Origin of the sequence: Pusillimonas sp. ANT_WB101 (genome assembly GCF_008369125.1) — a bacterium.
Taxonomy (GTDB): domain Bacteria; phylum Pseudomonadota; class Gammaproteobacteria; order Burkholderiales; family Burkholderiaceae_B; genus Allopusillimonas.
The window spans coordinates 229,151-286,390 of sequence record NZ_VOAY01000006.1 but is presented as its reverse complement, the minus strand read 5'-3'; the positions used below and the strand labels follow the sequence as shown (position 1 = coordinate 286,390).

Here is a 57,240-nt window from a genome sequence, read left to right as displayed (position 1 = left end):
GAACCTTGTAACCTGAGACTCCTTTCAAGTACTCCTCAACTATTGCCTGCTTAAATTCCTCGTCATATTGCGCCATAAAAAACACCCCGAAGGTTGGATGGGTGTCCAACTTTTGGGGTGCAGTTCAATTTTTTGGGTAGAGCCGAGTAGTTTAGTGCGGGCGTGATCACCGCGGAGCCTAGATGGTTTTTGGTGCACCCAGCCGGAATCGAACCGGCACGATCAATGATCGAGGGATTTTAAGTCCCTTGCGTCTACCAATTCCGCCATGGGTGCAAGGTAGGTGGCGGAAGCGGTGAGATTCGAACTCACGGACGGGTTGCCCCGTCGCTGGTTTTCAAGACCAGTCCATTCAACCGCTCTGGCACGCTTCCTGATCATGAGCCCGTATAGTGCAGGCCTATGAGTTTCTGTTTTTATCCCGTAACTTGCAGACCAACAGAAGGTCGAGAGTTTAGCGCAACTCGCGCCGGTTGTGGGGCCCAATACCGATCTTAAAAGAAAAATCTGTGTTGTCGGGCGATAATAAGTGTTATTTCGTTGAGTTTTTGCCTTTTTGGGAGTGGTTATGAAAGCTGTTGAGATATCTACACCGGGTGGTCCAGAAGTATTGAAGCTGGTCGATAGGCCCATGCCGGAGCCCAAAGCGGGTGAGGTGTTGATCAAGGTCAGCGCTGCAGGTATCAACCGGCCTGATGTTTTCCAGCGCAAGGGCGCTTATCCACCTCCGGCGGGTGCTTCTGATCTGCCAGGTCTTGAGGTGGCAGGGGAGATCATAGGTGGTGACGTGGGGACCACTGGCCTGAAGGTTGGCGACAGGGTGTGTGCACTGTTGGCGGGTGGTGGTTATGCCGAGTATTGCGTTGCACCCGCCGAGCAGTGCCTGCCTGTGCCGGTCGGGCTGTCAGATGTTGAGGCCGCTGGTCTACCTGAAACGTACTTCACGGTGTGGAGCAATGTGTTTGATCGCGGCCAGCTGAGCGGCGACGATATTTTGCTGGTGCATGGCGGTGCAAGCGGTATAGGTACAACTGCCATTCAGCTTGCTACGGCCATGGGGCATAAAGTCTACGCCACTGCAGGCAGTGACGAGCGTGTCACTGCCATTGAGAACCTCGGTGCGATTCAGGGCATTAACTACCGAACTCACGATTTTGTGGAAGAAATCAAAAAGGCGACCGCCGGCCGGGGCGTAGATGTCATTCTGGATATGGTGGCCGGCGATTACATCAATCGTGATCTTGCTTGCCTGGCAGATGACGGGCGCATCGTGATTATTGCCTTGCTCGGCGGTGCCAAGGCCACGATAGACTGCAGTCAGGTCATGCGCCGTCGCCTTACCGTGACGGGTTCGACCCTAAGGCCACGTCCTGTCGCGTTTAAGGCAGACATCGCGCATGCACTCAAGCAAAGGGTGTGGCCGCTGCTGGAGTCAGGCAAGATCAAGCCCATTGTGCATGCAACATTCCCACTGGCCCAGGCCAGCGACGCACATGCCATGATGGACGCAGGTGAACAGATCGGTAAGATCATTCTGACCGTCTAGCCGTCTAGCCGTCTAACTGCTTTACTGCTTGAACACCTGCCGGCCTGACAATCTGACGGCGTGGAAGTCAACGTGCTAACTGCCAGATTGTCAGGCGGGCAAGTGTCAGGCGACAAGCTACAGGACCATCTGGTAATCACGTTTGCCACTTGGCCCGTCTGGCAGCCCCGCCAGACGGGCCAAGCAGACGGCCTAAGCAGACGGCCTAAGCAGACGGCCTAAGCAGACGGCCTAAGCAGACGGCCTAAGCAGACGGCCTAAGCAGGCTAGCAAAGCCGCACACAGCTGCAGTCAGGCAGGCAGATGGCCCCGGCCAACGGCCTTGCGGCCTGGCTGCGTGCGGCGCCACGCCCGGTGCTATGCGAAGCTGGCACTAACACGCTACAATGCCGGGTTAACCCAATTTTTATTTGTTGCCCGAATGAACACAGTTCTTACTCGCAAGCGCCTTGTTATAGGCAACTGGAAAATGCACGGCACCCTGGCCGCCAATGCAACCCTGCTCGACGGCATCAAGGCTGATGCCGCTTCGGTGCAAGATTGCGAGGTGGCTGTATGTGTGCCGTTTCCGTATCTGGGGCAGGTGCAGGCCAGCCTTGAAGGCAGTTCAGTGTCGTGGGGTGCGCAAGACGTCAGCACGCATGAGCAGGGCGCCTACACGGGTGAAGTGTCGGCTGCCATGCTTGCCGACTTTGGTTCTCGCTGGGTGCTTGTCGGGCATTCTGAGCGCCGCAGCCTGCATGCTGAATCCGATCAGCTCGTTGCCGAAAAGGCCATTGCGGCACTTGCCGCCGGGCTGACTCCTGTTGTGTGCATTGGCGAAACCTACGAGCAGCAGCAGTCTGGGCAAACCTCCAGTGTCATCGAGCGCCAGCTGGCGCCCGTGCTTGCACTTGGTGCAGATCTAGTTACCCGCATGGTGCTGGCCTATGAGCCTGTTTGGGCTATTGGCACAGGTCTTAGTGCGTCGCCAGAGCAGGCGCAAGACGTGCATGCTTTCATCCGTGCCAGGCTTCAGGGCCTGGGCGTCCCTCAGGTGCGTGTGCTGTATGGCGGTAGCGTCAAGGCCGTCAACGCCGCAAGCCTGTTTGCCATGCCCGACATTGATGGCGCCCTGGTGGGCGGTGCATCATTGCAGGCACAAGAATTTTTACGTATAGCGGCCGCCTAAGGCCCCGGAGTCTCATAAATGCATTGGTTGTCATCCGCACTTCTGGCGGTTCAGGTTATATCGTCGCTAAGTATTATCGTTCTGGTTCTCTTGCAACAAGGTAAGGGCGCCGACATGGGGGCGTCGTTTGGTGGCGGGTCTGCCGGCAGCGTTTTCGGTGCCAGTGGCGCAGCCAACTTTCTGTCGCGCGTCACCAAATGGGCGGCCATTATTTTCTTCGTTTCGACCGGTGGTTTGGCATGGTATGCCCATCACCCTGCTGCGCGGCCTTCTGCCGTCGAGGGTGGTGTCATGCAAGGTTTTGAAACACCGCAAGTTCCTTCTGCCGGGGCTGACATACCTGTTGTGCCTTCAACGGGTCAGGGCGCAAGCGTGCCAGCAGCGCCTGCTGCAGCAAATCAAGGCGCTAGCGTACCAGCGGCACCTGCGGCAGCCGATCAGGGTGCAAGCGTGCCTGTAACTCCAGCAGCCAGCACAACGCCCCAGCCGGCACAGCCCAGTGCAGAAGCATCAGTTTCTTCTGCACCAGCTGCCTCAGCGTCTCCTGCTGAGTCTGCAGCTACGTCTTCGCCAACCAATGACAAGCAGGCTGAGTCTGCTGACACCACTGTCAGCCCATCAGCCACCAGTTCATCTGTCGGCGACGCAGCAAAGACAAGTGCCGACACTGCTGTCAAACAGGCCGGCGATGCGATGGCAAGCCAAGGCGCTGATCATTCAGCCCAGTCTTCATCTGCGCAGGCACCTGCCTCCGGCGAGGCTGACAAAACGCCTGCTCAAAGCAATTAATTCGTACAAGTAACTGGCTGGTAGTTGTCCCTCGGCAAAAAAAATTTGAGGGGCCAAGATTTAAAAGAAATTTCGTGCTAGAATCTCGTTCTTTCTTGCAGACGTGGTGGAATTGGTAGACACGCTATCTTGAGGGGGTAGTGGCGAAAGCCGTGCGAGTTCGATTCTCGCCGTCTGCACCAGAATATAAAGGGGTCTATGTAGTATCCAGGCCCCAAAAGCAAAACCAAAAAACCCGTTACAACTTCTGTTGTAGCGGGTTTTTTGCTTCTGCATTTATAAGCTCTTTGGGGTTCTTCTTTATTAAGAGGGGATGGGCACTCATTACATATGGCTCATCACGCCGGACTCTTCCCCGTTAAAGGTGTTTGTATGCTTCTGTCTTTAACGGCTGACGTTTGCATGCAGACAGCCAACAGGGGCTTAGTGGCTTATGCCGGTGAGCATGGTTGCTGCCTTTGGGCCGCAACGGCAAAACACCACATGGCGGGCTGAGCTCTGACGGCGGGCTATTGCTCGCTCGCCAGAGGCTCTGGCCAATGATTTAAGACACCTCCGGCGGAGTAATCGCCCGGGCCCCTCGTCGCCGAGTTAGCAATTGCAGGACGATTGCCAGCAGGATCAGGCCAAGCCCGATCGCATCGGTGAGCAGGCCGGGTTTTATCAGGCTAAATGCGCCAGCCATCAGCAGTACGCGCTCTATGAAGCGGGCAGGGCCAAAAAAGAAGTACCCGTGTAGTGACCCTGCCAGGCAGATGACGCCTATTGCTGCTGTGATCGCTGTCTGAACTATGGTCAGTGGCTCACCCATCAGCATGAGCGATGGCCCAAATACAAACATAAATGGGATGACATAGCCGGTGAGGCCTAATTTGACGGCAGCCCAGCTTGTGTCCATGAGGCTTCCCCGTGATATGCCATTGGCGGCATACACCGCCATGGCAACAGGGGGCGTGATGGCGGACAGCACCGCAAAATACAGCACGAACAAATGTGCCGCCTCAACCTGCACGCCAAGTTTGACAAGTGCTGGCACCAGCAGTGCTACCTGCACGATATACGCGGGCGTGGTCGGCAGCCCCATGCCAAGCAAAATGCCCGCCAGCATGGTCATTACGAGTGCAATCAACAATGTGTCGCCCGACATCACCAATACGAGGCTGGTGAAGTCCAGCCCTGCGCCTGTCAGCGTAATGATACCCACCACAATACCTGCGCAGGCGCAGGCCAGAGCCACAATGACGGTATTGCGGGCGCCGTCTGCTAGTGTTTCTATGATGACGTACGGTGTGAATACCTTGCGGGTGCTGGCGCGCAGCCAGGTGGTGGGGATTACCGACGCAATGCCGCACAGTGCAGCAAAGGCCGCGCTGTAACCTGCCAGCAGTACAGCCACAATGAGAAACAGCGGGAAAAAGAGATGCCCGCGCTCGAGAAGAACGGCTTTGAGCCGGGGCAGATCGGCCTTGGGTAAACCTACCAGGCCTACCCGCCGGGCTTCAAAGTGTACGGCCATGAACACAGCCAGAAAGTACAGTATGGCCGGCAGAATGGCGAAAGCGGCCACCGTCAGGTAAGACACCCCCAGAAACTCGGCCATGACAAAAGCCGCTGCGCCCATGATGGGGGGCATGATTTGCCCGCCGGTTGATGCAACCGCTTCGACGGCGCCTGCGAAGCCGGCGTTATAGCCTGTCCGCTTCATGAGTGGGATGGTAAACGTGCCAGTGGTCATAACGTTGGCCACAGCGCTACCTGACACTGTTCCAAACAACGCACTGGTTAGTACGGCGACTTTGGCCGGGCCGCCCGCCGTATGGCCGGCCAGCGCCAGAGCGAAGTCCATAAACAGCTGCCCGGCACCACTACGTTCTACAAAGGCGCCAAACAGAATAAAAAGCATGACATAGGTTGCCGAAACGTACAGGGGTATACCGAAAATACCTTCTGTCGTCAGGTATGTCTGGTCCATTATCGCGCCGATAGACTGGTTGCCGATGGTGAAGGCATACGCCAGAAACAGTACAGAGATAATGGGCAATGCCCAGCCCGTCGCACGCCTGGTTGCTTCGAGCAGCAAAACGATCAGCAGGCCGCCAAACAGGTAATCGTACATGTTTGGGTCATCCACATAGGGCATGCGGGTGACCATGTATTCAAGATTGAACGATGGGTACAGCGCACCAGCAACCGCCAGCAACATCAAAATTAGATCAATCACGCTCACACGCGGCGCGCGCTTGCCAATACCGGGCAGCAACAAAAATGCCAGTGCCAGCGCAAAGGCGAGGTGAACCCCTCGCATGACATAGGCCTGGGGTGGGCCGACTAGCGCCACATAAAGGTGAAAAGCCGACATCACCGCGCCGATAAGCACGATCAACCGGTTAGAGACGGTGGTGGGTAAGGCCATCATGGCAGATTCCTGGCGAAGATATGCGGATCAGTCATGCCACGGCCCGCCATGCAACAGGCGGGCCGTGGCCAAAGAGGGGATGCCCCAACTCTGCAAAAAAACATACAAAACTACATAACTTTCTGTTCTTTGTAGAAACGCTCGGCGCCTTTATGCAGAGGCACACCGATATCTTCCGCCATCATTTTTACCGTGGTTTTTTTCATGACCTGGGCGATAGCGTTAAGGTCAGCCTGGTTGTCGACCATGCCTTTGAGCACCTTGTAGACCGTATCTTCGGGCAGATCACAGCGTGCAATCAGGTGGGTAGCGTAAGCGACAGCCTGGACGTCTTTATCCTGTTTTGGATAGGTGCCTGCGGGGATGATCAGCTTGGTGTAGCCCGGGTTCAGGTCATGCATGGCCTTGTACTTGTCGTCAGGCACTGAGATTAGTGTGATGTCGCGTGCAGAGGCCAGATCCATGATGGACGAGGCAGGAATGGTAGTTCCAAGAGTGAAAAGCTGGGCGTTGTTGTCTTTGAGCATGGAAACGGCATCGGTGTATGACACATGGCTAACCTTGTCCATGTCTTTGTAGGTCATGCCGTATACCTCTAGCATTTGTACCGTCATGAATTCAGCCGTGTTGCCTTTGGGCTGAATGGCGATTGATTTGCCCTTGGCGTCGGCAAACGAGGTGATGCCTGAATCAGCATTGGCGACAATCTGAAAATACTGGGGATAAAGCGTTGCCACGTTGCAGACGTTGTCGGTCTTTTTCTCAAAGGGTGCACGACCAGCCACGCCATCGACGGTGGAGATGGAGTTTCCAAACCCCATGTCTGCCTTGCCTATCTGGATTGCCTTGACGTTGGCGATGCCTGCGCCGGGCAGGACCTGCATTTTGACGCCTTCCTTGCCGGCAATGTTTGCGATAGCGCCTCCAAGCGGGTACCAAGACCCTCCCTGAGGTCCAGTCATTAGGCGAACCTGTTGTGCCTGGGCAAGGCTGGTGGCCGATATGGCCAAGACGGCGGCGGCCAGGATGGTGTGTGTAGCTTTCATGTTTTTGTCTCCTTGATTGCTGCAATAAATGTAATTCGAAAATTTTCAATAAAGATGTTGCCGTGTTCTGACAACAGTCTGTTGTATGTAAAAAAAGCTGACGACTTTGTATGTAGGCAGCATTTTTCCAGCGCCCGGGCTTTACTGGCCCGCATTGCACATGTGTGATGGTCTGCACACGTGCCACATTGCATAAAAGCTCTTGACCATGCGTGGGCGTTTGCAAGGGGCTAGTATGTGGCGAGGCTCCGTCTTGCGTCAACGGTGTATACCCCTAAGATCAGGAGTTGCCTCGCGATTTCTTCCATGAATCGAAGTCAGTTTTGGCCTGCGCATCAGTAAGCGGGTACAGGCCGATAATTGACCTGCCTTTTTCGACCTCTTCGGTGACAAAGTCTTCATACAACGTCATTTCAATGGCCTCGTCTGCCACCTCGGCCGCAATATGAGCCGGGATCACGATGACGCCTTCCGCATCACCCACCATAATGTCGCCAGGGAACACGGCAACATCGCCGCACCCGATAGGCACATTGATGTCCAGAGCCTGATGTAGTGTCAGGTTGGTGGGTGCCGACGGGCGGTGATGATAGGCAGGCATGTTCATGCGTGCAATCTCGGGCGAGTCGCGAAAACCGCCGTCGGTTACAACGCCTGCAGCGCCACGCTGCGATAGACGGGTGAGCAATATGGACCCGGCCGAGGCTGCCCTTGCATCTTTGCGACTGTCGATCACCATGACAGCGCCATCTGGGCATTGATCTACGGCAACCCGTTGCGGGTGATTTCTGTCCTGGAACACGGAAAGGGGATTCAGGTCTTCGCGTGCCGGAATATAACGCAGGGTATAGGCCGGTCCGACCATATTGGGCAAGTTCGTGTTCAGTGGGCGTACGTCCTGGATAAACTGGTTGCGCAGCCCGCGTTTGAACAGTGCTGTGGCTAGCGTTGCTGTACTCACGCGGGACAGTTTTTGGCGTACGTCGTCGGTCAGTGTCATGGTGCTCCTTTGTGGATGAGGTTAGGCTGCCGCCTTTTAATAAATACTCGGTTCGGCACAGGGTGGGCCGAACGCTGTTTCGAGAAAATCAAAATCGCAGCCTTCGTCGGCCTGCAGAATATGCTTTGAAAACATCCACCCGTAACCGCGTGCGTAATGCGCAGGGGGCGGCGTCCATGCGGCGCGTCGTTGTTCAAGCTCGCTGTCGCTCACCTCAAGATGGATGCTGCGGGCGGGTACATCCACGGTAATGAGATCGCCGTTTTGCACCAGCGCAAGCGTGCCCCCCACGTAGGCTTCGGGCGCCACATGCAAGATGCAGGCGCCGTAGCTGGTGCCGCTCATGCGCGCGTCGGAGATGCGCAGCATGTCACGCACCCCCTGCTTGACCAGTTTGGTCGGGATAGGCAGCATGCCCCATTCAGGCATGCCCGGGCCGCCTTGTGGGCCAGCATTTCTCAGTATAAGTATGTGGTCGGCCGTGACGTCGAGGTTTTCATCGTCTATGGCCGCTTTCATGCTGGGGTAGTCATCAAAAACCAGCGCCGGGCCAGTGTGCTGCAAATATTGGGGGGCACAGGCGCTGGGCTTGATCACGCAGCCGGAAGGAGCAAGATTGCCTTTGAGTAGCGCCAGCGCACCCTCAGCGTAAATGGGGTTGTCGAGTGGACGGATGACGTCGTCGTTGTAGACTTCTGCGCCTTCTATGTTTTGCCCCAATGTATGGCCATTGACGGTTTGCGCGTTAAGGTCGAGAAAGCCGGCAATACGTGCCATCAAACCAGCAATGCCGCCTGCGTAGTAAAAGTCTTCCATAAGGTATTTGTCGCCGCTGGGTCTCACATTGGCGATGACTGGTACATTGCGACTGGCGGCATCGAAGTCGGCCAGTGTTACAGGGTGACCGGCACGTCGTGCCAGTGCGATCAGGTGAATTACAGCGTTTGTCGAGCAACCCATGGCCATTGCCACGGCGATGGCATTGTGAAAACTGGACGCCGACAACACCCTGGCAGGCGTGAGGTCTTCCCAGACCATGTCAACAATGCGTCTGCCGCAATGGGCTGCCATCCTGATATGGCCGGAATCAGCCGCCGGAATGGAGGAGGCGCCAGGCAGGCACATGCCCATGGCTTCGGCAATGGCCGTCATGGTGCTGGCCGTGCCCATGGTCATGCAGGTGCCATAACTGCGGGCAATGCCGCCCTCGATCGCCAGCCATTCAGTTTTGTCGATATTGCCAGCGCGTCGTTCGTCCCAGTACTTCCAGGCATCAGACCCAGACCCGAGTACTTTGCCTTTCCAGTTGCCCCGCAGCATGGGCCCAGCCGGCATATAAATACATGGCAGGCCCGCGCTGATAGCCCCCATCAGCAGGCCAGGTGTGGTTTTGTCGCAACCTCCCATGAGTACCGTGCCGTCGACCGGATGGCTGCGCAGCAGCTCTTCAGTTTCCATGGCCAGCATGTTTCGATAAAGCATGGTGGTGGGTTTGACGAAGTTTTCTGACAGCGACATGGCAGGCAGTTCAATCGGGAACCCACCCTGCTGCAACACCCCTCGTTTAACGTCCTCAACACGCTGCCGGAAATGGGCATGGCAGGGGTTGATGTCAGACCAGGTGTTGAGAATGGCGATAATCGGCCTGCCTTCCCAGTCTTCAGGGGCATAACCCATTTGCATGATGCGGGAGCGGTGACCGAATGACCGGAGGTCGTCAGGGGCGAACCAGCGGGCGCTGCGCAGTGATTCGTAAGGGCGGTGTTTTGATGACATGAGGAGACTTTATAGAGAACGTTTATACAGAACGTAATATAGTGATGCCCATTAACCTAACCCGGATATGCCATGCCCGATATTGTGATTAACGCTGATGCCTTGCAATCTTTTGTGTTTTCGTTGTGGCGTCACGCCGGAAGTACCGAGCACGAAGCAGCTTTGGTAGCCGAACATCTCGTCATGTCGAATCTAACAGGCCATGATTCACATGGCATCGGTATGATTCCCCGCTATGTGGCGGCATTGAGCGAGGGTGGCCTTCGTCTGAATCAGACGGTCAGTGTGGTGAAAGACGCTGGCGCGCTACTTACGCTTGATGGCCTGCGTGGCTTTGGCCAGAGCACGGCATGGCAGGCCATGAAACTTGGCATCGAGCGCGCTAAAGATTCAGGCGTGTGTGTGGTTGCCTTGCGCAATACACATCATCTTGGTCGGTTGGGGCATTGGGCGGAGCAGTGTGCTGCCGAAGGCATGGCGTCCTTTCATTTTGTTAACGTGGCAGGGCACACGCAGGTAGCGCCCTGGTCGGGTACCGACGGGCGTTTTGGCACAAATCCATTTTCCGCAGCTTGGCCGCGCCCCGGTAAGCCGCCGCTGGTGCTCGATTTTGCAACCAGCAGCATTGCCGTTGGCAAGGTGAGGGTTGCGCGCAACAAGGGGCAATCGGTGCCTGAAGGGTGTTTGATCGATCACACGGGTGCGCCGACCACTGACCCGTCGACGCTGACGCAGTCTCCATTTGGGGCCTTGTTACCGTTTGGCCAGCACAAGGGTTTTGGGTTGGCTGTCATGTGTGAGATTTTTGCGGGTGCACTGACGGGCGGCTACACCACCCATGCCGACACCAGGCCCACTACCAGTGCCATCATAAACGGCCTGTTTTCGGTCATTATCGCGCCCGAAGCCATGGATGCGCCGGACGCTCAGCAACAGGCTGATGCCTTTTTGCAATGGGTCAAGGAGTCGCCGCCTGCGCCCGGCCAGCACATATATGAACCTGGCGAGCCTGAGCGTCTGTGTCGGCAGGCCCGGCTTGATCAAGGTATACCTGTTGACGTGGCCACCTGGGGGCAGATTCAGCAAGCCGCCAGCAAGCTTGGCTTTCCCGAAAGTGGCTTGCCGCAGGTACGTGAGGCGTAAGGCCTGGCCTCCGAACGGGGTTGTCTTGGTGAAAAGGCTTCCGGCAGGGCAGCGTGCTACAGAAACGTAGAGGGGGCCTCAGTCCAGACCAAGTATAGTCAACACGCTTCAAGAATCGGTCCAGCGTAAGTTTTTAGTTTTTCGCAGTCAAATTGAACATTAGCGGCCAGAGTGCCGTGCAAGCTAAGGAGGAATAGAGTGGGACAAACTCAAAAAAAAATCGCACTAGTTACTGGTGCGGGGTCGGGCATAGGCCGTGCTTCGGCGTTAGCGCTGATGAAGGCGGGATTTTTCGTGGTGCTCACGGGCCGCAGGGTAGAGCCTCTGCAGCAAACCTTGGATCAAGGCGTGGCTGAGGGTGGGGAGGGGCTGGCCGTGCCCGCTGACGTCAGTGAACCCGAGTCTGTAGAGGCGCTGTTCGGACGCATTCGTAATGAATGTGGCCGGCTTGATCTGCTGTTTAATAATGCAGGTGTTGGGGCACCCGCTGTTACCATGGACGAACTGGATGTGCAGGTCTGGAAGCGTACGGTCGATATCAATCTGACCGGTACATTTCTTTGCGCTCGCGAGGCTTTCCGCTTGATGAAAGAACAGCAGCCACGTGGCGGGCGCATTATCAATAATGGGTCTATCTCCGCCCACAGCCCGCGGCCACTGTCGATAGCCTATACGGCCACCAAGCATGCCATTACCGGGCTGACCAAATCTGTGTCACTCGATGGGCGGGCCTATGACATTGCGTGCGGGCAGATCGACATTGGCAACGCCGAAACTCCACTGACCAAAAACACGTCTAAAGGCCGCCTTCAGCCTGATGGCAGCACGCGTCCTGAGGCGACCATGGACGTGTCGCATGTGGCCAATGCCGTCGTTCATATGGCCAGTTTGCCGCTTGATGTGAACGTGCAATTTATGACAGTTATGGCAAGCAAAATGCCTTTTCTGGGGCGCGGTTAAGCGTAAGAGCAGGCTGCTTCAAAGGGTTTTGAAACAGCCTCTTTGTGCCCGGTGTCGTCTGCCCGGTATCAGGTGCCAGGTATCAGGTAACAAGTGCCGGGTGCCCGCTGAGGCTGGCAGCCCGCATATGTTGAGGCGTGGGCTTATGAGTCCACCCAGTCGAATGCTGCCCACGCAGGCCTATTGAGTGCCCAGCTTGACGATCAGCGCTTGCAGATCGTCGACTTCATTCGGTTTTAGGTCGGACAATGGCGCGCGCACCGGGCCGGCGTCATGCCCGACAATTTTGGCGCCAGCCTTAACGATGCTGACCGCATAGCCTGGCATGCGATCGCGGATCTCCAGATATGGCATGAAGAAATCGCGCAGCAGGCGGTGTTGCGTCTGCATATCGTCATCGGCCACAGCCTGGTAAAACTGCATTGCCGTTGCTGGAATGAAATTAAAAACCGCCGATGAGTAAACAGGCGTGCCCAATGCCTTGTATGCAGCGGCGTAGACCTCCGCAGTAGGCAACCTGCCCGCCTCAGGCGTCCTGGGTGGCCGTCTCCTTGGTTTCCAGGCTGGCGCGTAGCCGCTCGGCACTTTTGCTCAAATGACGCTCCATGGCTTGGCTGGCGAGGAGCGGGTTTTGATCGATGATTGCGCTGGCGATTTCTTGATGTTCATTGTGAACACGCCGAAGGTAGCGCGCCTGCGTTTCCTTGCCCAGCGATGCGGTATTGATACGCGTGCGTGGGATGACCATTTGCCCCAGATAAGACATGAATTCGACGAAATACCGATTGCCCGTCGCCTGGGCGATAGCCAGATGGAAACGGAAATCAGCGTCAACGGTTTCTTTGCTGCTTTCAAGCAGTTGCTGGAATTCTTCCAAAACCGTGTTTAACGCATCGATGTCGTGCTGCGTGCGCTTGAGTGCAGCAATTCCTGCCGCTGCAGACTCCATGCTCTGGCGCAACTGAAGCACATCGAGCACATCATGTATGGTGACAATATCGTTGGGGTCAATGTGAAAATTGGCGCGTAGATCGGGTTCAAGCACAAATGAACCGATGCCATGTCGTGTTTCTACTACCCCGGCCGCCTGCAGGCGAGATATCCCCTCACGTACCACCGTCCGGCTCACACCCAGCAAGTGCATTAGCTCAGATTCAGTTGGTAGGCGGTCCCCTGCTTTGAGTTCGCCTGCCTTGATCTGCGCCAGCACACCATCAACAACCTCCTGAGTCAGGCTGCGAGACCTGCGTCGGCGGGGAGGGGCGGAGGGTGTGCTGGGCGGGAGAATCATGGCTTGTAGTACCAAAACTAATAATGTGAAAGGGGAATTATCGCATCAGCATTAAGGGTTTACTGCCCCTTGATCACTGCTGGCGACAGGTCATTGCCGTGATACTGCTTGTAAATCGTGTTCAAGTTGCCGTTTTCCAGATTGGTCTTGATCCATTGGTTGAGCCAGGCCTTGAGCTCAGGATTATTTTGCGGCAGGGCAATGCCCAGCATGAATTCATGCTGTACAAACTTGGTTTCGTAAGGCTTTGCCTTGAGTTTTTTGTTTGCTTCGGCCACATTGGGCCACTGAGAAGAGATGGCTTGCACTTGGCCCGTAACGGCAGCCGTTACCAGTGTGGCGTCATCTTCGTAGCGTCTGATATTGGCGTCGCTGGCATTCTTGGAAATGTCAGCGTCGTTTACTGTAGCGCGCGTCACACCAATGGTAACGCCCTTCAAGTCTGCATAGTCCTTGATTTTCAGGTCTTTAGGAGCAGCAACAATGGTTTGCAGCGACGCATAGGGAATTGAAAAATCGATGACCTTGGCGCGCTCAGGCGTAATGGAAAGATTGGCGATCGCGATGTCAGCCTTGCCGGTCTGAATGGTGGGAACGCGTGCCGCATTGGTGATCTGGACGAGTTCCAGCTTGACGCCAAGATCCTTGGCCAGCTGTTGGGCCGTGGCAATGTCCGAGCCTTCAGGTTCCATCTTGGCGTTTGCATAGCTGAACATGGGAACGCCCATGGCAACGGCAACGCGGATCGTGCCTGCTTCTTTGATTTTGTCCAGCGAGTCGGCCTGTGCGGCGCCACAAAGGGCCACGAGTCCGGCGCAAAGGCCCAGGTTGCGAACGAGTTTGGATATCTGCATATGTCGCCTCTTTGTATGTGCTTGTGTAGTGTTGGGGGGGGGGGAAGTGTTGCGCTTGCTTGAAATATGGCGTCGGTCTAAAGGCCGGTGCCAACGAAATCGCGTAATTCTTGCGTGGTGGGGTTATCCAGCATTTCGGGGCCGCCTGTTTCCCATACCAGGCCCTGGTACATATAGATGACTTTGTCTGCAACACGTCGCGCAAAGGCCATTTCATGCGTGACCAGAACCATGGTCATGCCACCTTTGGCCAGATCTTCTATAACCTTGAGCACTTCGCCCGTAAGTTGGGGGTCAAGTGCGGACGTAACTTCGTCGAACAGCATGACCTGGGGCTCCATGGCCAGGGATCGGGCGATGGCGACGCGTTGTTGCTGGCCACCCGACAGTTGCTCAGGATAGCAGTCGGTCTTGGCCGTCAACCCTACCGTGTGCAGAACGGCTTCGGCCTTTTGCGCGCAGAGTTCCCGTGACAGCTTCTTCACGTGCCGGGGAGCAAGCATGATGTTTTGTTTGACGGTCAGGTGCGGGAACAGGTTGTAGCTTTGAAACACGATGCCTACGTCTTGCCGCAACTTGCGAAGGTCTATGTCCTCAGAGCCGATCTCATGACCACATACGGTGATGGAACCGTTGTTAATGGTTTCGAGATGGTTCATGCAGCGCAGGGCTGTGCTTTTGCCCGATCCGCTCTGGCCAATAATGGCGACCACTTCGCCTTTCTGGATATCGAACGACACGCCCTTGAGAACCTCGTTCTCACCAAATCGCTTGTGGATGTTTTGAACGCTAACGATTGCCGACATTGAGTTTCCTTTCCATTTTTCTGCTCCACAGGGATAGTGGGTAGCAAAGGGCGAAATACAGCACACCTACGATTGCGAATACGAGGAAGGGCTGAAAGAGCGAATTGTTGATAATCTGCCCGGCGCGGGTCAGTTCTACGAAACCGACGACGGAAGCAAGCGAGGTCGACTTGATAACCTGCACCAGAAAGCCAACGGTGGCAGGAAGGGACAACTTGATGGCCTGAGGAATAATCACCAGACGAAGTGACTGCCAGCGGGACAGTCCCAGACACTCCGAGGCTTCCCATTGGGTCTGCTCAATAGACTGGACACTGCCGCGCCAGATTTCGCCTAAAAATGCGCTGACATAAATCATGAGCGCAATACTGGCTGCTGCCAGCGGCGGCATGTTTAGCCCTATTACTCCGACGCCGAAATAAACGATAAACAGTAATACCAGCAACGGTATGCCTTGCACGATCTGGATCAAGAGTGAGGTCAGAATGCGGACGGCCTTGAACCGGGATACGCGCGCCAGCATGACGCCAAAGCCACCCAGGCTGCCGAGCACGAATGAAATTGCAGAAAGTAAAAGCGTCCAGGCCATGCCTTTGAGCAGGTATTCAAATTGAATGAGCGTAAAAGAATCCATGGCGGGCCTCAGGTCCGTAAAGTGGTAACGGGCAACTGCGGAGCCATCAGCCGGCGCTTGGCCAGCGCGATAACCCGCTTGCGCCTGAACAGCCACACCTCACCGATTAGAAACAGCAGGCGAAGCAGTACGGCCAATATCAGGTACAGAATGGCGACGACGATGTAAGACTCCAGCGACAGAAATGTGATGGATTGCACGTTGTTGGCCACTGCGGTTAGCTCTTCCGTCGAGATCTGCGAGGTCACCGACGACATAAGCATCATCAGAATGAACTGGCTGGTGATGGATGGATATACCTTCTCGAATGCAGGCAGCAGGATGACGTGCCAGTAGATACGCGCTTTGGAAAGCCCAAGGCATTCTGCCGCTTCGATCTGGCCCGGCGGGATTGCGTCCATACCGGCACGGATGATTTCCGAAGAGTACGCGCCTACGTTGATGACCATGGCGATTACTGCTGCCACTGCGGCCGGCATCTGCAGGCCTATACTGGACAAGCCAAAATAAAAGATGAAGATCTGAACGAGGAAGGGTGTGTTGCGAACTGCCTCAACGTAGATCCCGCATAGCGTCGAAATCGCGCCGTAGCTACTGCGGCGTCCTATCGCGCAGAGCACGCCTATCGTCAAGCCAAAGACAGTGGACGCCAGGGTCAGCTCCATCGTGAGCAATGCGCCCTGCAGAAACGTTTTCCAATAGGGCAGCAGACCGGCGAAATCAAAGTGATAGTTCACGCTTACTCACCTTCGAACGGGCCTGCCGCAGTGAACACGCCGCCCTGATACACGGACACCGGGTCTGAGGCTGCAGGCATGGGTTGACGTTCAACGTCATCGCGGAAAATTTCGGAACTGTCCTGCGCGACGAAACCTAATTTGGCGGCGCAGTGGTTGTCCCACCAAATGTTCTTATTATTGGAAACGCCATACACAATGGTGTGGCCTACCTCAGGCGTGAACAGGCCGCATCGGATCAGTTCAGTGAGATCGCGTTCGCTAATCCATGTGTGCATCATGCGACGATCTTTGACGGTGGGAAAGCAAGAGCCGATTCTTATGCTGACCGTTTCGATACCGTAGCGGTCAAAATAAAAGCTGGCCATTTCCTCGCCATAGGCCTTGGACAGGCCGTAATAGCCGTCAGGGCGCCGGGGAACCAGTGCGTCTATCTGCTCGCTTTGTTTGTAGAACCCGATGGCGTGGTTAGAACTCGCGAAAATAATGCGTTTTACATTGTTTCTGCGCGCCGCTTCATAGATGTGAAAGACACCTTTAATATTGGCTTCAAGTATCTCCTCGAAGGGGCGTTCCACAGAAACACCGCCCAGGTGAACGATGGCATCGCACCCTTGCACAAGTGCAGCAACTGCGTTTTTGTCCGCAAGGTCACAAACTATCGCTTCTTCGTTCGTGCCAGCGTCTACCGGCGTAATGTCAGATAAGCGCAGGGTGCGGGAAAATGGTTTCAACCTCGTGCGCAATACGCGCCCTAGGCCGCCGGCAGCGCCTGTTATCAATAGTCTCTCAAAAGTGTGCTGTGTCTCCACACGTCCTCCAATCTAGTAGCGGGGCTTGTTGTAGTACCGATGTGTTCATTGTCATCGGTTATCGTACAACATGAAACTAGCAATTACCCGAATTCGACATAAAGATCCGGGTGACACGGCGACAGGGGCAGAGACGGAGACAGAGACAGGAATAGGGATAGGGATAGGGATAGGGATAGGGATAGGGATAGGGATAGGGATAGGGATAGGGATAGGGATAGGGATAGGGATAGGGATAGGGATAGGGATAGGGCGATCCGGCGGGCAACACAGGGCAAGGACGCGGATTAAGCTATTCTAAAGATCCGAAGACATGTCCGAAAATTCACACGAGCGGTCAGTCATTTAACGCACGTCGTCCGTCGCGCGTTTAGGACGGAAGGGTTCGGGCGTCTCCCGGTCATTTAGCCCTCAACCTCTCGGCGAACGTAAATCCTTGAAAAGAAGGCGGAAAATCGATTTCGCCTATACTTAGCAAACTTTCAATAAAAACAATCAACTGCACGAGTTATCTAAAATTTATTTAAAGAAGTTGCGATAAAAAAAGTGTTGGGTTTCCGCCACGCCAAAGTACGGGTTAATACGTACTGTTTAGTCTCAAAAATGGCCGTTTGTTGTTTTCAACCAACGCAAAAGTGGAAAAACAGGGCTTTTACCATCACGGCAATAGCCATGAGGCCGGAATTTTGATGCAATAGCACCAACTTCCCATCGCGGAGTTGGAAAGGGCAGCAGCACCACGGTTAAAGTAGTCGCTGCTCTGTTTACTCAAATCTACGGAGATTTCTTACATGAAAAAGACTCTGCTCGCTGCTGCTCTAATTGTCGGCTTCGCTGGCGTTGCCCAGGCAGAAACATCGGTTACCCTTTACGGTATTCTTGACGGTGGTATTGGCTACCAGCAAGTTAAGAACCTGCCTGACGTCACCTATCGCGGTCAAACCAACGTCACTAAGGCCACTAAATTTGGCCTGGTCGATGGCGTTCAGTCCGGCAACCGCTGGGGCATGAAAGGTACTGAAGATCTGGGTAACGGCCTGCGCGCTGTGTTCCAGTTGGAAAGCGGTTTCGGCCTGCGTGATGGCAACCAAGGCCAAGGCGGTCGTCTGTTTGGTCGTCAAGCCACTCTGGGTCTGGCTAGCGATGCTTGGGGTCAACTCGACGTCGGTCGTCAAACAAACGTTGCTTCCAAGTACTTCCCCGGTATTGCTGATCCGTTCGGCGCCAGCTTCGGCCAGGCCAACGGTGGTACGTCGTTTACAGCCGCTAACACGGTTCGTTTCGACAACATGATCATGTACCAAACCCCTAACTTCTCTGGCTTCCAGTTTGGTTTGGGTTACTCGTTCAACACCAACGGCGCACAAACATACAACGTTGCTGACTCGAACACCAACCAAACCGCCATCACAACTGGTCTTCGTTACGCCAACGGCCCTATCGGCCTGGTCGCAACCTATGACCGCGTTCACACTAAAGACGGTTTCAGCGGCGGCAAAGAAACATTCCAGGCATACTCGCTGGGTGGTTCTTATGACTTCGAAGTCGTCAAACTGCACCTGGGCTTTGGCCAGACCAAAGACGGCGTTTTCGCTGGCCAAGGCATGCCACTTGATGGCGTAGTCTCCCTGGGTGGCAACACCTACGTTGACGGCCTGAAGTTCAACTCTTACATTGCCGGTGTTTCCGCACCTCTGGGCAATGGCAAGATCATGGCTTCCTGGCAGATGGCTGATCCTACATCCGAGCCTACAGGCGTGGATCTGGATAAGCAACAGGTTTACAGCATTGGCTACACATACAACCTGTCCAAGCGCACCAACGTGTACGCCATCGGTTCGTACGCCAAAAACGCTGCTATGATCGACGGTGTGAAGTCCACACTGGTCGGCGTGGGCATGCGTCACCAGTTCTAATCGGTACGCATAGCTCGTCTATGCAACCGAGTGGCCCGGTCTCCGGGCCACGCAGAAACTGGCAGGCGTAAGCCTGTGCAAGCTAAAGAAAAGCCATCCTTCGGGATGGCTTTTTGCTGTGGTGCGCAGCATGCGTTCTTGCCTGGGGATGTTTCGCCTTGATCCTGAAAGGCTAACGGTGTCTCGCGTTGATAAGTTTGCCCAATTTTCTTCCACTTTTGAGAGTTGTAGATTGCTGGCTTGCAAACTGTTTAAGGGCACTCAGGCATGTCATTGTTTAACCCCTTCTCATCGTCAGGCTCCCCTGCAGAGAGGGTGGCGCCCAACCCGGCGTTATCGGCGGCGGTAGTCAGTCCTACGCAATCGATGGCATCATCTAATCCTACGTCAACGGAGCGGGCGGCTTCCGGGCTGGCGCATAGCGGTGTGCAGCAGTCTCGTTTCAAGGCGCACACGCAAGCGCGGGGGCTTCACGTACATGGTCTCTCGCTGTGCAATGACGTGGTCTTCAAGGCCTTGGTCAGCCGCCACCCGCACCTCTTGTCTGATCTGATTAATGCGGTACGCCACCCTGCGGCACCGATAACGGTGCAGCGCATCTTGAACCCGACGATTTTGCCGCAAGACCTGGAGGGCAAGCACATCGTGCTGGACATCCTCGCTGAGGATGTCGATGGTCAGCGCCTGGGCATAGAGATGCAACTACAGCCCTTTCGGCACTGGCCGCAGCGTAACGTCTATGGTGTGGCGCGCAGCTTGGCTGGGCAATTAAAGGCCGGACAGGGCTATCGAGACCTTAAGCCGGCGATCGGGATTAGCCTACTGGCGCATGACCTGTTTACCCAATACCCCGCCAAGGCTAACTGGCACTTCACGCTGCGAGACAGCCAATACCCGCAAATACAGTTGGATCAGGTGCTGCAAGTGCATATAATTGAACTTCACAAAGCCGAAGCGCTGCGTGAATTGCCTGAGCCGCTGTTGGCCTGGACTGCATGCCTATTGAACAACCTGGATGAGGGCGCCATGAATGCAATCACCCACCCACCTGTACAAGAAGCTCTGACTCATCTGCAAACGTTGTATTCCAATGAAGAGTTGCGCTTGATGGCCGAGCGCCGGGAGCAGGCCCTGGTTGATGCCGAAGATATGCTGGACCAGGCGCGGTACGACGGCGAGCAAAAAGGCCAGGCACAACTTTTGGCGCGTCAGCTCGAGCACAAGTTTGGGCCCCTGTCTTCGTATTACCAAGCGCAGCTTTCGCGCGCCAGCGCTGATCAACTGCATAACTGGTCACTAAGCCTGTTGGATGCCCGGTGCATTGAAAGCGTCTTTATTTGACGCTGGCTTTTTATTGGCACAAAGGCTGGCCAGCGGAGGGCGCGTACTGGCGTTTTTCGGGGGGGGCTAACACGTGGAGTGGTTCAAGCCTCACTCGGAAAGGTGCAGTGCTCGAGAGAGCAGCAGTGCCCGAGAGGAGAGCGGGTGCGGAACGGTCAATGTACGCACGCAGGCTTTTATCCACACCCAGGGTATCAGGGAAGCGAGGCGTATCGGTGCTTTATGCCAACTGCCTGAAAACAAAAGAGTCTGACACCGCTCAGTACGGTGTTGTATCGTCAGGCCTTATCGGGCAAATTTTATGATCTTCCGTAAAAATCTTGGACCCTTGAGGGGCTTAAGGGTTTTTCACTAGAAAGATGCTCTCAAAATGCTACAATCAGGAAGTTTATTCACCGTGATTGGATGCTTTGCATGAATCTGCAAGAGTATTTTCCTGTTCTGCTTTTTATAGTCATTGCCACCGTTCTGGGCTTTGCCCTCTTGGGTGCTGGCAGGCTACTTGGGCCGCATCGGCCCTACGATGAAAAGCTCTCCCAGTATGAGTGTGGTTTCGAGGCTTTCGGCGACTCACGCATGAAGTTCGACATCCGCTACTATCTGGTAGCCATTCTGTTCATCATGTTCGATCTTGAAATCGCCTTTCTGTTTCCGTGGGCCGTTGCCAATGGCGCCATCGGTATGGTTGGTCTCTGGACGATTCTGATATTTCTGTCCATTCTTACCGTCGGTTTTATTTACGAATGGAAGAAGGGCGCACTAGACTGGGAATAACACTCGGCTGGACGGCGCACAGAGCGCGGTCTTGCGGGTTGCGGCGGCAGGGCCCCCAGGCACAACAAGGGTGGTCAGTGTATCTGTCCAACGCCATGTGAGGCGGCGTGTTGCTTGATTGTTCTGCTCTCCGTTTCGTCGGCATTACGCCTGGCACAGGCATTAAATAGGCAAAATTATGGCTATCGACGGCATTATGAAAGAAGGTTTTATAACCACCAGCGCAGACAAGTTTCTGAACTGGGCCAAGACGGGCTCGCTTTGGCCCATGACCTTCGGTCTGGCCTGTTGCGCGGTTGAGATGATGCACGCGGGCGCGGCCCGGTACGATCTCGACCAGTTTGGCATTATCTTTCGTCCCAGCCCCCGTCAGTCTGATCTCATGATCGTCGCGGGTACGCTGTGCAACAAGATGGCGCCTGCGCTGCGTAAGGTCTATGACCAAATGGCTGAGCCCCGCTGGGTGGTTTCCATGGGTTCCTGTGCAAACGGCGGCGGGTATTACCACTACTCCTACTCTGTAGTGCGCGGGTGTGATCGCATTGTGCCTGTTGATGTCTACGTGCCCGGTTGCCCGCCTACCGCTGAGGCGCTGGTCTATGGGTTGCTGCAAATGCAGAACAAAATCCGTCTCACCAACACGATTGCGCGCTAGGTGTATAAATGACTCGGCTCGAAAAGCTACATACAACGCTTCAGGCAACGTTTGGCGATACTGTTTCGCTAAAAGTCGCGCTTGGCGAAATCACTATTGAAGTTTCCACCAAAGACTGGCTTGATGTGTGCGCTGCGCTGCGTGACAACGAGGCATTGCACTTTGAAACCTGTATTGATCTTTGCGGCATGGATTACTCCGCGTGGGGTGCTCCCACCAACACGGTAGAGCCCGGCCTTTTTCCGGCCCGGTTTGCGGTCGTGTTGCATTTGCTGTCGCTCAAGCACAACGTGCGGATCAGGGTGCGTACCTTTGTTCCTGGTGATGACTTCCCTGTGCTGCCCTCGCTGGTCGATGTGTGGCCGTCCGTAAACTGGTATGAGCGCGAAGCGTTTGACCTGTATGGTATTGTTTTTGAAGGCCACCCTGACCTGCGGCGCATACTCACCGACTATGGCTTTATCGGGCACCCCTTCCGCAAAGACTTCCCCATCTCGGGCTATGTCGAAATGCGTTATGACACAGAGCAGCAGCGGGTTATCTATCAGCCCGTTTCGATCGAGCCACGCGAGGTGACCCCTCGTGTGGTGCGCGAAGAAGGCTACGGAGTAGAGCGATAAATGGCTGAAATAAAAAACTACACCCTTAACTTCGGGCCCCAGCATCCGGCCGCGCACGGCGTGCTGCGTCTGGTGCTTGAGCTTGACGGCGAAGTCATCCAGCGTGCCGACCCGCACATCGGGCTGTTGCATCGTGCCACCGAAAAGCTGGCCGAGCACCGCACATTTCTGCAGGCGCTGCCCTATATGGACCGCCTCGATTATGTCTCCATGATGTGCAACGAGCACGCCTATGTGATGGCAATCGAAAAGCTGACTGGCATCGAGGTGCCGTTGCGTGCCCAGTACATTCGCGTCATGTTTGACGAGATCACTCGCCTGCTTAACCACCTTATGTCCATTGGGTCGCACGCACTTGACGTGGGTGCCATGGCGGTGTTTTTGTACGCCTTCCGCGAGCGCGAAGATCTCATGGATTGCTACGAAGCCGTGTCGGGTGCTCGCCTGCATGCGGCGTACTACCGCCCGGGTGGCGTGTACCGCGACCTGCCGGGCACCATGCCGCAGTACGGGCAGAGCAGCAAGTATCGTGGCGAAAAAGAGCTCAAGGCCATGAACGAAGCGCGCTCGGGTTCGCTGCTTGATTTCATCGAAGACTTCACCAACCGTTTCCCTACATGCGTTGATGAATACGAAACTCTGCTTACCGACAACCGCATCTGGAAGCAACGTCTGGTAGATGTAGGCATCGTCACTGCCGACCGTGCCAAGGCACTGGGCTTTACGGGTGCCATGCTGCGTGGTTCTGGCGTCGAGTGGGACTTACGTCGCAATCAGCCTTACGAGGTGTACGACCGTCTTGATTTTGACATTCCCGTCGGAAAAAACGGTGATTGCTATGATCGCTACCTGGTGCGTATTGCCGAAATGCGCGAGAGCAATCGCATTATTCGCCAGTGTGTAGAGTGGCTGCGCAACAATCCAGGCCCGGTTATCACTGACAATCATAAGGTCGCGCCTCCGTCGCGCGAGCGCATGAAGACAGGCATGGAAGATCTTATCCACCACTTCAAGCTGTTCACTGAGGGCATGCATGTGCCGGTTGGTGAGGCCTATGCCAGCATTGAACATCCCAAGGGCGAGTTCGGCATCTATATGGTGTCTGATGGCGCCAACAAGCCTTACCGCGTCAAAATACGTGCGCCAGGTTTTGCCCATCTGTCGACCCTGGACGAAATGTCACGCGGTCACATGATCGCCGACTGCGTCACAATTATCGGGACCCAAGATATTGTGTTTGGCGAGATCGACCGTTAATCGGCCTGTGCCAAGGTAAACACCGGAACCAAACTATGCTGCTGTCCGAACAAGCTTACAAAAAAATCGACAAGGAAATCGCTAAATTTCCTGACGATCAAAAGCAATCCGCCGTTATCGCTGCGCTAACTGTCGCTCAAGACGAAAAAGGCTGGATATCCACTGAAGTTATCAGAGATGTCGCCGCCTATATTGGTATGCCGCCGATTGCGGTGCAAGAGGTGGCTTCTTTCTACAATATGTTCCAGACGCATCCGGTTGGGCGTTTTACGCTTACGGTGTGTACTAACTTGCCCTGTGCCTTGCGCGACGGCGTCAAAACTGCTGATTATCTCAAGCAGAAACTGGGTATCGATTTCCATGAAACCACTCCTGACGGCCTGTTTACGCTGGCAGAAGGTGAGTGCATGGGTGCCTGTGGTGATTCTCCCGTTTTGCTCGTAAACAGCAAGCACATGTGTGTACGCATGTCAGAGGATAAAATCGACGCCATGATCGAAGAAATCAAACGTCACGGAGAATCGGCATGAGCGTGGCAGATCTGTTGCAACGGTTTTCGCAGGGGCTGGAACCCAACCCTACTGGTGATTTGTCCACCAGCATGATTTTCCATGATCGCCATATCAACCCGCAGATTGTCCAGGGGCTTGACGGCAGCAACTGGGGGCTTGAAGCCTACGTCAAGCGCGGCGGCTATGAAGCCTTGCGCAAAATTCTGACCACCGGCATGACGCCGGAAGACGTGATCGCTGAAGTCAAGGCATCAAGCCTGCGCGGACGTGGTGGTGCAGGCTTTCCGACGGGGCTTAAATGGAGCTTTATGCCGCGTACGCTGCCAGGGCAAAAATACCTGGTATGCAACTCTGACGAAGGTGAGCCCGGTACATTCAAAGACCGAGATATTCTGCGTTTCAATCCGCATATTGTCATAGAGGGTATGATTATTGCCGCGTATGCCATGGGCATTACGGTGGGATACAACTATATCCACGGTGAAGTCTTTGAGGTTTACGAGCGCTTTGAAGAGGCGCTTGAGCAGGCGCGTGAGGCGGGCTTTCTGGGCGACAATATTTTAGGCTCGGGTTTCAACTTTCAGCTGTACGGCTTTCATGGTTTCGGCGCCTACATATGCGGCGAAGAAACCGCATTGCTTGAGTCGCTCGAAGGCAAGAAAGGCCAGCCGCGCTTCAAGCCGCCTTTCCCGGCCAGTTTCGGCCTGTATGGCAAGCCAACCACTGTTAATAACACCGAAACATTCGCGGCTGTGCCCTGGATTTTCCGTAACAGTGCAAAAGAATATCTCGATATCGGCGTCGCCAATGCCGGCGGCACCAAGCTCTTTTCCGTGTCTGGCGATGTGCGTCTGCCTGGCAACTATGAAGTGCCGCTGGGCACACCGTTCAGCAAATTGCTTGAACTGGCTGGTGGGCTGCGCGAAGGCCGCACGCTAAAGGCGGTAATTCCAGGTGGTTCAAGTGCGCCCGTGTTGCCTGCTGACATCATGATGCAAACCAATATGGATTACGATTCCATCGCCAAGGCTGGTTCTATGCTTGGTTCTGGCGCAGTTATTGTCATGGATGACACGCGCTGCATGGTCAAGTCGCTGATGCGACTGTCGTATTTCTATTTCGAGGAAAGCTGCGGTCAGTGCACACCTTGCCGCGAAGGCACGGGCTGGCTGTATCGCATGGTCGAGCGTATTGAAAACGGGGAAGGGCGCCCGGAAGACATGGAAGTGCTCGACTCGGTTGCACATAACATGATGGGGCGTACGATTTGCGCGCTCGCTGATGCAGCAGCCATGCCGGTACGCAGCTTTGTCAAACATTTCCGCGACGAGTTCGCACATCACATAGAGCATAAGCGCTGTGTGGTGCCCAAATATTTGTAGGTCAGGATACGCTAATGGTTGAGATCACCATCGATGGCATCAAAGTAGAAGCCGAAGAAGGCAGCATGGTTATCCAGGCTGCCCACAAGCTTGGCGTCTACATACCGCATTTCTGCTATCACAAAAAACTGTCCATTGCGGCCAACTGTCGCATGTGTCTTGTTGAAGTAGAAAAAGCGCCTAAGGCCTTGCCCGCCTGTGCCACGCCTGTTACCAATGGCATGGTGGTACGTACACGTTCTGCTGCAGCGGTTGCCGCGCAAAAGAGCGTTATGGAATTTTTGCTGATTAATCACCCCCTTGACTGTCCAGTTTGCGACCAGGGCGGGGAATGTCAGCTGCAGGATCTGGCCGTGGGCTATGGTGCTTCGGCCTCACGCTACCAAGAAGCCAAGCGCGTCGTGGTGGGCAAGCACATGGGTCCGCTCATTTCGGCCGACGCCATGCAACGTTGCATTCATTGCACACGCTGTATTCGCGTAGGTCAAGAGATCGGCGGCATCATGGAAGTCGGTATGCTCAACCGTGGTGAGTTTGCCGAAATCACTACGTTTGTGGGCGAGGCTGTCGAGTCGGAGCTGTCTGGCAACATGATTGACGTTTGCCCTGTTGGCGCGCTGTTGTCCAAGCCGTTCAAGATGTCTGCCCGTACCTGGGAGCTGGGGCGCCGGTTTTCGGTTAGCCCTCACGATAGTCTTGGTGCCAATCTGGTGGTGCAAACCAAGCGGGACCGCGTCATGCGCGTGGTGCCGTTCGAAAACGAAGACGTCAACGAGTGCTGGCTCAGTGATCGTGACCGTTTCTCGTACGAAGGCCTGTACACCGAAGACCGGCTGGCTCATCCCATGGTTAAGGGGCAAGACGGGCAGTGGCGCGAGGCCTCATGGGCCGACGCGTTGCAACTGGTCGTGCACGGGCTAAACACTGCACGCGAACAGTTTGGCTCCGACCAGATCGGTGCGCTGGGCAGTTCAACGGCAACCACTGAAGAGCTGGCCTTGCTGGCTCGGCTGACCCGCGCGTTAGGATCTGAAAACATTGATTTCCGGCTGCGTAACACTGACCCGTCTTTCGATAACGCGCTTTCAGGTATTCCATGGCTGGGCATGCCCGTCGCCGAACTGAACAAGCTCGATCGCGTATTGGTGGTCGGCTCGTTCCTGCGTAAAGATCACCCCCTGATGGCACAGCGTCTGCGCCAGGCCTGCAAGTCGGGCACTCAGGTCTCGTTTATTGACTCCGCCGCCGACGATCCACTGTTTCCGGTGGCTGTACGCCTAACGGTTGCGCCAAGTCTTATTCCTGCTGCACTGGCCGAGGTTGCTGTGGCGTTGGCTACAGCCGCTGGTCAGCCTGTGCCACACGCTTTTGCCGGGGTCGAGCCTTCTGCTCAGGCGCGTGCCATTGCGGACAGCCTGGCATCGGGGCAACGTGTCGCTGTGCTGCTTGGTAACGCGGCCGTGTCCTCTGATCGTGCAAGTCTTATCATGGCCAATGCCTCGACACTGGCCAATGCCGCCAATGCCCGGTTCGGGTTTCTTACCCCCGGTGGCAATACGGTGGGGGGCTACATGGCAGGAGCAACGCCGGGCGAGGGCGGGCTTACCGCCACCCAGATGCTGCAGCAGCCACGCAAAGCGTACATAGTGCTTCATGCTGAGCCATCGCTCGATAGCGACAATGGCGTACAGGCATTGCAGGCACTGAAAAATTCAGGCTTCGCCGTGGCTTTGACGCCTTTCCGCTCGTCGGCCGAGGCATGGGCAGACATCATGCTGCCTGTTGCGCCATTTACCGAAACATCAGGCACCTTTATTAATGCCGAAGGCCGTGTGCAGAGTTTCAAGGGCGTTGCAGCGCCTTACGCTGATGCGCGTCCCGCCTGGAAAGTATTGCGGGTGCTGGGTAACTTGTTTGAGCTTGAAGGCTTTGACGATGAAACGTCTGAAGCTGTGCGCGACCGAGTGCTCGATGGAGGTATTGAAGGGCGCCTGTCCAACGAGGTGACGGCGCTACCGGCCCTGTCCAGCAAGCTTGATGGTCTGGAACGCGTTGCCGATGTGCCTATTTACCGTACCGACGCCTTGGTGCGCAGGTCAGCACCTTTGCAGGAAACGGCTGCTTCTCTGCCGCCCAAGGCGCGCATGGCCTCTGCCACACTGGCAGGCCTAGGTGTCGAAGACGGTGATGCGGTAATAGTTCGGTCGGAGCAGGGGCAAGTTACGCTGCCTGCACAAATGGATGACACAGTGGCCTCCGGCTGCGTTCGCATTGCCGCAGCGTTTGACGCCAGCGCGGCTTTGGGTAGCAGCTTTGGCCTCTTGACGGTGGAGCGTGCCTGATGGAGTGGCTTACAACAATTGAGAACTTTGGCACGGAGCTTATCGGGCCTACGCCCTGGCTGGTGGTCTGGACGACCGTCAAAATTCTGGTCATTGCCGTGCCAATTATTTTGTGTGTGGCTTACCTGACGTATTGGGAACGCAAGATGATCGGTGCCATGCACGTGCGTCTTGGTCCCAACCGCGTTGGTTATCGCGGGCTGCTGCAGCCTTTTGCCGATGTGTTCAAACTGCTCACCAAAGAAGTCATCGTACCTGCCAAGGCCAACAAGTTGTTGTTCATATTGGCACCTGTGGTAACGCTGATGCCGGCGCTTGCCGCCTGGGCCGTAATACCGTTTGGGCCTGAAGTGGTGTTGGCCGATATCAACGCCGGCCTGCTTTTCGTTATGGCGCTTACGTCAATTGGGGTTTACGGCGTAATCGTTGCCGGCTGGGCGTCTAACTCCAAGTATGCCTTGCTGGGTGGCATGCGTGCAGCAGCGCAAATGATTTCCTACGAACTGGCCATCGGTTTTGTGTTTGTCGCGGTTATTCTGGTTTCAGGCACGCTCAATATCAGTGGCATTGTTAATGGTCAAGGGGCGGGGTGGTTCGCCGAGCGCGGCGTCAACTTCATGTCCTGGAACTGGCTGCCGTTGTTACCGCTTTTTGTTATTTATGTGGTTTCAGCCGTGGCAGAGACCAACCGCCATCCATTTGACATGGTTGAGGGTGAGTCAGAAATTGTGGGTGGATCCATGGTCGAGTATTCGGGCATGGGTTTTGCGCTGTTCTTCCTGGGCGAATACGCCAACATGATTTTGTTGTCGGCGCTGGCGTCCATTATGTTCCTGGGTGGGTGGATGCCTCCCCTGGAAATTGCACCGCTGACGTGGGTTCCCGGTTGGTTGTGGCTGGGCCTGAAAACGTTTGTGGTGGTTTCGATGTTTATTTGGTTCCGTGCGACGTTCCCGCGTTATCGCTATGACCAGATCATGCGCCTGGGCTGGAAGGTATTTATTCCGTTCACAGGCGTCTGGCTGGTATTGGTGGCGATCTGGATGCAGACGCCCTGGAATATCTGGCACTAGGACACAGGGGCAACATTATGGAAGCGATCAAAGATTTTTTCGGCAGTCTCATGCTCAGTGAAATGCTGCAAGGCATGAAGCTGACCGGCAAGTATTTTTTCAAGCGTAAAATCACACAGCGTTATCCGCACGAGAAAACGCCGCTGTCGCCGCGTTTTCGAGGGCTGCATGCCTTAAGGCGTTACCCCAATGGCGAAGAGCGTTGCATTGCGTGCAAGCTTTGTGAAGCGGTTTGTCCGGCATTGGCCATCACCATTGAATCCGAAGAGCGGGACGATGGTACGCGCCGCACCACACGCTATGACATCGATCTGGCCAAGTGCATTTTCTGTGGTTTCTGCGAGGAAAGCTGTCCCGTCGATTCTATCGTCGAGACGCATATTTCTGAGTACCACGGTGAAAAGCGCGGTGACCTGTACTACACCAAAGATATGCTGCTGGCCATTGGCGACCGTTACGAGCCCGAGATAGCACGCCGCCGTGCCGAAGATGCTCCTTACCGATGATGGCAGACCAGAGACACCTATGATTTTTACTACAGTACTGTTCTATCTCCTGGCCATCGTGCTGGTGGTGGCCGCCTTCCGCGTTATCACTGCCACTAGTCCGGTTACCGGCGTGTTGCACCTTATCCTGGTTTTCTTCACGGCATCCATGCTCTGGATGCTGCTGGGCGCCGAGTTTGTGTCGCTATTGTTGCTTATTGTCTACGTAGGCGCCGTCATGGTGCTTTTTTTGTTCGTGGTCATGATGCTCGATGTGCGCATGGAAACCCTGAAGACTGGTCTCAAAATATATCTGCCACTGGGCCTTGGCATTGGTTTCATCATGGTCCTTGAGATGGCTTTTGTGCTGGTGCGCACCTGGTTTGATGCCGGCCCTGCAGCCGCCATAGCCGATGACTTCGACAATACCCTGGCACTGGGTACAGCCATGTACACCGATTATGTTTTTGCGGTGCAGGTGGGGGGTGTTATTTTGCTGGTGGGCATGGTGTCTGCCATTGCGCTCACCATGCGCAAGCGTGGTGACGTCAAGCGTAACCGTCCTTCGGAACAGGTTAAGGTCAAGTCCCAAGATCGGCTTCGTCTGATCAGCATTCCGTCACAAACTGAAGCACCGGCTGCCGAACCTGAAAAGGGGGAGAACAAATGACACTGACGCTCGCACACTATCTGATACTGGGCGCAATTCTCTTCGCCATTGGTATCTTCGGGTTCTTTCTGAACCGACGCAATCTTATTATTTTGCTTATGTCCATTGAGCTGATACTGCTTTCAGCCAACATGAACTTTGTAGCGTTTTCGACGTGGTCCGGCGATTTGTCGGGGCAGGTCTTTGTATTTTTTGTTCTTACGGTGGCCGCCGCTGAAGCGGCTATTGGCCTGGCGATCTTGGTGTTGCTGTTCCGCAACCTGAAAACGATCAACGTCGAAGAACTTGACCAGCTCAAGGGTTGATGGGGTTGCAAATATCATGAATTCACCAAGTCTTTATCTGTTGATTGCCCTGGCTCCTCTGGCTGGAGCCTTGCTCGCTGGCTTTTTCGGCACCGGCTTTCTGGGAAGCTGGATCGGGCGTTTCGCCGCACACCGCATCACGATTGCAGGCGTTATGATCTCGTTTATCGGATCAGTTGTCGTACTGTTTCAGGTGCTTGACGGTCATACCTACAACGGCATGCTCTACACCTGGAGCGTGATCGGCACCACCCGCGTTGAAATCGGCTTTCTCATTGATTCGCTCAGCGCCCTCATGATGGTGGTGGTAACGTTCGTATCGCTAATGGTGCATATCTACACCATAGGCTATATGGTCGATGACCCGGGTTATTCACGCTTCTTCTCTTATATCTCGTTGTTCACCTTCTCCATGCTTATGTTGGTCATGGCCAATAACATGTTGCAGCTGTTCTTCGGTTGGGAAGCAGTGGGTCTAGTGTCGTATCTGCTGATAGGCTTCTGGTACACCCGCTCAACAGCCGTTTATGCCAACCTCAAAGCGTTTCTGGTCAACCGGGTTGGCGACTTCGGTTTCATATTGGGCATAGGCCTGCTGTTTGCATACAGCGGTAGCCTGAACTACGCCGATGTTTTTTCTCAGGCTGATGCGCTGGCCAAAATTGGCTTCCCTGGCAGCGACTGGCAAATGCTTACAGTAGCTTGCATTTGCCTGTTTGTGGGTGCCATGGGTAAATCCGCTCAAGTACCGTTGCATACCTGGTTGCCTGATTCCATGGAAGGTCCTACGCCCATCTCGGCGCTGATTCACGCGGCCACCATGGTAACGGCGGGTATCTTTATGGTGGCGCGTTTCTCGCCGCTGTTTGAGTTATCGAACACGGCACTCTCGTTCATCATCATCATCGGTTCCATCGGTGCGCTGTTCCTGGGTATTCTGGGTATTGTCCAAAATGACATCAAACGCGTCATCGCCTACTCGACGCTGTCACAACTGGGTTATATGACCGTTGCGCTGGGGGCCTCGGCTTACTCCGTAGCCATCTTCCACTTGATGACGCACGCCTTTTTCAAGGCTTTGCTGTTTCTTGGGGCAGGCTCGGTCATCATCGGCATGCATCACGATCAGGACATCCGCAATATGGGTGGACTGCGCAAATACATGCCCATTACCTGGATCACTTTTCTTATTGGTACGCTTGCTCTGGTGGGCACGCCTTTCTTCTCGGGGTTCTACTCCAAAGAGCACGTCATCGAAGCGGCAGGCGCCGCCAATGTGTGGGGTGCGAGCTTTGCGTATTACTCCACACTCATCGGCGTGTTTGTGACATCGGTGTATTCGTTCCGTGTGTATTTCTTGGTGTTCCACGGTAAAGAGCGCTTTGATACACATGCCGTTGCAGCACACGGGCATGGCGACGACCATGATCACCACGGCGGGGCGCCCAAAGAATCGCCATGGGTGGTCACGCTGCCGCTGGTGCTTCTGGCTATTCCATCTGTGGTTGCAGGTTTCTGGTTTATTGACCCACTGCTGTTCGATGGTTATTTTGGCGACGCGATCGTCAACCTTCCGCAGCACCCTGCCATGGCTGAGCTTGCACATCACTGGGATGGATGGGTTGCCTACGCCATTCATGGTTTCTCGACGGTGCCGTTCTGGCTGATGATTGCCGGGCTGGTGGTTACCTGGTATTGCTATCTCATTAATCCCAGGGTGCCAGCTGCCATCAAGAACAATCTGTCGTTCCTGTATCGTGTACTCGAGAACAAGTACTATGCCGACTGGTTTAACGAGCAAGTAATGGCCCGCGGCACTCGAATGTTGGGTAGGGGCTTCTGGCAGGCGGGCGACCGTGGTCTTATCGATGGGCTGATGGTCAACGGCAGTGCTCGCCTTGTGGGCTGGGTGTCTGCAGTCAGCCGGCACTTGCAGTCGGGCTATATTTTCCATTACGCCTTTGCAATGATCGTCGGGATCATGGCTTTTATCTCCTTTTTCGTACTGACGGTTAAATGATGGTTAGCAACATGGCGTCTTCTACTCTTCCCTGGCTAACACTTTCGATTTTTGTTCCCATCATTGCGGGCCTGCTCGTGCTGTTGGTGGGGCGTGACGACCGACCGGAGCTTACCCGCACGGTGGCGCTCGTCGGCGCGGTGCTTGGCTTTCTGGTGACGATCCCGCTGTACACAGGTTTCGACCCGACGACGGCAAACATGCAGTTTGTCGAGATGGCGCCCTGGATCGAAACCTTTTCCATCAATTACCACCTGGGCATAGATGGCATCTCGCTGTGGTTTGTCCTGCTAACGGCCTTCATCACGATTATTGTGGTGCTGGCAGGCTGGCAAGTGATCACCAGTCGCATAGCGCAATACATGGCAGCCTTCCTGATTTTGTCGGGCTTTATGGTTGGTGTGTTTGCCTCACTCGATGGCATGCTGTTTTATGTGTTCTTTGAGGCAACCCTCATTCCCATGTATCTCATCATCGGCGTGTGGGGCGGACCAAATCGCGTTTATGCAGCCATCAAGTTTTTCTTGTACACGCTGCTGGGTTCGCTGCTGTTGCTGATTGCGTTTATCTATCTGTGGTGGGCTGCAGGCGGTTCTTTCGATATTCTCGAATGGCACGCACTCAAGCTTAGCTACACGCCGCAAATTCTCATTTTTCTTGCCCTGCTAGCGGCCTTTGCCGTCAAGGTGCCAATGTGGCCAGTGCATACATGGTTGCCGGACGCACACGTTGAGGCGCCTACCGGTGGTTCGGTGGTGCTGGCCGCCATCATGCTGAAGTTGGGGGCATACGGTTTTCTGCGATTCTCGCTACCCATTACGCCTGACGCCTCGCACAGCTTGGCCGGCATGATGATCGCGCTGTCGTTGGTTGCCGTTATTTATATCGGGCTGGTTGCCATCGTTCAAGATGACATGAAGAAGCTGGTGGCCTATTCGTCAGTCGCTCACATGGGCTTTGTGACGCTGGGCTTTTTCGTATTCAATGCCGTTGGCGTCGAGGGTGCCATCATCCAGATGATTTCTCACGGCTTTGTCTCGGGAGCCATGTTTCTGTGTATTGGTGTTCTTTATGACCGCCTGCATACGCGTGAAATTGCTGCCTATGGCGGTGTCATCAACGTTATGCCCCGTTTCGTGACGTTTTTCGTACTGTTTTCCATGGCCAATGCGGGCTTGCCAGCCACCAGCGGTTTTGTTGGTGAGTTCACGGTCATCATGGGGGCAGTTCAATACAACTTCTGGATAGGCCTGCTTGCTGCCCTTGCGCTGATTCTCGGTGCCTCGTATTCGCTATGGATGCTCAAGCGTGTGGCGTTCGGCGAAATGACCAATGACAATGTACGCGGCATGAGTGATCTGAACTCGCGGGAATTTTTCATTATGGGCCTTTTGGCGATCGCAGTGCTGTACATGGGTATCTATCCCAAGCCGTTTACGGATGTCATGCACGTGTCAGTGGAGGCGCTGCTCCAGCACGTTTCCGTCTCGAAACTGTAGACCAGAACTATTATGCAAAACCAATATCATTTCGCCCTGGCTCTGCCTGAGATCCTGCTTTTGATCATGGCCTGCGCGGCATTGCTGTTCGACTCGTTCAGCAAGTCGAAAGTCAGGCATGGCACGTTTCTGTTCAGTGTCGCCACTGTATTTCTTCTTGCGATTGTCACTGCCTGGCAATGGAGCCAGGGGGTAAGTGGCAATTCTTTCGGCGGCCTGTATGTCGTTGATCCGTTATCGCATTTTCTTAAGCTGCTATCTTGCATCGCCGTTATTGCTACGCTGGTATACGGTCGAGAGTACGCCGAAGATCGCGACATGCTGACGCACGGTGGCGAGTTGTACTCGCTTACGCTGCTTGCGCTACTGGGTCAGTTTGTCATGATCTCTGCCGGCAGCATGCTCACGGTGTATCTGGGTGTGGAGCTTATGTCCTTCTCGCTGTATGCGCTGATCGCTTTGCGTCGTGATGACGTTACAGCCACCGAGGCAGCCATGAAGTATTTTGTGCTCGGTGCTTTGGCCTCGGGTGTAATGTTGTATGGCATGTCGATGATTTATGGTGCCACCGGGCAACTGAACCTGCGTCTTATCGCCCAGGTTATCGGCAGCGGCAACGCAGAGCGCCTGCCGCTGGTATTTGGTTCGGTATTCATCGTCGCGGGTCTGGCATTTAAAATGGCTTCCGCGCCATTTCATATGTGGGCACCCGATGTGTATGAGGGTGCACCTACTGCGGTCACACTTATTGTTGCTGCGGCACCCAAGCTTGCCGCCTTTGCCATAACATTACGTCTACTCATTGAAGGTTTGCACGGTATTGCTATCGACTGGCAACCCATGCTGCTTATTATCGCCGTGCTGTCGCTGGCTGTCGGTAATATCACGGCTATTGTCCAAACCAACTTCAAGCGCATGTTGGCGTACTCCACTATTTCGCACATGGGTTTTGTGTTCCTGGGCTTGTTGTCCGGCGTGCACAATGACATGGTCACGGCTGGTTCGGCGTATGGCTCGGCCCTGTTCTACGTCGTCATCTACGTGTTGACCACGCTGGTAACCTTCGGCCTTATTCTTCTGTTGAGCCGACGTGGGTTTGAGTGCGAAAATATTTCTGATCTTAAAGGCCTGAACCGACGCGATCCTGTTCTGGCTGCCATGCTGCTGCTGGCGATGTTCTCGCTCACAGGCATCCCGCCGCTGGCAGGCTTTTATGCCAAGTTAGCAGTGCTGCAGGCGTTGATCAGCGCAGGCTATGTCTGGCTCGCTGTTGTGGCCGTTATGTTCTCGCTCATTGGTGCGTTCTACTATTTGCGGGTGGTGAAGGCGGCATACTTTGATGAGCCTGAAGGCGAGGTTGCTCCGATCAGCTATGGCGTAATTACCAAAGGCATGATGTCGGTCAATGGCTTGCTCATTATCGGCCTGGGTATACTCCCCGGTGGTCTGATGGCTTTGTGCGTCAGCGTTATTGAAGGGTCGCTGAAGTTTCAATAGCTGGTCAGTCAGATAATCTCCTTAGGAAGTCAATGAGTCAGTCCTTCGCAGTATGGTTTGTTATCGGGCTTGCGCTGCTGACGGCAAATCTGCCCTTTTTGTCAGAACGGCCTTTTGTCGTGCTTCCTTGGATGCAAAATGAGGAGAGTCCCGCCCCCGCCTGGCTACGTTGGCCAGGATCGCTGCTATTCTTTTGCGCGCTTGTGGGTGTTGCCTGGCTTGGGTATTGGCTTATAGGTGGCGCCATTTTATTGGCAGGCGATACAGCGTCTGCGCTGCTGTTTACGTTGCGGCTTATTGGCGCCCTGATATTGGCGGGCCTTGTGCTCACATACCCAGGGTGGCGCAGTCGCAACGCTCGGGTTGAGAAGTCATTTCTGGTCAGGCTGATTGAATTGCTGGTTTTTTATGGCCTGGTTGGTGTGCTGGGGTTTGCATTTGAGCTTAACCTTGGTAATGTCTTTACTCAGACTTGGCAGTTTTACGCCATTACGCTTTGTCTTTTCGTGGTGCTTGGGTACCCGGGCTTTGTGCTTAAGTACCTGCTGCGTCGACGCAAGCACGGCAAGGCTCGTTAATCGGCCTGATGTAACGCATAGCGCGGTTCGTTCATACGGCCGCGCACCCACGGCCGCAAGGCCGTTTTTTTCGGACATTGCATGAGCCATCTAATTATCCAGGGGCCGCACATTGTTGCGGCCAATATCGAAAAAATTGCGGCACTGGCCGGCGCTCAAGGGGTACAAGAACTTAGCCCCACAGCGGTGCGATTGCTTGAGGTAGACGATGAAGGCCACAGCGCCATTGCCAAACTCTGCGAAGAAGCGCGCATGGACTACGCCTTTTTGCCACACGTTGACCGCCTCGCTGATTGCCGCATACTGGCCATGGATATGGACTCCACTCTCATCAATATTGAATGCATTGATGAAATCGCCGATATGGCGGGGCGCAAGGCCGAGGTGGCGGCCATTACTGAGGCTGCCATGCGCGGCGAAATTACGGATTTTGCGGAAAGCCTGACACGCCGGGTGGCCTTGCTCGAAGGTGTGCCGGTGCAGGCGCTGGAGCGTGTCTATGAAGAAAGGCTGCGGCTCAACCCTGGCGCTGAGGAATTGATCGCAGGCGTAAAGCGCCACGGGGTGAAAACCTTGTTGGTTTCTGGTGGTTTTACGTTTTTTACCGAACGGATGAAGCAACGTCTGGGGCTAGATGCCTGCCACGCCAACGTGCTCGAAGAACAGGGCGGCTTGCTTACGGGTCGTGTTAGTGGCGTTATTGTTGATGCGGCCGCCAAGGCCGCGCACCTGCAAGCCTTGGCCGACGAGTTGGGCGCCACAAGTGCGCAAATTATTGCGGTAGGCGATGGCGCCAATGATTTGAAAATGCTGGCATTGGCGCGGTATTCTGTGGCCTACCGCGCTAAACCGGTAGTACGCGAGCAGGCCAGTTTTGCATTAAATTTTAGCCCACTCGATGCCATTTTGAACTGGTTCCGGCGCGCCCACTAAGCTGAACGAGGCATGCCACGGGGCGATGGCATGCTGGCAGGGCAGTGTGAAGCCCTTGTCAGGCAACCTGACGCGTTAAACGCCCGGTTGCCGTAAAAAGGTCAGCGGTGCTGCGTTACTGCAGGGCAGCAAGCACGCTTCGCACCGCGTCTATGCGCGTAGCAACCTTTTGCCCTTCTTTTATTTCAATTTTAAGTTTGTCCTGGCCTGCCAGGCGCACATCTCTGCGCTTTTGCAGCAGTTCAATAATACGCAGCGGGTCGACATTGGGTTTGGCAGAAAACTGCACCGATGCCTGACCTTCGCTGGCCTCGATCTTAATGACCCCCATAGGCTCTGCATGAATGCGCAGTCGGTGTGTGGCAATCAGGGTTTGGGCAGCCTCTGGCAGTTTCCCGTAGCGGTCGATGAGCTCTTCTTGTATTAGGATGAGGTCGTCTTCGTGGCGAGCATGTGACAGCTTTTTATACAGCCCCAAGCGAGCCTGGACATCAGGGCAATAATCGGCTGGCAGCAGTGCCGATGCATGCAGGTTTACCTCGCACTGAGCAGCAAACGGGGACTCGAGGTCGGGCTCTTCACCAGACTTGAGCGCACGCACAGCGGTGTTAAGCATGTCTGAATACATGGAGAAACCAATCTCGTGGATGTTGCCTGATTGCGATTCGCCCAGTACTTCGCCTGTTCCGCGGATCTCGAGGTCATGCATGGCCAGGAAAAAGCCCGAGCCAAGTTCTTCCATGGCCTGTATAGCCTCCAAGCGCTTCTTGGCGTTGTTGGTGATGGCATCTTCGCCAGGGGTCAAGAGATAGGCATAGGCCTGGTGATGTGATCGGCCCACCCGTCCGCGCAATTGGTGCAGCTGAGCCAGGCCCAGGCGGTCTGCGCGGTGGATGACAATGGTGTTGGCGGTGGGCACGTCAATGCCGGTTTCAATAATGGTGGTGCATAGCAATACGTTATAGCGTTGCTGATAGAAACCCTTCATGACGTCTTCAAGCTCGCGCTCTGGCATTTGGCCGTGCGCAACCGCGATGCGCGCTTCGGGCACCAGTTCTTCGAGCTTGGCGCGCCGGTTGAGAATGGTTTCTACCTCATTATGCAAAAAGTACACCTGCCCGCCCCGTTTGAGTTCACGAAGTATTGCTTCACGTATGGTGCTACCGTCTTCGCGCCGTACAAAGGTTTTGATGGCCAGACGCTTTTGAGGGGCGGTTGCAATAACCGAGAAATCACGTATACCTTCGAGCGACATGCCTAAGGTGCGTGGGATAGGCGTGGCCGTGAGCGTAAGTATGTCGACCTCGGCGCGCAAGGCCTTGAGTGCCTCTTTTTGGCGCACACCAAAGCGGTGCTCTTCGTCGATGAGCACCAGACCAAGCCGCTTGAACTTGACGTCTTTGGATAAGATTTTGTGGGTGCCAATTACAATGTCGATGGTGCCGTTGTTAAGGCCCTCGATGGCCGCCGACACTTCTTTGCTCGAACGGAAGCGCGAGAGTTCGGCGATTTTTACAGGCCAATCGGCAAAGCGGTCGGCAAAGGTCTGGGCATGCTGCTCGGCCAGCAGCGTGGTGGGGCACAGCAAGGCGACCTGCTTTCCATTCATGACCGCCACAAACGCAGCACGCAGGGCGACTTCGGTTTTGCCGAAACCCACATCACCGCAAACCAGGCGATCCATGGGTTGGCCAGAAGTCATATCACCAAGAACTGCTTCAATGGCGGCCGCTTGGTCGGGGGTTTCTTCGAACCCAAACCCTTCAGCAAAGGCCTGGTAGTCAGCAGGTGGAAGCTTGAAACGAAACCCTTCGCGCGCGGCGCGCAGGGCATAAAGCGACAGTAATTCGGCGGCAGCATCGCGCACCTGACGGGCGGCCTTGCGGCGGGCTTTGTCCCATTGGCCTGAGCCTAATTGGTGCAGTGGGGCCTGCTCGGGGTCGGCGCCGCTGTAGCGTGCGATAACATGCAGTTGAGATACGGGCACATACAGGGTACTGCCGTTGGCGTATTCAAGATGGAGAAACTCCATCAGCCCTTCGCCCAGATCCATTTCTTTAAGGCCCAGGTAGCGTCCTATGCCATGCTGGGCATGAACGACGGGATCGCCTGCGCGCAGCTCGGAGAGGTCACGTACCATGGCCTCGATGTCGCTGCTGCGCTCCTGCGTGCGTCGACCTCGACGCGTGGGCCTGGCCTGTGTGGGGTACAGATCATTTTCTGTCAGCAGTGTGATGCGCTGGTCGTTTACGCCAAAGCCCAGGGTTAGGGGGGCTGTTACCAGGGCGAAGTGGCTGTCTGAGTGGAAGAAATCTTGCAGCGACTCAACCCCGGTATCGGGGCTTATGCCGAACTCGGCCAGCATTTGCACCAGGGTTTCGCGTCGCCCGGCTGAATCAGCACACAGCACGATACGACCACCTTCGTGGCCGATAAGTTTGCGCAGGCTGGCTACCGGGTCTTCGGCCCGACGCGCCACGGCAACCTGAGGCGGCAGAAAGAATTCAGGGTGTGGCGGTTCGCCGGTGAGTGCGAGCCGGGCAAACCCCTTGAACTGCCCAAAAAGGGCTTCTTCATTGAGAAACAAGCGCTCGGGTGGCAGTATGGGCCGCTCGCGATCGCTTTTCAGAAACTGATAGCGACTGTGGGTGTCTTGAGTAAAACGCTGAATGGCACCGCTGATGTCCCCCATGCTAACCGTGATCGCCTGTGCAGGGAGGTAGTCAAACAGCGTGGCGGTGGTGTCGAAGAACAGGGGCAGGTAGTATTCAATACCGGCGAAGGCGATGCCATTGCCGATGTCTTTGTAAGGCAGCGCGCGCGAAGGGTCGCCCTCGAAGGTTTCGCGAAACCTGGCCCGGAAGCGGTTGCGGGCCGCCTCGTCCATGGGGAACTCTCGGCCGGGCAGCAACTGCACACTCTTGACGGGGTACAGGCTGCGCTGTGTGTCGATATCGAAACTGCGTATGGATTCGATTTCGTTGTCAAACAGGTCGAGACGATAGGGCAGGACCGAACCCATGGGGAACAGATCAATGAGGCCGCCCCGTATGCAGAACTCGCCAGGAGACGTAACCTGTGTGACATGCGAATAATTAGCAAGCGTTAGCTGGCTGCGTAGCCCTTCTTCGTCCAGCGTGTCGCCTTGGGTGAACGAAAACGTATAGGCCGCCATGAACTCAGGCGGGGCCAGGCGATACAGCGCCGTGGTCACCGGTACGGTAAGAATGTCGACGCTGCGCTGCATGAGTGCGTGCATGGTGCGCAGGCGCTCTGATACCAGATCTTGATGGGGTGAGAAGCTGTCGTAGGGCAGGGTTTCCCAGTCTGGCAGTTGGCGTGCCCGCAGATCAGGCGCAAACAGCAGCACCTCTTCGGCCAGCCGCTGCGCTGCCAGTGGGTCGGCGCACACCACGACAATTGTGTTACCCGACTGACGCGCGAGGTCAGCCAGCAGCCATGCATCACCCGAACCGGGAGGCAAAGGCTGGATGAGCCTTTGCCCAGGTTTCAGGGCAGCAAGCGTCTGCTGGGTGGAAGAAAGGGATAGTGGGGAGTCTGTTTCGATAGCCATGTATGCTGCCATTATAAAATGGGATTCTTATGCACAAGAAACTGATTGCAATTGTTCCTGCCGCAGGCATCGGCGCCAGGGCGCTGACCGCACGTAAAGGGCCCAATGACGCCGGCTTGACGGCGCGTGCCTTGCCCAAACAATATCGTCTGCTCAACGGTGAGCCCATGTTGCGCTTGTCGGTGCAGGCGTTGCTGGCTGATGCTCGTATTGCTCAGGTAAGGGTCGCAGTGGCGGCTTCCGACCCATGGGTGGCACAGGTGCTCTCAGGGTTGCCGCGCACGGTGTGGCGCCCCTGCGGCGGCCCTACGCGGGCAGAAACGGTGTTGGCGGCGCTGCGCGACGCAAGACTCGATCCCGACGACTGGGTGCTGGTGCACGACGCAGCCAGGCCGGGTCTGCCTATTGATGCGCTCGGCCGTCTTATTGATACATGCCTGAGTAACAGGGCAGGTGGCCTGCTTGCACAACCCGTTGCCGATACGGTCAAGCGTGCGGCCAGCACTCATGACACTGCTGACATGGTACAGCACGTCAAGACGAGTGTTAGTGTGCCGAGTAGCGCTTTGACGCCAGACGGCGAGAGCTGCGGCACATCCGAGCATCGTGTGGGTGCCCCACAATCTAAGGTGTCATCGCGAGACGCTGCGGTTGTGGCAGAATCTGTGCCGCGCGATGGCTTGTGGCTGGCTCAAACGCCCCAAATGTTTCTGGCCGGTCGTCTGCTTGCAGCGCTTGAAGCGGCCGCGCCTTATTTTGACGCTATTACTGACGAAGCGTCAGCGCTTGAGCGGGCCGGCTATACGCCGTGCCTGGTTCCGGGGTCGGTGCGTAATTTCAAGGTTACCTGGCCTGAAGACTTCGCGCTCATGGAAAAATGGTTGTGATCCGTCTGCTGCGCAGCGGCCATCCCGGCGGTTAGAGGCGGCGCATGGCGTCGTTAGATGTTTATGTATACGTATTGCGGGCCATGTGGTCAGCATGTCTGGAGAAAGAATGAGTGTTCCGTTTCGTGTAGGGCAGGGGTTTGACGTGCATGCGCTGGTTGAAGGCCGCCCATTGATCATCGGCGGTGTGTGTATTCCGCATTCGCATGGGCTGCTGGGTCACTCTGACGCCGATGTGCTGCTGCATGCGGTAACCGATGCAATTCTTGGTGCGGCCGGGCTGGGTGACATAGGTCGGCATTTTCCTGACACTGACGCCCGTTATAAGGGCGCCGACAGTCGTGTTCTGTTGCGTGACGCCATGCAAAAGGTCAGAGACGCAGGGTGGCATGTGGTAAATGTAGATGCCACCATACATGCACAGGCGCCAAAAATGGGGCCGCATGCACCCGCAATGGCTGACAATATTGCGCACGATCTTCAATTGCAGGCTGGCGACGTCAATATAAAAGCCAAAACCAACGAGGGCTTGGGGTATCTTGGCCGCAAAGAAGGCATTGCCGCGACGGTGGTGGCCCTGCTGGCTCGACGTTAAGATGGGCTTATGAGTGAGCCGCCTCTGAGCGGCAATCACCGGCCGCTTGTGCCGTATCGTCGAGCGAACGGGTGGCTACAGCGTATCGCCACCTACAGACCGATTGCACGGGCACAGCCTTTCGGTTTGCAGGCCATCGAGCACGCGCAGAATTTCTTCGGGATTGCGGCCCACATTGTGGTTGTTGACCGAAACATGCTGGATGATGTTATCTGGGTCGACAATAAATGTGGCTCGGAAGGCGCAGCCGTCGGTTTTGTCGCGTATGCCCAGTTGGTCGATGAGCGCACCACTGGTGTCGCCAAATTGGTAATGCGCCACGACGGCCAGGTCTGGGTGCTCGCGGCGCCAGGCCAGCTTTACAAACTCGTTGTCGCTCGAACCGCCCATAAGAACCGTATCGCGATCGTCGAAATCAGTGGTCAGGTTGTTAAACCCTACGATTTCGGTAGGGCAGACGAAGGAAAAGTCTTTGGGATAGAAATAAATGACTTTCCATTTGCCTGGAAACGAACTTTCAGTGATTTCTTCGAGCGCAGACATACCGTTTTCTTCGTAATGGGTAAAGCCCGGTTTGACGCCTGCTACTTTAAAGGGTTCGAGTTTGTCGCCTATGGTTTTCATAAAGGTCCTGATTGCGTAGTGTCAGGCAGAGCGATGCGCTTGCCTCTGACATAGATTCTATTTGATTCTACGCGAACATCAGCCCTGATTGTCTACTGGAAAATTTCTGATACGGGCTTTGGGCAATTCTATGCGCGCCACAAGCCCGCCTCCCGCTGCTGGAAGCAGCTGGAGTTGCCCACCGACCTGGCCCAGCAAGCGCTCAACAATGGCCAGGCCCAGACCTGCACCGCTAACCCCGGTGCGCGCCGACTCGCCGCGCGAAAAGGGCCGCAACAGGCGCTGTATATCGGTAGGGGCAATGCCTGTGCCCTGGTCTTTTACTTCAATGGCCAGAACATTACCTTGTTGCTTTGCCACAAGCTGTATGCGGACTTTGTCGTCAGAGCGTGAGCGCCCATAACGTCGGGCGTTTTCGATAAGGTTGCTGACGACGCGCTTAAGGTCGTAGGCGTTGATCTTGGCATACAGCCCGGGTTCGATGGACCCCGTCAAGATACCGCCCAACGATTCGGTGTGACTGCGTTCGCGTTCGAGCAGCTCGCCCAGTACTGACGACACATCAATGCCTTGCTCTGGCGCCTGCCCGGCAGGTCGAGCGTATTCCATCAGCTGGTCGATGCTGTGGTCAATCTGGGCCAGGTCTTCGTCAATGGCCAGGCGGGTTTCGTCGGTGACGTTGCTTAACTCGATTTCTAGCCTCATCCGGGCCAATGGCGTGCGCAAATCATGCGATATGCCGGCAAGCATGATCTCGCGGTCAGCTTCTGCCTGCCGTATATCGCGGGCCATGCGATTAAAGGCCACATTCATGTCGCGGATTTCGGCCGGGCCTTTTTCGGGCAAAGGGGTAGGGGTTTCACCACGGGACAGCTGACGCGCTACGTTGCCCAGCCGGGCGAGCGGTCGATTGACGAAACGTACACTGACTGCGGCACCGATGAGCGCGAGAAGCAGCGCGGTGGCGCCCCAGCCCAGCCATTCTGGGCCAGCAGTCAGGCCCAGTTGTTCGCGATCAAATACCAGCCAGTATTGGTCGGTATTAATCTCAAAGCTGACCCAGATGCCAGGGACATCGTTGACGCTCCACATGACATTAGTGTCACCGCCCAGGCGCGAATGGATTTCTTGAGCGACATGATTCCAGTAATTGGAGTCGGGCAGTGGCTGCAGCGTGTCGGCCTGATCCCGCGGCTGAACGCGCAGGCTTTCTTTGGTTGCCAGGTCGAGTAAAAGGGCGGGCCGTACACTTGGCGGTGCGTAAATGAGGGCAGAGCGTGTGATACTGACGGCCGTCGCTACCCGCTGGGCCATCTGGATGGCGCGCGGACCCTCTTCCATGCTGAAAAAGACTTGCAGCCACGCCCCCAGACTGACCAGCATAAGAGCAGCCAGAAGTAGAAAGGAGCGGCTGAACAAGCCAAGGCGAAGGCGCGAGGCGCGCTTCGCTGTTAGGGGAGACGATTGAGCCATTATGTTGCCAGCTTAAGGCGCCAGCAAATGATCAGTTGCCCCCATCGGGCACAAATACATATCCCAGCCCCCATACCGTCTGAATAAAGACGGGTTTGGAAGGATTGGGCTCGATCAGTTTACGCAGACGAGAAATTTGCACATCGAGGCTGCGGTCAAATGCTTCGTACTCGCGGCCTCGCGCCAGCTCCATGAGCTTGTCGCGTGACAGCGGTATTTTTGGATGACGCGCAAACACTTTAAGTACAGAAAATTCGCCGGTGGTGATAGGTACTTGCTCGTCGTTGCGCATAAGCGTACGCGTGGACAGGTTAAGTACGTAGGGACCGAATTCTATGGACTCGTTTTCTTGGCTGGGCGCACCGGGGTGCTCTTCTGTGCCACGACGGCGCAAAATGGCATTAACTCGGGCGAGCAGTTCACGCGGGTTGAACGGCTTGGATAGATAATCGTCAGCGCCCATTTCGAGGCCAACAATACGATCGATTTCTTCGGCCTTGGCCGTAAGAATGATAATGGGGGTGTTGTCGTGTCCGCCACGTAACCGACGACAGATAGACAGGCCGTCTTCACCAGGAAGCATCAGGTCAAGCACGAGCAGATCAAAATGTTCGCGTTGCCACAGCTTGCCCATTTCTTTGGCGTCTTCGGCGACAAAGACATTAAACCCCTGCTCTGTAAGATAGCGGCGCAGTAAATCGCGCAGCCGGGGATCGTCATCGACGATGAGAATTTTGCGAGAGAGCGTTTGGTTCTGAGTATTCATGGTGGAAAATGTAACAGGGTAGAGGAAACCCGTACAGGGGTGCGTAGCAACAAATTACATCTTAATTGATTCGTCGATTTCAGTGTTACATTTTTGTGAAGCAATTGTTCTGTTGACGGTATTAATTGTTACAAATAGCCGTTACGAGCGGTGCGATCTTACTATCCAACAATGTCTTTAATTATGCTTTTGAACTGATTATTGGTGGGGCAACAGCGCGGGCGCGGCATGCGTAGTAATTGTTAATGCCTGCGATGGTTCGGTGCGCCGGGTGCGAAAGCATGTGAGCCGTTACCTGCAAGTGTACTCTTGTGATGCCTCGCAGGCGAGCATTTGGTCACACTTGGGCGCAGAGGCAGTATCCCCGTATAAAATGGCTTCCTATGACACTGCATATTCTCGCCCTCGAGACTTCCTCCAGCCTGTGCGGCGTGGCCCTTCTTTCTCAATCGCAAGAAGGGGTCGCCGTTCAGTCGGCTAGCCACGACGCCACGGCCGAACACGCCGAACGCTTGCTGCCCATGATAGATGAGGTGCTTGCGAGCGCCGGGGTCCAGCGTAACCAAGTTTCAACCATTGCGTTTGGCCAGGGGCCTGGCGGCTTTACGGGGCTGCGCGTGGCCTGCGGTGTCACTCAGGGCATTGCTTTTGCGCTAAACATGCCCGTTATCCCGGTGTCATCACTGCTTGCTGTCGCTGACCAAGACTACGCTGCACGGGGTGACATGCCTGCCGCAATACGGGTTGTGGTGCAGGACGCACGCATGGCCGAGGTATACCTTGCGGCTTATGGCCTTGAAGGCACACAGGGGTGGAAGATGTTGCAGCCGCCCGTATTGCTGGCCGTTGATGATGTCGGGGCTTGGCTCGATCAGGCGTATAGGTCTGCTGGCCAGCCAAAAGATGGCATCAGACTGCTGGGTGATGCGGTTGCTGAGTACCCAGCATTGGTTTTTCTGGCGCAGCAGCGTGCCTGGCTCTCGGTAGGGCCGGCGCTGCGGGCCAGTGCCGAGGGTATTGCCCGTCTGGCGCTGCGCGACTGGCATGCAGGAAGGGCGGTATCTCCCGATCTGGCAGCGCCTTTGTACGTGCGCAATAAGGTTGCCTTTACCACTGCCGAACGCCAGGAAGGCGCTGGCGGCAATCCGCGTGCGCCGATGCTAGAGCCCACCGTGGTTGCTCCGGGTATTGGCCAGGTCATTATTGATGTGATGAGGCGCGATGACCTCAACGCCGTTGCTGATATCGAACGCTCGGTTCAGTCGTTTCCCTGGTCACGTGGCAATTTTGCCGATGGCCTGGATGCTGGCTATTCAGCCTGGGTTGCCAGGCAAGGCGGCGCAGTGGTTGGGTTTTACATGGCCATGCATGCGCCTGATATTGCGCATATTCTGGTTATTGCAGTACGCCCAGATTGTCAGAGTCATGGCGTCGGCAATACGCTGTTGCAGCACTGTGAGCGACGCGCACGCGAGCGCGGTCTGCCCGCTTTGCTGCTTGAGGTGCGTCCTTCCAATGAAAAGGCCATTACGTTTTATGAACGTCTGGGCTTCCAGGTGATCGCCACACGCAAAGCGTACTATCCTGCTGGTCATGGGCAGCGTGAAGACGGGCTGGTTATGCAGAAAAATCTTGATGCCGACTTGCCTGCTGATACTGGCGGCAAGAAGGGGGCGGTGCCGCTTTCAGGTGCGCCGGGGCAGTCGGGAGCAAGCCAATGAATGCACCCAGGCTCGATGCTCTTCAGCTTGCCTGGCTGCAAGAGCTTGGCATAGATCGTCAAATGCTGGCGCATTATGTGGCTGACGCCGAACCTTTCGGTCAGGCAGCTGCAGGGCCGCAAGCGCCGCAAGGTGGTGAAGCAGACGTTTCAAGCGTTTCAGCACGCGTGGCGGGGCATGAGGCTGGGCTGGCTCGCGCTATGCATGACGTATCCAGCGACGACAGAGGTCTTGCACAAAGCCGAGCTGCATCCAACCCTGCCGATGCGACCGATAGCATAGCTGGCAGGCACGCCGCTGATGCCATGGCAGCACGCGACGAGGCATTCGCCGTTATGAAGTCGGGTGCGGGGCTTGCGAAAGCGCCTGCAGTTGTCGCTCAGGCGTCGCCGCACACGCCACCGCGCACGCCGCAAGAAATACCTGACACCTGGGATGCCTTGCAGGCCAGTATTGCTGTATGCAAGGCGTGTGACCTGCATCATGGGCGCAGTCAAGCTGTATTCGGCGCTGGCATGGCGCAATCACCTGACTGGCTCGTGGTGGGCGAGGCACCCGGCGACTATGATGACCGCGAAGGTGTGCCTTTTCAGGGCAAGGCCGGTGTTTTGTTGCAGGCCATGCTTGCATCTATTGGCATACCGCCCGATTCCCCCATATTTTTTACCAATCTGGTGAAATGCCGTCCATTGGGCAATCGCCCGCCTGCACCTGAAGAAATCGAAGCCTGCATGCCGTACCTGCAGCGCCAGATTACGCTGCTCAAGCCAGGCCGCATTCTGGTCTTGGGGCGCGTAGCGGCGCAGTCAGTATTGGGTTCTGAAGCTGAACTCGATGCCTTGCGTGGGCAGGTTCATCGTTTTATCAGCGAAACCGGCCAGGAAATACCCGTTGTCGTGACCCATCATCCGGCATCATTGCTCATGCGGCCACAGCATAAGGCTGATGTCTGGCAAGATCTCAACCTGGCCAAAGCACTGGCATAAGTGGCTTGACAGCCCGGCTATCTGGCGCGCCGCAGAGCTTGGCCGTGCCCGTGTTGCCCGATGGTGTTTTCTAGCCCCGGGTTTTTGCGATGATTGATCAGGTTCCATCGCATAATAACCATCATCAGCAAGGCTACCAGCAAGCCAAAAATAATGATGATGGCGTTAATGGGTAGCCGCAGCCAAAGCAGCAGGCTGTAAAACGTGAGCATCAGCAGAATATTCAGTTGCTCGTTGAAGTTTTGTACGGCAATTGAGTGGCCCGCAGACAGCAATACATGGCCGCGGTGCTGGATCATTGCATTCATGGGCACCACAAAAAAACCTGACAGCGCGCCGATAAGCAGCAGCACGCTATACACCGCCCAGCGATCGTGCACCAGGGTCATAAGCATGACGGCAAAGCCCATTAACACCCCCATGGGCAGCACTGACAGCGCGCGCTTGAGTGGCACCCGGCCAGCCAAGATAGACCCGCCTACGGTGCCCAGTGCGGCAACTCCCATAAGCAACGACGCTTGATCCAGCCTGTACCCCAGGTGACGAGCACCCCATTCAATGACGATAAACTGCAAGGTGGCGCCAGCACCCCAGAACAGGGTTGTTACTGCCAGCGCGATCTGCCCCAGTTTGTCGCTCCAGAGTACTTTGACGTAGCCGGTGAAGGTTCGTATCAGCCTGACCGGATTGGTTTGCTGTTTGGGGTATTGCACATTGGTACGCGGGATGAGCAGATTGGTCAGCGCAGCCAAAAGATAGACCAGCGCGATGACGAAAATAGCGGCTTCGGTGCGGGTCTGTACCAGCCCGCTCAACCAGGCATGCGTTAGCAGCGCGTCAGAGACATAGGGGCTGATGAGCAGGCCACCAACTACCGTGCCGATAATGACGGACAGCACGGTCAGGCCTTCGATCCAGCTGTTGCCCTTAACCAGCAGCTCGGGTGGCAGCATTTCTGTGACGATGCCGTATTTGGCGGGTGAATAGGCGGCCGCCCCAACCCCCACCAGCGTATAGGCCGCAAAAACCAGCAACAACTGGTCATTGTGGTCGAACCCGAATGATCGATAATTGAACATCAGCAGACAGCCGCAGATTTTGACGGCATTGGTGATGAACATGACCCGGCCTTTGGGGTAGGCGTCTGAAAAAGCGCCAACGAACGCGGCCAGTGCAACATACGCCAGCGCAAACCACCATTTCATCATCGGCGCCATCCAGTGTGGCCCCTGCAAATCAGCGATGAGTGCTATGGCGGCAATGAGCAAAGCATTGTCCGCCACAGACGATAACGCCTGGGCTGCCATGACCAGATAGAAGCCTTTTTTCAATGGAAAGTCTCGTTGCTATTGCTGCCTGAGCCCAAACCGCAGATGGGTGGGCCAAAAATTGTCACGAGTATAGCGCTGAGCATACTCCAAGACTGAAAATAATAACGTGTTTTGCCGTTTGGGCGGTACGGGTGCTAAGGTGCGTTATCATACGAGCCGGTTCTGCTGACAAGGTAATCTGTCGGCAGCGCCTATCCCGATCACGCGGCAGCCCCGTTTGACAACGGGTGCCGATATTTTACCGTTCGCTTATTGTGCGTCTCACCCAAATAAAACTCGCCGGTTTTAAATCCTTTGTCGAACCGACAGTTATTCCCACGCCCAGTCAGCTGGTGGGTGTGGTGGGTCCGAATGGTTGCGGCAAATCAAACATTATCGATGCCGTGCGCTGGGTGCTGGGTGAAACCCGGGCATCCGAACTGCGTGGCGAGTCCATGCAAGACGTCATTTTCAATGGCTCGGGCAACCGTAAGCCTGCCGCCAGGGCGTCTGTAGAGCTGGTGTTTGACAACAGCGAGGGCCGTGCAGCAGGGCAATGGAGCGCGTACTCAGAAATCGCCGTGCGGCGGGTGCTGACACGCGACGGTACCAGTAGCTATCTGGTAAACAACCAGCAGGTGCGGCGTCGCGACATTCACGATATCTTTCTGGGCACAGGCTTGGGCTCGCGTGGCTATGCCATTATCGGCCAGGGCATGATCAACCGGCTCATTGAGGCCAGGCCCGAAGAGTTGCGCGTTTTCCTCGAAGAGGCTGCTGGCGTGTCACGCTATAAAGAGCGTCGCCGCGAAACCGAAAACCGTTTGGGCGATACCCGCGAAAACCTCATCCGCCTCGAAGACATTCTGCGAGAGCTGGGCAGCCAGCTCGACAAACTCGAGTCTCAGGCAGAGGTCGCGCAAAAATACCGTTCTCTGCAAGAAGAGGGTGAACAAAAGCAGCATGCCTTGTGGCTGCAAAAAGAAGCCAAGGCCAAAGAAGACCAAAAGGCCAAATTTCTCGAGATCGAGCAGGCTCAAACTGAGCTTGAAGCAGCGATGGCGGGGCTTCGGGCCGGCGAGTCGGCGCTTGAATCACGCAGGCAGGCGCACTATGCCGCCAGCGACGCGGTGCATGCAGCCCAGGGTCAACTCTTTGAAGCGGGTGCGCAGGTCAGTCGTCTCGAAGCAGAAATCCGGCATGTGGTTGACGCACGCAACCGCCTGCAAACGCGACGTTCGCAGCTGCAGGTGCAGCTGCAAGAATGGGCTGATCAGCAAACCCACTGTACCGAGCAGATCGCTCAGGCGCAGGCCGATCTCGAAGAAGCAGCTGCCCGCACCGAAGAAGCTCGTGCCAGAGCCGACCAGGCTCAGGACAACCTGCCTGACATCGAAAGCCGGGTTCGTTCCGCTGCTGCATCGCGTGATCAAATGCGTGTCGCGCTGGCCAAGGTAGAGCAAGAACTTGCGCTGGTCGGGCAGGCGCAGCGTGACGCTGATCGGCAAATCCAGGCGCTAGAACTGCGCCAGGAGCGGCTTGAACAAGAGTTGCAGGGCATAGATACCCCAGATCAGATCGAGCTCGAACGTCTCGCCGGCGACCGTCTGGCCATGGAAGAGCAGCTTGAGGAAGCCCAGGGCAGGTTGCTCGAAATCGAAGCGCGTTTGCCTGAGCTTGATGACAGTCGGCAAAATGCGCACGTGACGGCGCGCGACGAAGCACAGGCCTTGGCCCGGCTCGATGCGCGGCTTAGCGCCTTGACGCGACTGCAGGAAGATGTACAGAAGCAGGGGGCGCTAGAACCATGGCTACAGCATCATGAGCTTGCGGGCCTTGGCCGCCTCTGGCAAAAACTGCATATTGAAGAAGGCTGGGAAACCGCACTCGAGTCGGTACTGCGCGAGCGCATGGCAGGCCTTGAGCTGCGTCAGCTTGAGCATGCCCGTGCATTTGCGAGCGATGCACCACCAGCACGCCTTACTTTTTACCAGCTGCCAGTGCCCGGGCCAACCCCGGCTGCGATGGCAGGCGCCCAACCCCTTGCAGGGCTGCTACGTATTACCGACCCCGAGCTGCGTGCTCTGCTCAACGACTGGTTGCGTGATGTTTATGTGTGCAGTGATGTCACCAAGGCCTTGTCGCTGCGGGCTGAGCTGCCTCCAGGCGGCGTCTATGTGGTCAAAGAAGGTCACCTCGTCGAGCAGCACAGCATACGTTTTTACGCGCCTGATTCCGAGCAGGCCGGGTTGCTTGCCAGGCAACAAGAAATCGGGCATTTACGCCGTGATGTCAAGGCGCGCCAGCTCATCGCCGACCAGACGCTGGGCACGGCTGCCAGAGCCGATACCGCTTATCAGCAGATGGCGCAGTCCCAGGGCCCGGCACGTCAGCGTGTTGCCGAGCTTACACAACGTCTTCACGATATTCAGCTTAGGCATTCGCGCCTGAAACAGCAAGCCGAGCAGTCGAGTGAGCGAACTCGTCGCATTCATGAAGAACTGGCCGAAATCAAGGCGCAGACAGAAGAATTGCTGGCCAGCAAAGAAGAGGCCGAAATTCGTTTCGAAACGCTGGACGGTCAGCTTGCCGAGCACCAGACACTTTTTGCAGATGCCGAGATGTCGGGTGAAGACCTGCAGTCGCAGGCTGAAGCGGCACGGCAGGCCTTGCGAGAAGTCGAGCGCGCCGTTCAAGAGTCCGAATATACCGAACGTACACTGCAGTCGCGTATCGTCGATCTGAAGCGTAATCTGCAATTGGCCGGCGATCAGGCACAACGCGCTCATGCCGAGCTTGAAGGGTTGCAGGGAGAACTCTTCGAGCTTGATGCCTCGGCCGCTCAGGCCGGGCTGCAAGACGCGGTTGAACTGCGCGCCGAACGTGAAGAAGCTTTGAACCGCGCGCGCATCGAGCTCGATAACCTTGCCGCGCAACTGCGTACCGCTGACGAACAACGGGTTGAACTTGAGCGTTCGCTCGATCCGCGCCGGGCGCGCATCATGGAACTGCAGCTGCAAGAGCAGGCAGCCAGGCTGGCGGTAGAACAGTTTGCCGAGCAAATTGACGCCCACGGTGTCGAGCGCACGCAGTTGAGCGAGCTGCTCGATGGCCGGCCCGACGAGTGGCGCCGCACGAGTTGGCTGCAGTCTGAAGTGCAACGCATCTCACGACTGGTTGAGGGGCTGGGTGCAGTCAATCTGGCGGCACTTGATGAGCTTACGACGGCGCGCGAACGCAAAGGTTTTCTTGATGCGCAGCACCTGGATCTTACCTCGGCCATCGAAACGCTCGAAGACGCCATACGTAAAATCGATCGCGAAACGCGCGAGCTGTTGCAAAACACCTTTGACATCGTCAATGGGCACTTTGGCGAACTGTTCCCTAAGCTCTTCGGTGGGGGCGAGGCTCGGTTAAGCATCACGGGCGATGAAATTCTCGATGCGGGCGTGCAAGTTATGGCACAGCCTCCCGGTAAACGCAACAGCACCATTCATTTGCTTTCAGGTGGTGAAAAGGCGTTGACGGCAACGGCGCTGGTCTTTGCCTTGTTCAAACTCAACCCTGCACCATTTTGTCTGCTCGATGAGGTCGACGCGCCACTGGATGATGCCAACACAGAGCGCTATGCCAATCTTGTACGTAGCATGAGTGAGCAAACGCAGTTTTTGTTCATTTCTCATAATAAAATTGCCATGCAGATGGCCAAACAACTCGTTGGGGTTACCATGCAGGAACAGGGGGTATCACGCATCGTCGCGGTAGACATCGAATCTGCCCTGCAACTGGCAGATGTCTGATGGTGATATCGCATAAACATTTAGGGACACGGCGGGGCCGACTATGAGCGACTTGCAGATTGCATTGATTCTTCTTGGCATCTTACTGATCCTGATCGTGCTTTTATTCAATTGGTGGCAAGATCGCCGTGTTCGCAAGCAGATGCAGCAGCATTTTCCCGAACGCGAGCAAGATCCGCTCATGTCTGCAACGCCCGCCGCAGGTCGGCGCGAACCAGGCTTGGGCGCAGCCCGAGCGCCCGATGAAGACCTTCCCGACGACGATCCGGCTGAAGCCGATCCCGCGACTGAGGCGGTTATCGATATTGCCTTTGCGCAGAGTGTTGCTTCCGAAAGCCTGTATCAGGCCGTGCAGACCCTTACCAGGGTGGGCAACAAGCCGGTTCGCATTTTTGCCGAACGTGAAGGTGGTGGGCACCGCGCCCGGTTGCGCGCTCAAGAAACCTACATGTCCATGCAGCTGGCAGTGCTACTGGCCAACCGCAGCGGGCCTCTTACTGATATTGAGTGGTCGCAGCTGTGGACAGCGGCTCAAGGGCTTGCAGAGCGCTTTGATGGTGCCATTGAGGGCCCTGAGCAAGGGCCTGTTTTGCAGCAGGCCAAAGAACTCGATGCCGTTTGTGCACATCTCGATGCCCAGGTTGGGCTGGCTTTGCGCCTTTCCGAGCCGCACGCCATTTCTGACGTATCAAGTGTTTTGAAAGACATAGGGTTTATGTCGCATCACGGGCAGTTGGCCTGGATGTCTGACACGGGTCTACCGCGTTTTACTGTCTTGTTTGATGGCCTGCATGCCCACGAAGTTAAAGCCGACAGTGTCAGCCGCATCGATCTGCTGCTTGACCTGCCCAGAAGCCCGGCTGATGAACAGGCCTTTAGTCGTATGGCCAGCGTGGGGCGTGATCTGGCGCGACGTCTTGACGGCGAGTTGCTCGACGACCAGGGTCGGCCGGTACCTGATGGTGCTGATCAAGCCATCGATGGGCAGCTTTTGGGTATGTATGCACGGCTTAGTCAGGCTGGCTTTGAGGCTGGCGACGCGCGCACGGTAAGGGTTTTTTCGTGACAGCTACCGACGGTGAAATGTCTGTGGCGCAACGCGTCGAAGTGTTGCGTAGTCAGATTTCCGATCATAATCACCGCTATTATGTTCTTGATCAGCCCACTGTTTCAGATGCCGAATATGACCGGCTCATGGTGGAGCTGCAAAGCCTCGAAGAAGCACACCCCGACCTCATTACTCCCGACTCTCCCACCCAGCGTGTGGGGGCGCAGCCTGTTTCTGGCTTCGACAGCGTTCGGCATGCAGTGGCCATGCTATCGCTGTCCAATGCCTTCGAAACGGAAGACGTAGAGGCGTTTAACAAACGTGTAGCCGATACCTTGCGTGGTGCCGGTCTTACAAATAATGATGGTCTGGTCGAGTACGAAGCCGAGCTTAAGTTTGATGGCCTTGCAGTCAGCCTGCGCTATGAACAGGGCAAGCTGGTACAGGCCGCAACGCGCGGCGATGGCCAGACCGGTGAAGACATCACCAGCAATATTCGCACACTGCGCTCGGTCCCCCTGTCTCTCAGAGGCGAGTACCCCGTCGTGCTCGAGGTGCGTGGCGAGGTCTTGATGAATCGTGCTGATTTTGAACGTCTCAATGAAACGCAGCAGCGTCGAGGTGACAAGATTTTCGTAAACCCCCGCAATGCGGCGGCAGGTAGCCTGCGTCAGCTTGATCCACGCATTACCGCCCAGAGGCCGCTGCGTTTTTATGCTTATGGATGGGGTGAGCTGGTCCTGGGTGATGCGCCGGGCGCCACTGCCAAGCAGATGCCCCTGTCGGGCCAGCAGCGGCATCAAAGCGCGCCCACTGCACCAAACGCCTCTACTGCCCACGAGACACAGCCCGATGCCCAATCAGAGGGACAGGGCGCACTGCAAACTCTGCCTGACCAGGCACCAGATCCAGCCCAGGCGCTGCGTAATACCCATAGCGCGATGCTAGACTGGCTGGCAACCCTGGGTCTGCCTGTCAGCCCTTCCCGCGAAGTTGTGCGCGGTGTAGATGGCTTGTTGCAGTTTTATGAAAATAGGGGCGGCCAGCGCCAGAAGCTGCCGTTTGACATAGACGGCGTGGTGTACAAGGTTAATTCGCTCGAGGCCCAGCGTGTGCTCGGGTTTGTGGCGCGGGCACCTCGTTTTGCCATTGCTCACAAGTTTCCGGCTCAGGAAGAAACCACGACCTTGCTCGACATAGAGGTGCAGGTAGGGCGTACGGGTGCCATTACGCCGGTTGCCCGGCTTAAGCCCGTTTTTGTCGGAGGCGTGACCGTTACTAATGCCACGCTCCACAACGAAGACGAAATTCTTCGCAAAGACGTGCGTATTGGCGACACCGTTATTGTGCGGCGCGCGGGTGATGTCATCCCCGAGGTTGTGGGCCCGGTAATAGAACTACGCCCAGAAAATGCCCGGCCGTTTGTTATGCCGCAGCATTGTCCCGTTTGTGATTCTGCCATCGAACGGCTTGAGGATGAGGCCATCGCACGTTGTACCGGCGGGCTGTTTTGCGCGGCCCAGCGCAAGCAGACCATACGTCATGCGGCCAGCCGCAAGGCGCTTGATATCGAAGGGCTGGGCGAAAAGCTGGTCGATCAGCTGGTCGAGAGTGATCGCGTCAAATCGCTGGCAGATCTGTTTACGCTAAAAGTAGAAGAGCTGCTTCTGTATGAACGCATGGGCCGCAAGTCGGCCGAAAACCTGGTGGCAGCCCTGCAGCGTGCCAGCAAACCCGAGCTGGGGCGTTTGCTGTATGCGTTGGGTATCCGCCATGTGGGCGAAACCACGGCGCGCGATCTGGCATTGCATTTTGGGTCTGTGGATGCCGTTATGGCGGCTGACGAAGAAGTACTGCTGCGGGTGCGTGATGTCGGGCCTGTAGTGGCCGGCTCAATCGCACGGTTTTTTGGTGAACCTCACAATCGTGAAGTAGTGCATGCGCTCGAGGCGGCAGGTGTGAGGCCTAGAGCGGTAGAGGTCTCTGATGGGGGCGCACAGCCTCTGGAAGGCAAGACACTGGTGCTTACCGGAACCATGCCCAACTGGACACGCGATGAGGCCACTCGGCGTATTCTGGCAGCCGGGGGCAAGGTAAGTGGGTCGGTATCCAAGAAAACGGCTTACCTGGTGGCAGGCGAAGACGCCGGCAGCAAACTTACCAAAGCTACGGAGCTGGGCGTCACCATACTTGATGAAGACGGCCTGAAAGAACTGCTGGGCGATTAAAACTAAGTTTCAAGTCGTGCGCTCCTGACGGTGACACTGTCAACAGGGGCCAGCATATAGGTATCGATAAAATGCCCCCGCCATGAACAATGGTCGGGGGCATTTTAATGGCCGCATCAATAAGAAGGCAGTGCGCTTTGCACTGCCTTGCTTATTTACTTGATGGTTGCGTTTTTCATGAGCTGAGCCTGGAAATCAGCCAGTTCTTGCTGACGCAGCATTTCTTCGATTTGCGGTTTTACTTCACTGAGTTCGGGGAATTTGACGTCGCGAGAGTCTTCGACCTCAATGATGTGCCAACCGAACTGGGTTTTGACGGGCGTGTCAGAGATTTGCCCTTTTTTCAGCTTTTCAACGGCTGCTGCAAATTCTGGTACATAGTTGCTGGCTGGGCCCCAGCCCAATTCGCCACCATTTTTGCCACTACCAGGATCTGTGGAGTTTTTCTTGGCAGCTTCTTCAAAGGTGATTTTCTTGGCTTTGATCTGTGCGATCAAATCTTGTGCCGTTTTTTCATCTTCGACCAGAATATGGCGTAGTTTGTATTCTTTTTTGCCGGCCTGTGACTTTTTGATCTCGTTGTACTCAGCCTCAACCTTGGCATCGGTAATGGGGTTTTTTGCGAGATGGTCGGCCATGAGCGCTCGCACCAGAATGCCCTGGCGAGCCAGTTCTATTTCTTGCGTGACTTCAGGCTTTTTGTCTATGCCTGCTTTTTCGGCGGCCTGCACAGCGACAAGGCGGTTGACCATTTCTTGCTTGACCTGGGTGCGTAATTCGGGTGTGTCTTGAGCGCCCTGCGTCGACAGCAGTTTGACGAATTTATCAAGCTGTTGCTGTGTGATGGCTGTGCCATTTACGGTTGCGATATCCTGTGCATACACGGGCAACGCAATGACAACGCTGGCGGCTAATACTGCTAATCGTTTCATGAAGTTCCTTTGGGTTAAAAAGACGGGTTTTTGGCGACGATGGCCAGAGCATGAACCGGAAATGGCATGAGGTCCTGGACGCGATCATACACAAGCCGGTGTCGTGCCACGGTGGTCAGGCCGTCGAATTGGTCTGTCCAGATGTGAACACGGAAGTGGCTGGCGCCATTACGGCTACCGGCATGGCCGGCATGTAGATGAGACTCATCGATAATATCGAGAAAGCTGGGGTTGAGCACCTGCAACCTCTCTTCGAGTACAGCCTTGCGTTCTTGATGAGGCATTAGGGAAGCTCCTCGGGTTTACTTTCTGCTGGGTTGCCATCTTCTTGAATATGGCGGCCCAGCCAAATGGATTGGGCAATGGCAAAGACCAGCAAAAGCGCCATAAGGCCGAAAACCTTGAAGTTTACCCATTGTGATTCGGTAAAGTTGCCGGAAAACGCCACATACAGAT

47 protein-coding genes, 3 tRNA genes and 2 pseudogenes (1 of these 52 running past the window's edge) are annotated in these 57,240 nt (G+C 55.7%); 31 read left to right on the top strand and 21 right to left on the bottom strand.

Translation table 11 applies throughout. The features are described 5' to 3' along the window. Positions 1-190: 190 nt before the first annotated feature. Positions 191-276 (bottom strand) — tRNA-Leu (locus FQ179_RS22185). Between the two features lie 8 nt (positions 277-284). Then, a tRNA-Ser gene (locus FQ179_RS22180) sits at positions 285-374 on the bottom strand. A 194-nt stretch (positions 375-568) separates the two neighbouring features. Here FQ179_RS22180 and FQ179_RS22175 point away from each other — a divergent pair. The 4 genes and pseudogenes from FQ179_RS22175 to FQ179_RS22160 all read left to right on the top strand — a co-directional run bounded on the left by FQ179_RS22175 (position 569) and on the right by FQ179_RS22160 (position 3,688). Beyond that, the gene (locus FQ179_RS22175; protein WP_149399920.1) at positions 569-1,546 is read left to right on the top strand and encodes an NAD(P)H-quinone oxidoreductase; all 978 of its coding nucleotides are present in this window, start codon (positions 569-571) and stop codon (positions 1,544-1,546) included. Positions 1,547-1,967: 421 nt separating this feature from the next. After that, entirely contained in the window at positions 1,968-2,717 is a 750-nt protein-coding gene (gene tpiA / locus FQ179_RS22170) for a triose-phosphate isomerase (RefSeq protein WP_149399918.1), read from the top strand. An 18-nt stretch (positions 2,718-2,735) separates the two neighbouring features. Next, positions 2,736-3,212, top strand: a pseudogene (gene secG, locus FQ179_RS22840) (preprotein translocase subunit SecG); the annotation flags it as partial. Between the two features lie 391 nt (positions 3,213-3,603). After that, positions 3,604-3,688: transfer RNA gene (locus tag FQ179_RS22160), tRNA-Leu, on the top strand. Positions 3,689-4,050: 362 nt separating this feature from the next. On the opposite strand, the gene FQ179_RS22155 is transcribed toward FQ179_RS22160, so the two are convergent. The 4 genes from FQ179_RS22155 to araD form a co-directional block, all read right to left on the bottom strand. Beyond that, complete coding sequence (locus FQ179_RS22155) at positions 4,051-5,922, bottom strand: TRAP transporter permease (protein WP_149399914.1); 1,872 nt, start codon at positions 5,920-5,922, stop codon at positions 4,051-4,053. A 110-nt stretch (positions 5,923-6,032) separates the two neighbouring features. Next, the gene (locus FQ179_RS22150; RefSeq protein ID WP_149399912.1) at positions 6,033-6,968 is read right to left on the bottom strand and encodes a TAXI family TRAP transporter solute-binding subunit; all 936 of its coding nucleotides are present in this window, start codon (positions 6,966-6,968) and stop codon (positions 6,033-6,035) included. A 280-nt stretch (positions 6,969-7,248) separates the two neighbouring features. Then, entirely contained in the window at positions 7,249-7,968 is a 720-nt protein-coding gene (locus FQ179_RS22145; protein ID WP_149399910.1) for a ribonuclease activity regulator RraA, read from the bottom strand. Between the two features lie 36 nt (positions 7,969-8,004). After that, the gene (gene araD / locus FQ179_RS22140; protein WP_149399908.1) at positions 8,005-9,744 is read right to left on the bottom strand and encodes an L-arabinonate dehydratase; all 1,740 of its coding nucleotides are present in this window, start codon (positions 9,742-9,744) and stop codon (positions 8,005-8,007) included. Between the two features lie 72 nt (positions 9,745-9,816). Between araD and FQ179_RS22135 the strand changes: the two genes are divergently transcribed. Next, positions 9,817-10,887 carry a malate/lactate/ureidoglycolate dehydrogenase gene (locus tag FQ179_RS22135; protein ID WP_149399906.1) on the top strand — a complete coding sequence of 357 codons (1,071 nt, stop codon included), beginning with the start codon at positions 9,817-9,819 and terminating at the stop codon, positions 10,885-10,887. 198 nt (positions 10,888-11,085) lie between these two features. Continuing rightward, complete coding sequence (locus FQ179_RS22130; protein WP_149399904.1) at positions 11,086-11,847, top strand: SDR family oxidoreductase; 762 nt, start codon at positions 11,086-11,088, stop codon at positions 11,845-11,847. A 180-nt stretch (positions 11,848-12,027) separates the two neighbouring features. On the opposite strand, the pseudogene FQ179_RS22125 reads toward FQ179_RS22130, so the two are convergent. From FQ179_RS22125 to FQ179_RS22095, 7 genes and pseudogenes are all read right to left on the bottom strand, one after another. Next, a pseudogene (locus tag FQ179_RS22125) lies at positions 12,028-12,369 on the bottom strand (dihydrodipicolinate synthase family protein); the annotation flags it as partial. Positions 12,370-12,373: 4 nt separating this feature from the next. Beyond that, positions 12,374-13,135, bottom strand: coding sequence for a FadR/GntR family transcriptional regulator (locus tag FQ179_RS22120; protein WP_149399958.1), 762 nt, complete (start codon positions 13,133-13,135; stop codon positions 12,374-12,376). A 62-nt stretch (positions 13,136-13,197) separates the two neighbouring features. Then, positions 13,198-13,992, bottom strand: a complete 795-nt coding sequence (locus FQ179_RS22115) for a transporter substrate-binding domain-containing protein (protein ID WP_149399902.1) — start codon at positions 13,990-13,992, stop codon at positions 13,198-13,200. Between the two features lie 77 nt (positions 13,993-14,069). After that, a complete protein-coding gene (locus FQ179_RS22110; protein ID WP_149399900.1) occupies positions 14,070-14,798 on the bottom strand; it encodes an amino acid ABC transporter ATP-binding protein in 729 nt (242 codons plus the stop codon). Then, positions 14,782-15,432, bottom strand: a complete 651-nt coding sequence (locus FQ179_RS22105; RefSeq protein ID WP_149399898.1) for an amino acid ABC transporter permease — start codon at positions 15,430-15,432, stop codon at positions 14,782-14,784. Before FQ179_RS22105 ends, FQ179_RS22110 begins: the two co-directional genes overlap by 17 nt. A gap of 8 nt (positions 15,433-15,440) precedes the next feature. Further along, positions 15,441-16,169, bottom strand: coding sequence for an amino acid ABC transporter permease (locus FQ179_RS22100; RefSeq protein WP_149399896.1), 729 nt, complete (start codon positions 16,167-16,169; stop codon positions 15,441-15,443). Between the two features lie 2 nt (positions 16,170-16,171). Continuing rightward, a complete protein-coding gene (locus tag FQ179_RS22095; RefSeq protein ID WP_255475106.1) occupies positions 16,172-16,981 on the bottom strand; it encodes an NAD(P)-dependent oxidoreductase in 810 nt (269 codons plus the stop codon). A 791-nt stretch (positions 16,982-17,772) separates the two neighbouring features. Between FQ179_RS22095 and FQ179_RS22085 the strand changes: the two genes are divergently transcribed. From FQ179_RS22085 to serB, 18 genes are all read left to right on the top strand, one after another. Then, entirely contained in the window at positions 17,773-18,897 is a 1,125-nt protein-coding gene (locus FQ179_RS22085) for a porin (RefSeq protein WP_149399894.1), read from the top strand. A 267-nt stretch (positions 18,898-19,164) separates the two neighbouring features. Next, positions 19,165-20,238: an Rpn family recombination-promoting nuclease/putative transposase gene (locus FQ179_RS22080; protein WP_149399892.1), complete on the top strand. Its 1,074-nt coding sequence runs from the start codon at positions 19,165-19,167 to the stop codon at positions 20,236-20,238. 414 nt (positions 20,239-20,652) lie between these two features. Further along, positions 20,653-21,012: an NADH-quinone oxidoreductase subunit A gene (locus FQ179_RS22075; protein ID WP_149399890.1), complete on the top strand. Its 360-nt coding sequence runs from the start codon at positions 20,653-20,655 to the stop codon at positions 21,010-21,012. Positions 21,013-21,190: 178 nt separating this feature from the next. Then, positions 21,191-21,667 carry an NADH-quinone oxidoreductase subunit B family protein gene (locus FQ179_RS22070; protein ID WP_130008530.1) on the top strand — a complete coding sequence of 159 codons (477 nt, stop codon included), beginning with the start codon at positions 21,191-21,193 and terminating at the stop codon, positions 21,665-21,667. An 8-nt stretch (positions 21,668-21,675) separates the two neighbouring features. Beyond that, positions 21,676-22,287 carry an NADH-quinone oxidoreductase subunit C gene (locus FQ179_RS22065; RefSeq protein ID WP_149399889.1) on the top strand — a complete coding sequence of 204 codons (612 nt, stop codon included), beginning with the start codon at positions 21,676-21,678 and terminating at the stop codon, positions 22,285-22,287. After that, complete coding sequence (locus FQ179_RS22060; protein ID WP_149399887.1) at positions 22,288-23,544, top strand: NADH-quinone oxidoreductase subunit D; 1,257 nt, start codon at positions 22,288-22,290, stop codon at positions 23,542-23,544. It abuts the gene before it with no gap. A 35-nt stretch (positions 23,545-23,579) separates the two neighbouring features. Continuing rightward, entirely contained in the window at positions 23,580-24,074 is a 495-nt protein-coding gene (gene nuoE / locus FQ179_RS22055; RefSeq protein WP_149399885.1) for an NADH-quinone oxidoreductase subunit NuoE, read from the top strand. Further along, on the top strand, positions 24,071-25,438 hold the full coding sequence (gene nuoF / locus FQ179_RS22050) for an NADH-quinone oxidoreductase subunit NuoF (RefSeq protein WP_149399883.1): 1,368 nt from the start codon (positions 24,071-24,073) through the stop codon (positions 25,436-25,438). Before nuoE ends, nuoF begins: the two co-directional genes overlap by 4 nt. A 14-nt stretch (positions 25,439-25,452) precedes the next feature. Next, positions 25,453-27,780, top strand: coding sequence for an NADH-quinone oxidoreductase subunit NuoG (gene nuoG, locus FQ179_RS22045; protein WP_149399881.1), 2,328 nt, complete (start codon positions 25,453-25,455; stop codon positions 27,778-27,780). Next, the gene (nuoH, locus tag FQ179_RS22040; protein WP_149399879.1) at positions 27,780-28,853 is read left to right on the top strand and encodes an NADH-quinone oxidoreductase subunit NuoH; all 1,074 of its coding nucleotides are present in this window, start codon (positions 27,780-27,782) and stop codon (positions 28,851-28,853) included. The genes nuoG and nuoH overlap by 1 nt, the downstream gene beginning before the upstream one ends. Before the next feature lie 17 nt (positions 28,854-28,870). Then, on the top strand, positions 28,871-29,359 hold the full coding sequence (gene nuoI, locus FQ179_RS22035; protein WP_149399877.1) for an NADH-quinone oxidoreductase subunit NuoI: 489 nt from the start codon (positions 28,871-28,873) through the stop codon (positions 29,357-29,359). Between the two features lie 19 nt (positions 29,360-29,378). After that, complete coding sequence (locus FQ179_RS22030; protein ID WP_149399875.1) at positions 29,379-30,008, top strand: NADH-quinone oxidoreductase subunit J; 630 nt, start codon at positions 29,379-29,381, stop codon at positions 30,006-30,008. Continuing rightward, positions 30,005-30,313, top strand: coding sequence for an NADH-quinone oxidoreductase subunit NuoK (nuoK, locus tag FQ179_RS22025; protein WP_149399873.1), 309 nt, complete (start codon positions 30,005-30,007; stop codon positions 30,311-30,313). Before FQ179_RS22030 ends, nuoK begins: the two co-directional genes overlap by 4 nt. A 13-nt stretch (positions 30,314-30,326) precedes the next feature. Further along, entirely contained in the window at positions 30,327-32,333 is a 2,007-nt protein-coding gene (gene nuoL, locus FQ179_RS22020; protein ID WP_149399954.1) for an NADH-quinone oxidoreductase subunit L, read from the top strand. Further along, entirely contained in the window at positions 32,330-33,832 is a 1,503-nt protein-coding gene (locus tag FQ179_RS22015) for an NADH-quinone oxidoreductase subunit M (RefSeq protein WP_149399871.1), read from the top strand. The genes nuoL and FQ179_RS22015 overlap by 4 nt, the downstream gene beginning before the upstream one ends. 9 nt (positions 33,833-33,841) lie before the next feature. Then, positions 33,842-35,329 carry an NADH-quinone oxidoreductase subunit NuoN gene (gene nuoN / locus FQ179_RS22010; RefSeq protein WP_188074691.1) on the top strand — a complete coding sequence of 496 codons (1,488 nt, stop codon included), beginning with the start codon at positions 33,842-33,844 and terminating at the stop codon, positions 35,327-35,329. 32 nt (positions 35,330-35,361) lie between these two features. Beyond that, entirely contained in the window at positions 35,362-35,907 is a 546-nt protein-coding gene (locus FQ179_RS22005) for a DUF2818 family protein (protein ID WP_255475105.1), read from the top strand. A gap of 81 nt (positions 35,908-35,988) precedes the next feature. Continuing rightward, entirely contained in the window at positions 35,989-36,840 is an 852-nt protein-coding gene (gene serB, locus FQ179_RS22000; protein ID WP_149399867.1) for a phosphoserine phosphatase SerB, read from the top strand. Between the two features lie 115 nt (positions 36,841-36,955). On the opposite strand, the gene mfd is transcribed toward serB, so the two are convergent. Beyond that, complete coding sequence (mfd, locus tag FQ179_RS21995; protein ID WP_370459927.1) at positions 36,956-40,414, bottom strand: transcription-repair coupling factor; 3,459 nt, start codon at positions 40,412-40,414, stop codon at positions 36,956-36,958. 29 nt (positions 40,415-40,443) lie between these two features. Between mfd and FQ179_RS21990 the strand changes: the two genes are divergently transcribed. Both FQ179_RS21990 and ispF read left to right on the top strand, forming a co-directional pair. After that, positions 40,444-41,301 carry a 2-C-methyl-D-erythritol 4-phosphate cytidylyltransferase gene (locus tag FQ179_RS21990; protein WP_149399864.1) on the top strand — a complete coding sequence of 286 codons (858 nt, stop codon included), beginning with the start codon at positions 40,444-40,446 and terminating at the stop codon, positions 41,299-41,301. A 109-nt stretch (positions 41,302-41,410) separates the two neighbouring features. Beyond that, positions 41,411-41,896, top strand: a complete 486-nt coding sequence (gene ispF, locus FQ179_RS21985; protein ID WP_149399862.1) for a 2-C-methyl-D-erythritol 2,4-cyclodiphosphate synthase — start codon at positions 41,411-41,413, stop codon at positions 41,894-41,896. 75 nt (positions 41,897-41,971) lie between these two features. On the opposite strand, the gene FQ179_RS21980 is transcribed toward ispF, so the two are convergent. From FQ179_RS21980 to ompR, 3 genes are all read right to left on the bottom strand, one after another. Further along, positions 41,972-42,520 (bottom strand): peroxiredoxin, encoded by a 549-nt coding sequence (locus FQ179_RS21980; RefSeq protein WP_149399860.1) that lies wholly within the window; start codon positions 42,518-42,520, stop codon positions 41,972-41,974. Between the two features lie 78 nt (positions 42,521-42,598). Continuing rightward, a complete protein-coding gene (locus FQ179_RS21975) occupies positions 42,599-43,993 on the bottom strand; it encodes an ATP-binding protein (protein ID WP_255475104.1) in 1,395 nt (464 codons plus the stop codon). Between the two features lie 31 nt (positions 43,994-44,024). Beyond that, positions 44,025-44,759, bottom strand: a complete 735-nt coding sequence (ompR, locus tag FQ179_RS21970; protein WP_149399858.1) for a two-component system response regulator OmpR — start codon at positions 44,757-44,759, stop codon at positions 44,025-44,027. Between the two features lie 383 nt (positions 44,760-45,142). Between ompR and tsaB the strand changes: the two genes are divergently transcribed. Together tsaB and FQ179_RS21960 are read left to right on the top strand one after the other, a co-directional pair. Continuing rightward, positions 45,143-46,480 carry a tRNA (adenosine(37)-N6)-threonylcarbamoyltransferase complex dimerization subunit type 1 TsaB gene (gene tsaB / locus FQ179_RS21965; protein WP_149399857.1) on the top strand — a complete coding sequence of 446 codons (1,338 nt, stop codon included), beginning with the start codon at positions 45,143-45,145 and terminating at the stop codon, positions 46,478-46,480. Next, on the top strand, positions 46,477-47,466 hold the full coding sequence (locus tag FQ179_RS21960) for a uracil-DNA glycosylase (RefSeq protein ID WP_149399855.1): 990 nt from the start codon (positions 46,477-46,479) through the stop codon (positions 47,464-47,466). The genes tsaB and FQ179_RS21960 overlap by 4 nt, the downstream gene beginning before the upstream one ends. 17 nt (positions 47,467-47,483) lie before the next feature. Here the strand turns inward: FQ179_RS21960 and lplT are convergent, their stop codons facing one another. Further along, on the bottom strand, positions 47,484-48,797 hold the full coding sequence (gene lplT / locus FQ179_RS21955; RefSeq protein ID WP_149399853.1) for a lysophospholipid transporter LplT: 1,314 nt from the start codon (positions 48,795-48,797) through the stop codon (positions 47,484-47,486). Between the two features lie 254 nt (positions 48,798-49,051). Here lplT and smc point away from each other — a divergent pair, with 254 nt between their 5' ends. The 3 genes from smc to ligA are packed head-to-tail and all read left to right on the top strand — an operon-like array spanning position 49,052 to position 55,852. Continuing rightward, positions 49,052-52,576: a chromosome segregation protein SMC gene (smc, locus tag FQ179_RS21950; protein WP_149399948.1), complete on the top strand. Its 3,525-nt coding sequence runs from the start codon at positions 49,052-49,054 to the stop codon at positions 52,574-52,576. Between the two features lie 43 nt (positions 52,577-52,619). Beyond that, complete coding sequence (locus FQ179_RS21945) at positions 52,620-53,642, top strand: cell division protein ZipA C-terminal FtsZ-binding domain-containing protein (RefSeq protein WP_149399851.1); 1,023 nt, start codon at positions 52,620-52,622, stop codon at positions 53,640-53,642. 17 nt (positions 53,643-53,659) lie between these two features. Next, entirely contained in the window at positions 53,660-55,852 is a 2,193-nt protein-coding gene (gene ligA / locus FQ179_RS21940; protein WP_149399946.1) for an NAD-dependent DNA ligase LigA, read from the top strand. Positions 55,853-56,007: 155 nt separating this feature from the next. Here the strand turns inward: ligA and FQ179_RS21935 are convergent, their stop codons facing one another. The 3 genes in view from FQ179_RS21935 to FQ179_RS21925 are tightly spaced (at most 14 nt apart) and all read right to left on the bottom strand, a layout consistent with a single transcriptional unit that may run on beyond the window. Continuing rightward, on the bottom strand, positions 56,008-56,784 hold the full coding sequence (locus FQ179_RS21935; RefSeq protein ID WP_149399849.1) for a peptidylprolyl isomerase: 777 nt from the start codon (positions 56,782-56,784) through the stop codon (positions 56,008-56,010). A gap of 14 nt (positions 56,785-56,798) precedes the next feature. After that, on the bottom strand, positions 56,799-57,068 hold the full coding sequence (locus FQ179_RS21930; RefSeq protein ID WP_149399847.1) for a BolA family transcriptional regulator: 270 nt from the start codon (positions 57,066-57,068) through the stop codon (positions 56,799-56,801). Continuing rightward, positions 57,068-57,240, bottom strand: partial view of a septation protein A gene (locus FQ179_RS21925; protein ID WP_149399845.1) — the final stretch only. 403 nt of this gene lie beyond the right edge of the window; 173 of the gene's 576 nt are visible here — the last part of the coding sequence; its start codon lies off the right edge, out of view; it ends in the stop codon at positions 57,068-57,070. The genes FQ179_RS21930 and FQ179_RS21925 overlap by 1 nt, the downstream gene beginning before the upstream one ends.

Bases quoted from the DNA above. Each gene is read 5' to 3' on its own strand.
- tpiA (WP_149399918.1), top strand. From the start codon at position 1,968: ATGAACACAGTTCTTACTCGCAAGCGCCTTGTTATAGGCAACTGGAAA.
- nuoG (WP_149399881.1), top strand. From the start codon at position 25,453: ATGGTTGAGATCACCATCGATGGCATCAAAGTAGAAGCCGAAGAAGGC.
- nuoE (WP_149399885.1), top strand. From the start codon at position 23,580: ATGCTGCTGTCCGAACAAGCTTACAAAAAAATCGACAAGGAAATCGCT.
- FQ179_RS22085 (WP_149399894.1), top strand. From the start codon at position 17,773: ATGAAAAAGACTCTGCTCGCTGCTGCTCTAATTGTCGGCTTCGCTGGC.
- FQ179_RS22135 (WP_149399906.1), top strand. From the start codon at position 9,817: ATGCCCGATATTGTGATTAACGCTGATGCCTTGCAATCTTTTGTGTTT.
- FQ179_RS21935 (WP_149399849.1), bottom strand. From the start codon at position 56,784: ATGAAACGATTAGCAGTATTAGCCGCCAGCGTTGTCATTGCGTTGCCC.
- FQ179_RS22110 (WP_149399900.1), bottom strand. From the start codon at position 14,798: ATGTCGGCAATCGTTAGCGTTCAAAACATCCACAAGCGATTTGGTGAG.
- FQ179_RS22070 (WP_130008530.1), top strand. From the start codon at position 21,191: ATGGCTATCGACGGCATTATGAAAGAAGGTTTTATAACCACCAGCGCA.
- ispF (WP_149399862.1), top strand. From the start codon at position 41,411: ATGAGTGTTCCGTTTCGTGTAGGGCAGGGGTTTGACGTGCATGCGCTG.
- FQ179_RS22145 (WP_149399910.1), bottom strand. From the start codon at position 7,968: ATGACACTGACCGACGACGTACGCCAAAAACTGTCCCGCGTGAGTACA.
- FQ179_RS21960 (WP_149399855.1), top strand. From the start codon at position 46,477: ATGAATGCACCCAGGCTCGATGCTCTTCAGCTTGCCTGGCTGCAAGAG.
- FQ179_RS22060 (WP_149399887.1), top strand. From the start codon at position 22,288: ATGGCTGAAATAAAAAACTACACCCTTAACTTCGGGCCCCAGCATCCG.
- serB (WP_149399867.1), top strand. From the start codon at position 35,989: ATGAGCCATCTAATTATCCAGGGGCCGCACATTGTTGCGGCCAATATC.
- FQ179_RS21980 (WP_149399860.1), bottom strand. From the start codon at position 42,520: ATGAAAACCATAGGCGACAAACTCGAACCCTTTAAAGTAGCAGGCGTC.
- FQ179_RS22150 (WP_149399912.1), bottom strand. From the start codon at position 6,968: ATGAAAGCTACACACACCATCCTGGCCGCCGCCGTCTTGGCCATATCG.
- FQ179_RS22155 (WP_149399914.1), bottom strand. From the start codon at position 5,922: ATGATGGCCTTACCCACCACCGTCTCTAACCGGTTGATCGTGCTTATC.
- nuoI (WP_149399877.1), top strand. From the start codon at position 28,871: ATGGAAGCGATCAAAGATTTTTTCGGCAGTCTCATGCTCAGTGAAATG.
- FQ179_RS22115 (WP_149399902.1), bottom strand. From the start codon at position 13,992: ATGCAGATATCCAAACTCGTTCGCAACCTGGGCCTTTGCGCCGGACTC.
- nuoK (WP_149399873.1), top strand. From the start codon at position 30,005: ATGACACTGACGCTCGCACACTATCTGATACTGGGCGCAATTCTCTTC.
- FQ179_RS22175 (WP_149399920.1), top strand. From the start codon at position 569: ATGAAAGCTGTTGAGATATCTACACCGGGTGGTCCAGAAGTATTGAAG.
- FQ179_RS22105 (WP_149399898.1), bottom strand. From the start codon at position 15,432: ATGGATTCTTTTACGCTCATTCAATTTGAATACCTGCTCAAAGGCATG.
- tsaB (WP_149399857.1), top strand. From the start codon at position 45,143: ATGACACTGCATATTCTCGCCCTCGAGACTTCCTCCAGCCTGTGCGGC.
- FQ179_RS22080 (WP_149399892.1), top strand. From the start codon at position 19,165: ATGTCATTGTTTAACCCCTTCTCATCGTCAGGCTCCCCTGCAGAGAGG.
- ligA (WP_149399946.1), top strand. From the start codon at position 53,660: ATGTCTGTGGCGCAACGCGTCGAAGTGTTGCGTAGTCAGATTTCCGAT.
- FQ179_RS22005 (WP_255475105.1), top strand. From the start codon at position 35,362: ATGAGTCAGTCCTTCGCAGTATGGTTTGTTATCGGGCTTGCGCTGCTG.
- FQ179_RS21990 (WP_149399864.1), top strand. From the start codon at position 40,444: ATGCACAAGAAACTGATTGCAATTGTTCCTGCCGCAGGCATCGGCGCC.
- FQ179_RS21930 (WP_149399847.1), bottom strand. From the start codon at position 57,068: ATGCCTCATCAAGAACGCAAGGCTGTACTCGAAGAGAGGTTGCAGGTG.
- araD (WP_149399908.1), bottom strand. From the start codon at position 9,744: ATGTCATCAAAACACCGCCCTTACGAATCACTGCGCAGCGCCCGCTGG.
- mfd (WP_370459927.1), bottom strand. From the start codon at position 40,414: ATGGCTATCGAAACAGACTCCCCACTATCCCTTTCTTCCACCCAGCAG.
- nuoH (WP_149399879.1), top strand. From the start codon at position 27,780: ATGGAGTGGCTTACAACAATTGAGAACTTTGGCACGGAGCTTATCGGG.
- ompR (WP_149399858.1), bottom strand. From the start codon at position 44,759: ATGAATACTCAGAACCAAACGCTCTCTCGCAAAATTCTCATCGTCGAT.
- FQ179_RS21945 (WP_149399851.1), top strand. From the start codon at position 52,620: ATGAGCGACTTGCAGATTGCATTGATTCTTCTTGGCATCTTACTGATC.
- FQ179_RS22015 (WP_149399871.1), top strand. From the start codon at position 32,330: ATGATGGTTAGCAACATGGCGTCTTCTACTCTTCCCTGGCTAACACTT.
- FQ179_RS22075 (WP_149399890.1), top strand. From the start codon at position 20,653: ATGAATCTGCAAGAGTATTTTCCTGTTCTGCTTTTTATAGTCATTGCC.
- FQ179_RS21975 (WP_255475104.1), bottom strand. From the start codon at position 43,993: ATGGCTCAATCGTCTCCCCTAACAGCGAAGCGCGCCTCGCGCCTTCGC.
- nuoF (WP_149399883.1), top strand. From the start codon at position 24,071: ATGAGCGTGGCAGATCTGTTGCAACGGTTTTCGCAGGGGCTGGAACCC.
- FQ179_RS22065 (WP_149399889.1), top strand. From the start codon at position 21,676: ATGACTCGGCTCGAAAAGCTACATACAACGCTTCAGGCAACGTTTGGC.
- FQ179_RS22030 (WP_149399875.1), top strand. From the start codon at position 29,379: ATGATTTTTACTACAGTACTGTTCTATCTCCTGGCCATCGTGCTGGTG.